At 72.3% G+C, this 54,278-nt stretch carries 54 protein-coding genes and 1 pseudogene (1 of these 55 only partly in view); 35 read left to right on the top strand and 20 right to left on the bottom strand.

The window, feature by feature from the left end:
• Nucleotides 1-326: 326 nt before the first annotated feature.
• The gene (locus ACIPK3_RS07735) at nt 327-2,480 is read left to right on the top strand and encodes a PP2C family protein-serine/threonine phosphatase (protein WP_402567833.1); all 2,154 of its coding nucleotides are present in this window, start codon (nt 327-329) and stop codon (nt 2,478-2,480) included.
• Between the two features lie 85 nt (nt 2,481-2,565).
• On the opposite strand, the gene ACIPK3_RS07730 is transcribed toward ACIPK3_RS07735, so the two are convergent.
• Nucleotides 2,566-4,008, bottom strand: a complete 1,443-nt coding sequence (locus tag ACIPK3_RS07730; RefSeq protein ID WP_402567831.1) for a S1 family peptidase — start codon at nt 4,006-4,008, stop codon at nt 2,566-2,568.
• Between the two features lie 198 nt (nt 4,009-4,206).
• Here ACIPK3_RS07730 and ACIPK3_RS07725 point away from each other — a divergent pair, with 198 nt between their 5' ends.
• The 5 genes from ACIPK3_RS07725 (at nt 4,207) to ACIPK3_RS07705 (ending at nt 11,228) form a co-directional block, all read left to right on the top strand.
• The gene (locus ACIPK3_RS07725) at nt 4,207-4,620 is read left to right on the top strand and encodes a PaaI family thioesterase (protein ID WP_402567208.1); all 414 of its coding nucleotides are present in this window, start codon (nt 4,207-4,209) and stop codon (nt 4,618-4,620) included.
• 469 nt (nt 4,621-5,089) lie between these two features.
• Nucleotides 5,090-5,305: a type A2 lantipeptide gene (locus ACIPK3_RS07720; RefSeq protein WP_402567206.1), complete on the top strand. Its 216-nt coding sequence runs from the start codon at nt 5,090-5,092 to the stop codon at nt 5,303-5,305.
• 82 nt (nt 5,306-5,387) lie between these two features.
• A complete protein-coding gene (locus ACIPK3_RS07715) occupies nt 5,388-6,194 on the top strand; it encodes an HlyD family efflux transporter periplasmic adaptor subunit (RefSeq protein ID WP_402567829.1) in 807 nt (268 codons plus the stop codon).
• The gene (locus tag ACIPK3_RS07710) at nt 6,191-8,413 is read left to right on the top strand and encodes an NHLP family bacteriocin export ABC transporter peptidase/permease/ATPase subunit (protein WP_402567204.1); all 2,223 of its coding nucleotides are present in this window, start codon (nt 6,191-6,193) and stop codon (nt 8,411-8,413) included. The genes ACIPK3_RS07715 and ACIPK3_RS07710 overlap by 4 nt, the downstream gene beginning before the upstream one ends.
• A gap of 1 nt (nt 8,414) precedes the next feature.
• Nucleotides 8,415-11,228 (top strand): NHLP bacteriocin export ABC transporter permease/ATPase subunit, encoded by a 2,814-nt coding sequence (locus tag ACIPK3_RS07705; protein WP_402567202.1) that lies wholly within the window; start codon nt 8,415-8,417, stop codon nt 11,226-11,228.
• 7 nt (nt 11,229-11,235) lie between these two features.
• Here ACIPK3_RS07705 and ACIPK3_RS07700 read toward each other — a convergent pair whose 3' ends face one another.
• Complete coding sequence (locus ACIPK3_RS07700) at nt 11,236-11,763, bottom strand: SRPBCC family protein (protein ID WP_402567201.1); 528 nt, start codon at nt 11,761-11,763, stop codon at nt 11,236-11,238.
• 184 nt (nt 11,764-11,947) lie between these two features.
• Between ACIPK3_RS07700 and ACIPK3_RS07695 the strand changes: the two genes are divergently transcribed.
• Nucleotides 11,948-12,355 carry an STAS domain-containing protein gene (locus tag ACIPK3_RS07695; RefSeq protein WP_402567199.1) on the top strand — a complete coding sequence of 136 codons (408 nt, stop codon included), beginning with the start codon at nt 11,948-11,950 and terminating at the stop codon, nt 12,353-12,355.
• Between the two features lie 139 nt (nt 12,356-12,494).
• Here ACIPK3_RS07695 and ACIPK3_RS07690 read toward each other — a convergent pair whose 3' ends face one another.
• Nucleotides 12,495-12,926 (bottom strand): subtilase-type protease inhibitor, encoded by a 432-nt coding sequence (locus ACIPK3_RS07690; protein ID WP_402567198.1) that lies wholly within the window; start codon nt 12,924-12,926, stop codon nt 12,495-12,497.
• Nucleotides 12,927-13,250: 324 nt separating this feature from the next.
• Here ACIPK3_RS07690 and ACIPK3_RS07685 point away from each other — a divergent pair, with 324 nt between their 5' ends.
• Genes ACIPK3_RS07685 through ACIPK3_RS07675 form a run of 3 tightly spaced genes read left to right on the top strand, consistent with a single transcriptional unit; the run spans nt 13,251 to nt 15,873 of the window.
• A complete protein-coding gene (locus ACIPK3_RS07685) occupies nt 13,251-13,811 on the top strand; it encodes a hypothetical protein (RefSeq protein ID WP_402567196.1) in 561 nt (186 codons plus the stop codon).
• A 53-nt stretch (nt 13,812-13,864) separates the two neighbouring features.
• On the top strand, nt 13,865-15,034 hold the full coding sequence (locus ACIPK3_RS07680; protein ID WP_402567194.1) for a lactate 2-monooxygenase: 1,170 nt from the start codon (nt 13,865-13,867) through the stop codon (nt 15,032-15,034).
• Nucleotides 15,031-15,873, top strand: coding sequence for an MOSC domain-containing protein (locus tag ACIPK3_RS07675; protein ID WP_402567192.1), 843 nt, complete (start codon nt 15,031-15,033; stop codon nt 15,871-15,873). The genes ACIPK3_RS07680 and ACIPK3_RS07675 overlap by 4 nt, the downstream gene beginning before the upstream one ends.
• On the opposite strand, the gene ACIPK3_RS07670 is transcribed toward ACIPK3_RS07675, so the two are convergent.
• The 3 genes from ACIPK3_RS07670 to ACIPK3_RS07660 all read right to left on the bottom strand — a co-directional run bounded on the left by ACIPK3_RS07670 (nt 15,874) and on the right by ACIPK3_RS07660 (nt 18,417).
• Nucleotides 15,874-17,379, bottom strand: coding sequence for an RICIN domain-containing protein (locus ACIPK3_RS07670; protein ID WP_402567190.1), 1,506 nt, complete (start codon nt 17,377-17,379; stop codon nt 15,874-15,876).
• A 417-nt stretch (nt 17,380-17,796) separates the two neighbouring features.
• Nucleotides 17,797-18,174 (bottom strand): toxin Doc, encoded by a 378-nt coding sequence (locus ACIPK3_RS07665; protein ID WP_402567188.1) that lies wholly within the window; start codon nt 18,172-18,174, stop codon nt 17,797-17,799.
• 3 nt (nt 18,175-18,177) lie between these two features.
• Nucleotides 18,178-18,417, bottom strand: a complete 240-nt coding sequence (locus ACIPK3_RS07660; RefSeq protein WP_402567186.1) for a hypothetical protein — start codon at nt 18,415-18,417, stop codon at nt 18,178-18,180.
• A gap of 204 nt (nt 18,418-18,621) precedes the next feature.
• Here ACIPK3_RS07660 and ACIPK3_RS07655 point away from each other — a divergent pair, with 204 nt between their 5' ends.
• From ACIPK3_RS07655 to ACIPK3_RS07640, 4 genes are all read left to right on the top strand, one after another.
• Entirely contained in the window at nt 18,622-21,036 is a 2,415-nt protein-coding gene (locus ACIPK3_RS07655; RefSeq protein WP_402567184.1) for a SpoIIE family protein phosphatase, read from the top strand.
• 51 nt (nt 21,037-21,087) lie between these two features.
• The gene (locus ACIPK3_RS07650) at nt 21,088-21,666 is read left to right on the top strand and encodes a DUF4232 domain-containing protein (RefSeq protein ID WP_402567183.1); all 579 of its coding nucleotides are present in this window, start codon (nt 21,088-21,090) and stop codon (nt 21,664-21,666) included.
• 117 nt (nt 21,667-21,783) lie between these two features.
• Nucleotides 21,784-23,034 carry an SLC13 family permease gene (locus ACIPK3_RS07645; RefSeq protein WP_402567827.1) on the top strand — a complete coding sequence of 417 codons (1,251 nt, stop codon included), beginning with the start codon at nt 21,784-21,786 and terminating at the stop codon, nt 23,032-23,034.
• 34 nt (nt 23,035-23,068) lie between these two features.
• A complete protein-coding gene (locus ACIPK3_RS07640; protein WP_402567182.1) occupies nt 23,069-23,563 on the top strand; it encodes a universal stress protein in 495 nt (164 codons plus the stop codon).
• A 2-nt stretch (nt 23,564-23,565) separates the two neighbouring features.
• Here the strand turns inward: ACIPK3_RS07640 and ACIPK3_RS07635 are convergent, their stop codons facing one another.
• Together ACIPK3_RS07635 and ACIPK3_RS07630 are read right to left on the bottom strand one after the other, a co-directional pair.
• Nucleotides 23,566-25,551 carry a ricin-type beta-trefoil lectin domain protein gene (locus tag ACIPK3_RS07635; RefSeq protein WP_402567181.1) on the bottom strand — a complete coding sequence of 662 codons (1,986 nt, stop codon included), beginning with the start codon at nt 25,549-25,551 and terminating at the stop codon, nt 23,566-23,568.
• A gap of 192 nt (nt 25,552-25,743) precedes the next feature.
• Nucleotides 25,744-26,712, bottom strand: a complete 969-nt coding sequence (locus ACIPK3_RS07630) for an aldo/keto reductase (RefSeq protein ID WP_402567179.1) — start codon at nt 26,710-26,712, stop codon at nt 25,744-25,746.
• Nucleotides 26,713-26,946: 234 nt separating this feature from the next.
• Here ACIPK3_RS07630 and ACIPK3_RS07625 point away from each other — a divergent pair, with 234 nt between their 5' ends.
• Together ACIPK3_RS07625 and ACIPK3_RS07620 are read left to right on the top strand one after the other, a co-directional pair.
• Nucleotides 26,947-27,816: an endo alpha-1,4 polygalactosaminidase gene (locus ACIPK3_RS07625; RefSeq protein WP_402567178.1), complete on the top strand. Its 870-nt coding sequence runs from the start codon at nt 26,947-26,949 to the stop codon at nt 27,814-27,816.
• A 12-nt stretch (nt 27,817-27,828) separates the two neighbouring features.
• Nucleotides 27,829-28,147 (top strand): annotated as a pseudogene (locus tag ACIPK3_RS07620) (flavoprotein); the annotation flags it as partial.
• Between the two features lie 21 nt (nt 28,148-28,168).
• On the opposite strand, the gene ACIPK3_RS07615 reads toward ACIPK3_RS07620, so the two are convergent.
• Both ACIPK3_RS07615 and ACIPK3_RS07610 read right to left on the bottom strand, forming a co-directional pair.
• Nucleotides 28,169-28,372, bottom strand: coding sequence for a ferredoxin (locus tag ACIPK3_RS07615; protein WP_402567177.1), 204 nt, complete (start codon nt 28,370-28,372; stop codon nt 28,169-28,171).
• Between the two features lie 12 nt (nt 28,373-28,384).
• Complete coding sequence (locus tag ACIPK3_RS07610) at nt 28,385-29,632, bottom strand: cytochrome P450 (RefSeq protein WP_402567825.1); 1,248 nt, start codon at nt 29,630-29,632, stop codon at nt 28,385-28,387.
• Between the two features lie 253 nt (nt 29,633-29,885).
• On the opposite strand from ACIPK3_RS07610, the gene ACIPK3_RS07605 reads away from it, so the two are divergent.
• Entirely contained in the window at nt 29,886-30,509 is a 624-nt protein-coding gene (locus tag ACIPK3_RS07605) for a LysE family transporter (protein ID WP_402567176.1), read from the top strand.
• A 110-nt stretch (nt 30,510-30,619) separates the two neighbouring features.
• Nucleotides 30,620-31,069: a nitroreductase family deazaflavin-dependent oxidoreductase gene (locus ACIPK3_RS07600; protein ID WP_402567174.1), complete on the top strand. Its 450-nt coding sequence runs from the start codon at nt 30,620-30,622 to the stop codon at nt 31,067-31,069.
• A 102-nt stretch (nt 31,070-31,171) separates the two neighbouring features.
• On the opposite strand, the gene ACIPK3_RS07595 is transcribed toward ACIPK3_RS07600, so the two are convergent.
• Complete coding sequence (locus ACIPK3_RS07595) at nt 31,172-32,158, bottom strand: cation diffusion facilitator family transporter (RefSeq protein ID WP_402567172.1); 987 nt, start codon at nt 32,156-32,158, stop codon at nt 31,172-31,174.
• Nucleotides 32,159-32,241: 83 nt separating this feature from the next.
• Here ACIPK3_RS07595 and ACIPK3_RS07590 point away from each other — a divergent pair, with 83 nt between their 5' ends.
• Entirely contained in the window at nt 32,242-32,535 is a 294-nt protein-coding gene (locus tag ACIPK3_RS07590) for a DUF4235 domain-containing protein (RefSeq protein WP_402567170.1), read from the top strand.
• Nucleotides 32,536-32,542: 7 nt separating this feature from the next.
• Here the strand turns inward: ACIPK3_RS07590 and ACIPK3_RS07585 are convergent, their stop codons facing one another.
• Complete coding sequence (locus ACIPK3_RS07585) at nt 32,543-32,935, bottom strand: VOC family protein (protein WP_402567168.1); 393 nt, start codon at nt 32,933-32,935, stop codon at nt 32,543-32,545.
• A gap of 144 nt (nt 32,936-33,079) precedes the next feature.
• On the opposite strand from ACIPK3_RS07585, the gene ACIPK3_RS07580 reads away from it, so the two are divergent.
• The 3 genes from ACIPK3_RS07580 (at nt 33,080) to ACIPK3_RS07570 (ending at nt 34,566) form a co-directional block, all read left to right on the top strand.
• Complete coding sequence (locus ACIPK3_RS07580) at nt 33,080-33,442, top strand: DUF1304 domain-containing protein (RefSeq protein WP_402567167.1); 363 nt, start codon at nt 33,080-33,082, stop codon at nt 33,440-33,442.
• On the top strand, nt 33,439-34,005 hold the full coding sequence (locus ACIPK3_RS07575) for a TetR/AcrR family transcriptional regulator (protein WP_402567165.1): 567 nt from the start codon (nt 33,439-33,441) through the stop codon (nt 34,003-34,005). Before ACIPK3_RS07580 ends, ACIPK3_RS07575 begins: the two co-directional genes overlap by 4 nt.
• Before the next feature lie 180 nt (nt 34,006-34,185).
• Nucleotides 34,186-34,566, top strand: coding sequence for an anti-sigma factor antagonist (locus ACIPK3_RS07570; RefSeq protein ID WP_402567163.1), 381 nt, complete (start codon nt 34,186-34,188; stop codon nt 34,564-34,566).
• A gap of 12 nt (nt 34,567-34,578) precedes the next feature.
• On the opposite strand, the gene ACIPK3_RS07565 is transcribed toward ACIPK3_RS07570, so the two are convergent.
• Nucleotides 34,579-35,541 carry a ribose-phosphate diphosphokinase gene (locus tag ACIPK3_RS07565; protein ID WP_402567162.1) on the bottom strand — a complete coding sequence of 321 codons (963 nt, stop codon included), beginning with the start codon at nt 35,539-35,541 and terminating at the stop codon, nt 34,579-34,581.
• Between the two features lie 105 nt (nt 35,542-35,646).
• Between ACIPK3_RS07565 and ACIPK3_RS07560 the strand changes: the two genes are divergently transcribed.
• On the top strand, nt 35,647-36,309 hold the full coding sequence (locus ACIPK3_RS07560; protein WP_402567160.1) for a DUF4230 domain-containing protein: 663 nt from the start codon (nt 35,647-35,649) through the stop codon (nt 36,307-36,309).
• 73 nt (nt 36,310-36,382) lie between these two features.
• Nucleotides 36,383-36,925, top strand: coding sequence for a VanZ family protein (locus ACIPK3_RS07555; RefSeq protein WP_402567158.1), 543 nt, complete (start codon nt 36,383-36,385; stop codon nt 36,923-36,925).
• 43 nt (nt 36,926-36,968) lie between these two features.
• Here the strand turns inward: ACIPK3_RS07555 and ACIPK3_RS07550 are convergent, their stop codons facing one another.
• Complete coding sequence (locus tag ACIPK3_RS07550) at nt 36,969-37,217, bottom strand: hypothetical protein (RefSeq protein WP_402567156.1); 249 nt, start codon at nt 37,215-37,217, stop codon at nt 36,969-36,971.
• Nucleotides 37,218-37,291: 74 nt separating this feature from the next.
• On the opposite strand from ACIPK3_RS07550, the gene ACIPK3_RS07545 reads away from it, so the two are divergent.
• The 5 genes from ACIPK3_RS07545 (at nt 37,292) to ACIPK3_RS07525 (ending at nt 43,056) form a co-directional block, all read left to right on the top strand.
• Nucleotides 37,292-38,323, top strand: coding sequence for a PHP domain-containing protein (locus tag ACIPK3_RS07545; protein ID WP_402567154.1), 1,032 nt, complete (start codon nt 37,292-37,294; stop codon nt 38,321-38,323).
• A 542-nt stretch (nt 38,324-38,865) separates the two neighbouring features.
• Nucleotides 38,866-39,360 carry an FBP domain-containing protein gene (locus tag ACIPK3_RS07540; protein ID WP_402567153.1) on the top strand — a complete coding sequence of 165 codons (495 nt, stop codon included), beginning with the start codon at nt 38,866-38,868 and terminating at the stop codon, nt 39,358-39,360.
• Nucleotides 39,361-39,405: 45 nt separating this feature from the next.
• Nucleotides 39,406-40,659: an aromatic acid exporter family protein gene (locus ACIPK3_RS07535; protein WP_402567151.1), complete on the top strand. Its 1,254-nt coding sequence runs from the start codon at nt 39,406-39,408 to the stop codon at nt 40,657-40,659.
• Nucleotides 40,660-40,707: 48 nt separating this feature from the next.
• Nucleotides 40,708-41,760: a hypothetical protein gene (locus ACIPK3_RS07530; RefSeq protein ID WP_402567150.1), complete on the top strand. Its 1,053-nt coding sequence runs from the start codon at nt 40,708-40,710 to the stop codon at nt 41,758-41,760.
• Between the two features lie 102 nt (nt 41,761-41,862).
• A complete protein-coding gene (locus ACIPK3_RS07525) occupies nt 41,863-43,056 on the top strand; it encodes a lactonase family protein (RefSeq protein ID WP_402567148.1) in 1,194 nt (397 codons plus the stop codon).
• Here ACIPK3_RS07525 and ACIPK3_RS07520 read toward each other — a convergent pair.
• A complete protein-coding gene (locus ACIPK3_RS07520) occupies nt 43,024-43,749 on the bottom strand; it encodes a DUF2470 domain-containing protein (RefSeq protein ID WP_402567147.1) in 726 nt (241 codons plus the stop codon). The genes ACIPK3_RS07525 and ACIPK3_RS07520 overlap by 33 nt on opposite strands.
• 87 nt (nt 43,750-43,836) lie before the next feature.
• On the bottom strand, nt 43,837-44,442 hold the full coding sequence (locus ACIPK3_RS07515; protein WP_402567145.1) for a TetR/AcrR family transcriptional regulator: 606 nt from the start codon (nt 44,440-44,442) through the stop codon (nt 43,837-43,839).
• A gap of 108 nt (nt 44,443-44,550) precedes the next feature.
• Here ACIPK3_RS07515 and ACIPK3_RS07510 point away from each other — a divergent pair, with 108 nt between their 5' ends.
• A complete protein-coding gene (locus ACIPK3_RS07510; RefSeq protein ID WP_402567143.1) occupies nt 44,551-46,068 on the top strand; it encodes a cytochrome P450 in 1,518 nt (505 codons plus the stop codon).
• On the opposite strand, the gene ACIPK3_RS07505 is transcribed toward ACIPK3_RS07510, so the two are convergent.
• From ACIPK3_RS07505 to ACIPK3_RS07495, 3 genes are all read right to left on the bottom strand, one after another.
• Entirely contained in the window at nt 46,040-46,864 is an 825-nt protein-coding gene (locus ACIPK3_RS07505) for a pentapeptide repeat-containing protein (protein ID WP_402567141.1), read from the bottom strand. The two genes, ACIPK3_RS07510 and ACIPK3_RS07505, sit on opposite strands and share 29 nt — an antisense overlap.
• An 86-nt stretch (nt 46,865-46,950) precedes the next feature.
• Nucleotides 46,951-48,252: an alpha/beta fold hydrolase gene (locus ACIPK3_RS07500; protein ID WP_402567139.1), complete on the bottom strand. Its 1,302-nt coding sequence runs from the start codon at nt 48,250-48,252 to the stop codon at nt 46,951-46,953.
• A gap of 96 nt (nt 48,253-48,348) precedes the next feature.
• The gene (locus ACIPK3_RS07495; protein WP_402567138.1) at nt 48,349-49,377 is read right to left on the bottom strand and encodes a LacI family DNA-binding transcriptional regulator; all 1,029 of its coding nucleotides are present in this window, start codon (nt 49,375-49,377) and stop codon (nt 48,349-48,351) included.
• Between the two features lie 211 nt (nt 49,378-49,588).
• Between ACIPK3_RS07495 and ACIPK3_RS07490 the strand changes: the two genes are divergently transcribed.
• From ACIPK3_RS07490 to ACIPK3_RS07480, 3 genes are read left to right on the top strand one after another with little or no spacing between them, the layout of a single operon-like run.
• Entirely contained in the window at nt 49,589-50,344 is a 756-nt protein-coding gene (locus tag ACIPK3_RS07490) for a (Fe-S)-binding protein (RefSeq protein ID WP_402567137.1), read from the top strand.
• Nucleotides 50,341-51,849 carry a LutB/LldF family L-lactate oxidation iron-sulfur protein gene (locus ACIPK3_RS07485; RefSeq protein ID WP_402567135.1) on the top strand — a complete coding sequence of 503 codons (1,509 nt, stop codon included), beginning with the start codon at nt 50,341-50,343 and terminating at the stop codon, nt 51,847-51,849. The genes ACIPK3_RS07490 and ACIPK3_RS07485 overlap by 4 nt, the downstream gene beginning before the upstream one ends.
• Entirely contained in the window at nt 51,846-52,487 is a 642-nt protein-coding gene (locus tag ACIPK3_RS07480; RefSeq protein ID WP_402567133.1) for a lactate utilization protein C, read from the top strand. Before ACIPK3_RS07485 ends, ACIPK3_RS07480 begins: the two co-directional genes overlap by 4 nt.
• A 10-nt stretch (nt 52,488-52,497) precedes the next feature.
• Here ACIPK3_RS07480 and ACIPK3_RS07475 read toward each other — a convergent pair whose 3' ends face one another.
• A complete protein-coding gene (locus ACIPK3_RS07475) occupies nt 52,498-53,070 on the bottom strand; it encodes a TetR/AcrR family transcriptional regulator (RefSeq protein WP_402567132.1) in 573 nt (190 codons plus the stop codon).
• A gap of 148 nt (nt 53,071-53,218) precedes the next feature.
• Here ACIPK3_RS07475 and ACIPK3_RS07470 point away from each other — a divergent pair, with 148 nt between their 5' ends.
• Together ACIPK3_RS07470 and ACIPK3_RS07465 are read left to right on the top strand one after the other, a co-directional pair.
• Complete coding sequence (locus ACIPK3_RS07470; RefSeq protein ID WP_402567130.1) at nt 53,219-54,076, top strand: AAA family ATPase; 858 nt, start codon at nt 53,219-53,221, stop codon at nt 54,074-54,076.
• On the top strand, nt 54,073-54,278 hold the 5' end (the start) of the coding sequence (locus ACIPK3_RS07465) for a VWA domain-containing protein (RefSeq protein WP_402567129.1). The gene runs 1,153 nt beyond the window's last position; only the first 206 of its 1,359 coding nucleotides appear in the window; its start codon is at nt 54,073-54,075; its stop codon lies off the right edge, out of view. The genes ACIPK3_RS07470 and ACIPK3_RS07465 overlap by 4 nt, the downstream gene beginning before the upstream one ends.

Here is a 54,278-nt window from a genome sequence, read left to right as displayed (position 1 = left end):
GATCCCGCCAGTTGAACGCGTGCCCCATTGTTGGGGGCCGCGTCGGTTTCGGGGCGCGAAGTTCCGGCCATCCGGGTGCGCGGGGGCGCACACCCGGCGCCCATGCCCCGCCACGCGCTTCGACTGTGAAGGCATGAGATCGACCCGAGGGGGTACCGCGGTCGCGCCGTCGCATCCGGGAATCGCCCGGTCCGCGCGGGTCGCGAGGCCGCCGCAGCCCGGGTACGGCCCGTTCGCCGTGCGCCGCACAGCGTCAAGGGGCAGCCTTGATGCCGGGGAGGCGACGCGCGGCCGGGCGGGAAGGCGGCGCGCGGCCGGGCGAGGAGGTGGTCGGCGTGTCCGACGGGGTGAGGTCCCCGCAGGCGTCGGTGGCCGCCGGGTCACAGATCGGCCGACCGCTGCTGTCCCTGTCGCTGGCCGCGATGATGGACGAGGTGCACGCGCACTCCGGGGCGGTGTATCTGCTGACCGCCGACGAGGCGGTACTGGAGATGGCCGTGATGGCGGGGCTGCCGCGGGCGTTCGCGGCACCCTGGGAACGGGTCGGGCTGAGCGCGCCCGTCCCGGTCGCCGAGGCGCTGCGCAGCCGTCGGCTGGTCTGGGTGTGCGGCGAGGAGGACATGGCCCGCCGCTTTCCCCGGATCGCGGTGGTCCTCCCCTATCCCTTCGCCCTGGCCGCACTCCCCCTCGCCACCGCGCACCGGGCGTTCGGGGCCGTCTTCGTGACCTGGCCCGGCTCCCACCCGCCGGTGCTGGGGAAGCGGGAGCGGGAGCAGCTGACGGCGGCCTGCGGCCGACTCGCACTGCGGCTGGAGCGGGCGGCCAAGGACGCCCGGCCGCCGCAGCAGGAGCCCGATCTGCTGGCGGCGGCGCTCACCGGTGTGGCGGGCAACCTGGGGACGATCGAGGCGGCGCGCATGGTGGCCCGGCTGCCGTACGGGCTGGTGTCGCTGGATCTGCACGGCCGGGTCGCGTTCGCCAACGCGGCGGCCGCCGACCTGCTCCGCACCCCGGTCGGCGAGCTGGTCGGTACCCATCTGTGGGCCGCGGTGCCCTGGCTCAACGACCCGCTGTACGAGGACCGTTACCGGGCCGCCCTGATCAGCCAGCATGTGACGTCGTTCGTGGCGCTGCGCCCGCCGGGCGAGTGGCTGTCGTTCCGGCTCTATCCGAGCACCACCGGGCTGAGCGTGCGCGTCACCCGGGCGCGGGGGGTCGCGCAGATGACGCGGGAGACACCGCGACCCGACGTGGGGCCGTCCCGGCTCGTCTCCATCACCCAGGTGCTGAGCCTGTCCGCCGCGCTGACCGAGGCGGTCGGGGTGCAGGACGTGGTGCAGCTGGTCGCGGACGAGATCGTGCCGACCGTGGGCAGCCAGGCGGTGGTGCTCCTCGGGTCGCAGGCGCGGCGACTGCATGTGCTCGGGCACCGCGGGTATCCCGACCCGCGGCTGGTCGAGCGGTTCGACGGTACGCCGCTGAGCGAGCGGATGCCGGGCACGCATGTGCTCACCAGCGGGGTGCCGGCGTTCTTCGAGTCACGGCAGCAGCTGGACCGGCTGTATCCGGAGCAGAGCGGCGTGCCGGGCGTCTTCGCGGCCTGGGCGTATCTGCCGCTGATCGCGTCGGGGCGGCCGGTGGGGATCTGTGTCTTCGCCTATGCCGAGCCGCATGTCTTCCCCGCGGACGAGCGGGCCGTCCTGACCAGTCTGGCCGGGCTGATCGCGCAGGCGCTGGAGCGGGCCCTGCTGTTCGACGCCAAGTACCGTCTGGCGCACGGTCTCCAGGAAGCCCTGCTACCGCGTTCGCTGGTGCCGCCGCCCGGGATCGAGGCGGCGGCGCGCTATCTGCCCGCCACTCAGGGGATGGAGATCGGCGGCGACTTCTACGACCTGGTGCCGTCCCGCCCGCTGGCGGCGGCGGTGATCGGGGACGTCCAGGGGCACAACGTGACCGCGGCGGGGCTGATGGGCCAGATCCGTACCGGGGTACGCGCGTTCGCCTCCGGCGGTCAGACGCCGGGGGAGGTCATGGGCAGCACCAACCGGCTGCTCATCGACCTCGGTGCCGATCTGTTCGCGAGCTGTCTGTATCTACAGCTCGACCCGGTGCACGGGCGGGCCGTGATGGCACGGGCGGGGCATCCGCCGCCGCTGCTGAGACGGCCTGACGGACGGGTACGGGTGCTGGACCTGGCGGGCGGCCCGTTGCTGGGCATCGACGCGGAGGCCTCCTATCCGACGACGGAGGTGGACCACGTCCCCGGCTCGGTGCTCGTGCTGTACACCGACGGGCTGATCGAGTCGCCCGGCGTCGACATCGAGGACGCCCTGGCCGAACTGGGGGAACTGCTCGGCCGGATCGGGGACGGGCCGCTGGAACCGCTGGCCGACGAACTGGTCAGGCAGAGCGCGGGGGCCCGGGAGCGGGTCGACGACGTGGCCCTGCTGCTGCTCCGGGCTCGGGGTGCCGGCGGCTGAGTACCGGCGGTACGGCGAGACGGTCCGGCCCTCCCCTCGGAGGACCGGACCGTTCACTGCCGGCCGGAACCGCTGCCTTGGCCGGTCAGTGGCTCTCGGTGAGGGAGGAGCCGTCGTCCGCACCGTTGCCGTGGCCGTTGGCGTTGGCGTTGCCGGAATGGTCGCCGGCACCGGTACCGGTGCCGGACGCGTCACCGGTGCCCGTGCCGTCGCCGCCCAGACCGGACTGGTCACCCGCGCCGGACTGGTCGCCCCCGCCGACCGCGTCACCGCCACCGGCCTGGTCGCCACCGCCGGCCTGGTCACCGGCGCCCGCCTGGTCACCGCCACCGGCCTGGTCACCGGCGCCCGCCTGGTCGCCAGCACCTGCCTGGTCACCGGCACCCGCGCCACCGGCGTCGCCGAGCGTCGCGCCGGTCGCCTGGAGGGCGGCGGTCACGGGCTGGAAGAAGGTCTCGCCGCCGTTGGTGCAGTCGCCGCTGCCGCCGGAGGTGAGGCCGACCGCGCCGCCGTCCTGGGTGAACAGCGAGCCACCGCTGTCACCGGCCTCGGCGCAGACGTTGGTCTGGATGAGGCCCGTGACGGTGTCGACGCCGTTCGGGTCGGTCTCGCTCTGGAAGTTGACGGTGGCGTCGAGGCCGGTGACCTGGCCGTCGTGCAGTCCGGTGGTGGAGCCCATCCGGAACACGTTGGTGCCGACGGTCGCCTCCACGGCCTGCGTGATCGCGACGTTCTGTCCGTTGCCGGTGTTGACCTCGCTCGGCGCCTGAGTGGCGGGGTCGTTGTACTTGACCAGTGAGAAGTCGCCCTCACCGGGGAAGGTCGCCTGGTCGACGGTGGCGATCGGCTGCCCGTTCTGGGAGTCGGACCATTCCTTGGCGGCGACACCGCAGTGACCGGCCGTCAGGAAGGCGGGACTGCCGTCGGAGGCGGTGACGTTGAAGCCGAGGGAGCAACGGACGGTGCCGCCCTCCGCCTGGGAGAAGATGGCGTCGCCGCCCGACGCGAAGGTCTTGAAGGTGCCGGCCGACTTCTTGACGGTCGCCATGCCCGAGCCGAGGCCCTGGACGGTCGATTCCAGTCTGGCCCACTTGGCGCCGGTGACCGTGCTGTCGGCGGTGACCTGGACCTTGTTGGTCCTGGGGTCGATGGCCCACGAGGTGCCGGGGATGGTCGCCCTGGTCTTCAGAGTCTGCGCGGCCGTCTTGAGCGCGGCCGCGCTGTTGGCCACCTCGCGGACCACCGCACCGGCCTTCTGCGCCCGCGCGGCCAGGCCGTCGTCGCCACCGGCCACGTTCACGACCAGCTGCTGCTTGCCGCTGTCGTAGTAGGAGCCCGCGAAGGCGTCGCCGAGTTGCTTCGCGATTTGCGATGCGAGGCCTGAGGCATCCGTGGCCTTCAGGGCCCTGGGGGCGGCCGCGTCCGTAGAGGCGCCGTCCTGCGAGGCGTTCGCGTTCGGCAGCAGCAGGGCCGCCGCTCCGAGTGCCGCGACACCGCCCACTGCTATCGCGGCCTTGCGCTTCGGCATTCGCTTGTGACTCAAACTTCTCGACCTCCAAGGGTCGGGGTCGCTGCCGGGGTCCGGCAGGGATTCGGGGCGCCTGGATGGTCATAGGTACGGGCGGGTCGCACGGCGCGTTCAATTCCGTTTGCGACTTACTCTGTTGCGGCAGTGAACAGGATCGGCTCCGCGTGTCGCCGGGCCCGGGCGGGAACAATCCCCGTCATGACGATGACCAGCGCCGAAGCCGACAAGATCCTCGCCGACAACTTCGCCCCCTGGGTCCTGGAACTCGGCCTGTCGGTCGAGAGTCTGGGCGGCGACCGGGCGGTCCTGCGCCTGCCGTGGTCGGCCCGGCTCGCCCGGGAGGGCGGAGGCATGTCCGGTCAGGCCCTGATGGCCGCCGCCGACACCGCGACGGTGATCGCCGTGTCGTCCGCGCGCGGTGGTTTCGTGCCGATGACGACCGTTCAGCAGTCGACGTCCTTCCAGCGGGCGGTGACCGGTTCGGACGTCGTCGTCGAGGCGGTGCTGAGCAAGCTGGGCCGGCGGATGGCCTTCGCCGACATCACGATGACGGAGGAGTCCTCGGGCCGACTCGCGGCACGGGCCAGCACGGTGTACGCGCTGCTGGACTGACATGGCTGGACTGACACGGGTGGACTGACACGGTCCCGGTCCGCGCGAACGCGTTCGGTGATCACGCGGGCACGCACCGCGCCGATCCGGAAGCGGAATCACCGCTTCAGGGAATCTACACATTGAATACTCAACCAAGTCACGGTGGGCAGCGGATCTGCACAGACGCGCGCCCCCTGACGCGTCATTGGCGCGGAGTGCCGGATTCGCCGTGACAGGCACAAGTCCTGGTACGCGCCGATGCCGTGCGGCATGTGAAGGAGTCGCCGACAAGGCGTGCGCGAGTCTGCACGGTTGAGCCCTGACGGGCTGCAAATTCGCAGGTGAGGAGCCTGGTTGAGTGGATGCGGACGACGCGTGCGTGCTTTGATCCAGGCATCGCGGGACCGCTCAGGGCGCCTGGAAACGGGTGTCCGACACCCCGCGGCACTCCCCCTTGTGAAATACCCATATGAAGGGAAGTTCCATCATGAACTCCATCCCCCAGGTTGAGACCGCCGAGATCTCCGACGCCGACCTCGACTCCGTCTCCGGCGGCCTTTCCCTGAACGCCGTTGGCACCGTGACCGGCCTGGTGGACGGCGTCGCCCCGGTTTCCAACGTGGTCGGCACGGCTGTCGGCACCGTCGAGGGTGTGACCGGTCTGAACACGCAGCCCGTCACCAGCCTGGTCGCCGGTCTCTGATCGCACCACCTCACCGTCGAGTCCCGGAGCCGCCCCCCGGCTCCGGGACTCGGCGATGCCCGGACCACGTGAGGCAAGTCCCGTGCAGTTCCGCCAACAGGCCCTCGCCAAGCTCCAGTCGCCGGACGAACTCGACCTTCCGGTGCGGCTCGCCCGCCCGCAGGGCTGGCTCGTGCTGTCCGTCACCGTCGTGGTGATGGCCGCCGCGTCACTGTGGGCGGTGACCGGTTCGGTCGCCTCCACGGTGAGCGCGCCCGCCATCCTCACCCACGGGCAGGGCAGTTACCTGTTGCAGAGCCCCGTCGACGGCCAGGTCACCGCCGTCCTCACGGCGCAGGGCCGACAGCTCGCCGCCGGCGCGCCCGTCCTCAAGGTCCGTACGAGCAGGGGCGAGTCGATCGTCCGCTCCGTCGCCGCGGGCCGGGTCACCACGCTCGCCGCCACCATCGGGCAGATCATCCGGACCGGTACGGACGTCGCCGCCGTGGAGAAGGTCACACACGCTTCCGACCCGCTCTACGCGACGGTGTACGTTCCCGCCGAGAACGCGGCCGCCATCCCCGCGGACGCGGCCGTCGACCTCACCGTGGCATCGGTGTCCACCCAGGAGTACGGCGTGCTGCGCGGCCATGTGAAGTCCGTGGACCGCACCGCCCAGTCCGCCCAGTCGGTCGCCGCGTTCCTCGGCGACAGCCAGTTGGGCGAGCAGTTCACCAGGAAGAGCCGCCCGGTGGCGGTACTGGTGCGGCTGGATCGGTCGTCCGCGACGAAGAGCGGCTACCGCTGGTCGTCCGCGGACGGGCCGCCGTACCGGCTCGACTCCATGACCCTGGCCACCGGTTCGATCCGGCTGGCCGACCAGCGTCCCGTCGATTGGCTGCTGCCGTGACCACCGCCCAGGAGACCCGGAGCCGCCGCCGCGCCGCCCCGCCGAGACGTTCCGTCCCCAAGCGGCACGCCGGGACCGTCCGCACTCCGACCGTGCTTCAGATGGAGGCCGTCGAGTGCGGCGCCGCCTCCCTCGCGATGGTCCTCGCGTACTACGGCCGCCATGTCCCGCTGGAGGAACTGCGCATCGCCTGCGGAGTCTCCCGCGACGGCTCGCGCGCCTCCAACCTGCTGAAGGCCGCCCGTGGTTACGGTCTGACCGCCAAGGGCATGCAGATGGATCTGGCCGCGCTCGCCGAAGTACGGGCACCTGCCATCCTGTTCTGGGAGTTCAACCACTACGTCGTCTACGACGGCATGGGCCGCCGCTTCGGCCGGCGCGGGGTGTTCGTGAACGACCCGGCCAAGGGCCGCCGGTTCGTACCCGCCGAGGAGTTCGACAGCGCCTTCACCGGGGTCGTCCTGGTGCTGGAGCCGGGTGAGGGCTTCACCAAGGGCGGACGCAGACCGGGCATCCTCGGCGCCATGCCCGCCCGGCTGCGCGGCACCGCGGGCACCCTCCCGGCCGCCGTGCTGGCCAGCCTGCTGCTGGTGGCGGTCGGCGCGGCGACGCCCGCGCTCAGCCGCACCTACATCGACATGTTCCTGATCGGCGGTCAGACCTCCCTGCTGGGCGTGCTGTTCTCGTCGATGGGCGCGTGCGTCCTGCTCACCCTGGTGCTGACCTGGCTCCAGCAGGCCAATCTGCTGCACGGCCGTATCGTCTCCTCCACGCTGTCCAGCGCCCGCTTCCTGCGTCATCTGCTGCGGCTGCCGGTGACGTTCTTCGCCCAGCGCAGCCCCGCCGACCTGGTACAGCGCCTCCAGTCCAACGACGCCGTGGCCGAGACCCTGGCCCGTGACCTCGCGTCGGCCGGTGTGGACGCGGTGGTGGTCGTGCTGTACGCGGTGCTGCTTTACACGTACGACCCGCAACTCACCTTCGTGGGGATCGGCGTGGCGCTGCTGAACGTGGTGGCGATGCGGCTGGTGGTACGGCTGCGCGCCACCCGTACGGCGAAGCTGCGTGCGGACACCGCCCGCCTCACCAACACCGCTTACACCGGGCTCCAGTTGATCGAGACGCTGAAGGCTACCGGCGGCGAGGACGGCTACTTCCGCACCTGGGCCGGCCAGCACGCGGCCACGCTGGAGGAGCAGCAGCGGCTCGGGGTGCCGAGCGCCTGGCTCGGTGTGGTCGCGCCGACGCTGGCGACGTTGAACAGCGCGGTGATCCTCTGGATCGGCGGCCTGCGCGCGGTCGAGGGCCATATCTCGGTGGGGCTGTTGGTCGCCTTCCAGGCCCTGGTCACCCGGTTCACCGCGCCGTTGACCCGGCTGAACGGGGTCGCGGGGCGCGTCCAGGACTTCGCGGCGGACGTGGCCCGGCTGAAGGACGTGGAGAGCTTCCGGGCGGACCCGGTCTACGACCGCCCGGACGGCGCCGGCGACACACGTCGGCTGCGTGGTCATGTCGAGCTGGAGAACGTCACCTTCGGCTACAGCCCCCTCGACAAACCCCTGCTCACCGGGTTCGACCTGACCGTGGGGCCCGGTCGGCAGGTGGCGCTGGTGGGCGGTTCGGGCAGCGGCAAGTCGACGGTGTCCCGGCTGATCGCGGGGCTGTACGCCCCCTGGGACGGGGTGATCCGCATCGACGGCCGCCGTCTGGAGGACATCCCCCGGGGTGCGCTCGCCGCCTCGGTCTCCTTCGTCGACCAGGACGTGTTCCTGTTCGAGGGTTCGGTGCGGGACAACGTGACGCTGTGGGATCCGTCGATACCGGACGAAGCGGTCGCAGAGGCGCTGCGGGACGCGGCGCTGTACGACGTCGTCACGCGTCGGCCCGGTGGCATCCACAGCCGGGTGGAGCAGGACGGTCGGAACTTCTCCGGCGGCCAGCGGCAACGGCTGGAGATAGCACGGGCGTTGGTGCGCAGACCCAGCATCCTGGTACTGGACGAGGTGACCAGCGCGCTGGACGCGGAGACCGAGCAGACGGTGATGGACAACCTGCGGCGGCGCGGCTGCGCCTGTGTGGTGATCGCGCACCGGCTGAGCACCGTGCGGGACAGCGACGAGATCGTCGTGCTCCAGCACGGCACGGTCGTGGAGCGCGGGCGGCACGACGAGTTGGTGGCACACGGCGGCGGGTACGCGGCGCTGGTCAGGGAGCGGTGAGATGACCGAGGCGTACGGCGGCGATCTGGTCCTCGGCGCGCTCGGTTCGCTGGGCACGCCGGTCGACTGCGCCGGGGTCGGCCGACTCGACCTGGAGGGGCCGCAGGTGCTGTGGCTGGTGACGGCGGGCGCCCTGGACCTGTTCGCGGTGGACGCCGGGCAGCAGGGCCACTGGCACCACCTGGGCCGTCTGGAGGCGGGCGCGCTGCTGCTCGGTCCGGTCGCGGGACCCCAGCACACCCTGGTGGCACGGCCGTCGCGGGACTGCGTGGTACGCCGTATCGGGCTGCGCGAGCTGTACCGACCGGCCGCCACCCAGACCTGGTCGTACGACGAGTACGGCAACCCCCAGTACGTACCGCCCGCTTCGAGCCCGCTGGAGTATGCGCTCGCGCTCGGTGTGGGCCGTGGCCTGTCCATCCTCTTCCAGGCGCCGTCCGCGGCCGAGCCGGCCGACGCGCCCGCCGACGACGACGTGTTCTGGATGCAGGTGCCGCCGGGCAGCGTCCAGTACGGGGCGCTGTACGGCGCGGACGCGGCCGCCGATCTGCTGATGGACCCGGCCGTGTGGCAGAGCATGGTCGACCACCAGTACCGCCTGCTGACCACCCTCGACCGGTGGATCGAGCAGCTGGAGCGCAGCCACGAGTCCCGCACGGCGGCCGGGATCAGGGCCGGTGAGGCGGTACGGGCCGAGGCCGACCGCACCCTGCTCGCGTCCATCGGCAAGGCGTCCCGGCGGGTCACGGCCGCCGACGACGACGCCACCTACGCCGCCTGCCGGCTGGTCGCGCGGGCCGCCGGGATCGCGCTGGCCGAGCCCGCGCGCGGCGGCGCCGGGAGTGACCGGCTCGACCCGGTGGAGCGGGTGGCTCTCGCCTCCCGGGTACGCACCAGGTCCGTGCGTCTGGACGGGCGTTGGTGGCGGGACGACGTCGGCCCGCTGGTGGGACACCGGGCGCTGTCGGGGGCGCCGGTCGCGCTGCTGTGGCGACGCGGCGGCTATGTGGCGGTGCATCCGGCGACCGGTCGGGAGACCCCGGTGGAGAAGGCCAACGCCGGGGAGTTCGAGCCGCGCGCGGAGATGTTCTACCGTCCGCTGCCCGACCGCCCGCTGGGGCCGCTCGGCCTGCTCCGGTTCAGTATGCGCGGCACCCGGGGCGACGTGCTGAACCTGCTGCTGGCCGGGCTGGTGACGGTGGCGATCGGCGCCCTGGTGCCGGTGGCCACCGGAAAGGTGCTCGGGGAGTACGTGCCGAGGGCGCAGCTGGGGCTGATCGCACAGGTCTGTCTCGCGGTGATGATCAGCGGGGTGGTGGCCGCCGCCTTCATGCTGCTGGAGAACCTGACCATCCTGCGCCTCGAAGGCCGTATCGAGGCAACCCTGCAACCAGCGCTCTGGGACCGGCTGTTGCGGCTGCCGACGGCGTTCTTCACCGGGCGGTCCACCGGTGAACTGGCGAGCGCCGCGATGGGGATCAGTGCGATTCGGCGGCTGCTGGCCGGGGTGGGTCCGGTGGTCGCGCAGTCGGTGACGGTCGGCGCGATGAATCTGGCGCTGCTGTTCTGGTTCAGTGTGCCGATGGCGTGCGCGGCGATCGGTGTGCTGGTGGTGGTCGGGGGCGCGTTCCTGGGCCTCGGGCTGTGGCAGGTGCGCTGGCAGCGGCAGCTGGTGGTGCTCGGCAACAAGCTGAACAACCAGGCGTTCCAGACCTTGCGCGGGCTGCCCAAGCTGCGGGTGGCGGCGGCCGAGAACTACGCGTACGCGGCCTGGGCGGACGGGTTCGCGCGCAGCCGTGAGCTCCAGCAGCGGGTGGGCCGGATCAAGAACCTCACGGCGGTGCTGGGTTCGGTGTGCCTGCCGGTGTGCACGCTGGTGATGTTCATGCTGCTGGCGGGTCCGGCGCGGGGCGCGATGTCGGCGTCCGCGTTCCTCACTTTCAGCACGTCCGTGACGATGCTGCTGACGTCGGTGACCCAGCTGACCGGCTCCCTGGTGTCGGCGGTGGCCGCGCTGCCGCTGTTCGAGGAGATCAGGCCGGTGCTGGAGGCGGCTCCGGAGGTTCCCGCCGGGAGCACCCGGCCGGGGCCGCTGTCCGGGGCGGTCGAGGCGCGTCGGCTGTCGTTCCGGTACGCCGACGACGGGCCGCTCGTCCTCGACGACGTCTCGTTCGAGGTGCGGCCGGGCGAGTTCGTGGCCATCGTCGGGCCGAGCGGCTGCGGCAAGTCCACGCTGCTGCGGCTGCTCATCGGCTTCGACCGACCGGTCTCGGGCAGTGTGCTCTACGACGGTCAGGACCTCGGGGCACTGGACCGGTCGGCGGTGCGCCGCCAGTGCGGGGTGGTGCTCCAGCACGCCCAGCCGTTCAGCGGTTCGATCCTGGACGTGATCCGGGGCGCCGAACCGTATTCGCCGGAGGAGGCGATGGCGGCGGCCGAACTGGCGGGGCTGGCGGAGGACATCCGGCGGATGCCGATGGGACTGCACACGATCGTCTCGGGCAGCGGTGCGGTGTCGGGGGGGCAGCGGCAGCGGCTGATGATCGCCCAGGCCCTGATCCGCCGTCCGCGGCTGCTCTTCTTCGACGAGGCGACGAGCGCGCTGGACAACGACACCCAGCGCACGGTCATGGAGAGCACGCGCAAGCTGAACGCGACGCGGATCGTCATCGCACACCGGCTGTCGACGGTGCTGGACGCGGACCGGGTCATCGTGATGGAGGACGGGAAGGTCGCCCAGCAGGGCCGGCCCGCCGATCTCCTCGCGGACACCGGTGGGCGGCTGCACGAACTGGTGCGCCGCCAGCTGGCCTGACGGGGGATCAGCCTGGGTCGGGAACCGGGGCGCCGGAGGGGAAGCCTGCGTCGAGGTAGGCCCGGTAGTAGTGGTGCCAGTCGGCGGCGTCCGCGGAGTGCGGGCCGCCGTGCCGCTCGCCCCGGGCGACGGCGTCGAGGGCGAGCAGGCAGACCTCCCAGCCGGCGGCGTTGCGCGCCGCGGCGTTCGCCGCGCCGAGGATGTTGGTGAGTGTGAGGCGGCTGCGCCCCGTGTCCAGCGCTTCGAGGTCGAGGTGGAGTTCGTCGCCGCCCCAGGTGAAGGACAGGTGCCGGGGCGGGTCGGCGTCGAGCACCGTGCCCGTGTCGTCGGCCTGATGGGGGTCGCCGCTGAAGTGGGCCGTGCCGCCGGGCCGCAGCTCCATCCGGAGCCGGGAGGGGAACCAGTGATCCGTCCGGTCCGGTTCGGTGACGAACCGCCAGACCTGCTCGACGGACTGATCGTATGCACGGCTGAAGCGGATGGCCGGGCGGTCGTCGCCCAGCGTCAGGCAGGTGCCGGTGAGTTCGGCGGTCATGGCGGATCAGTCCTTCGCGGAGGGTTCCCTCGGGTCCTTCGGATCCTCTGCCCTTCAAGTCAAGGGAGGCCCCAAGAAGTTCACCCTTTCGAGTGCCGCTGATCTTGCGGGCCGCATCACAGGGATGGCAGGGGGATCACCGGGGTAACTACCCAGGCCCATGCCTGGGGCGAGGTGAGACATCATGACGCCGGAAACCGATCACCGAGGCGGCCGCCCGCAGCCCAACCGGTGTGCCCGCAGCCGGGTCGCCGGATCCGTCACCGTGGTCGAGGTCCTCGGGGAGATCGACATCGCCACGGCCGGCCTGCTCGGCGAACATCTGGACGCCGCGACCGCCTGCCCGCGACCGGACGTGCTGGTCGATCTGCGGCTCGTGGAGTTCTTCGACTGCTCGGGACTGCGCGCGCTGTGCAGGGCCGAGGCGAGAGCCCGGGAGCGCGGCGGCCGGCTGCGTCTGGTGGGCGACGGTCCCGAACTGGAGCGGCTGTTGCGCGGTACGGGGCTGTTGCGCCGTTTTCCGCCGCTCCCTCACATGCCGACGCTCCCCGGGGCCCAGGAGGTGTCCGGGGCGCCCGGGGAGCGGACATGATGATGCCGGGGGTCGGCGGGCGGCCCCACTCCGCCCGTCCGACCCCCGGTGCGAGATCTCCGGTCGCCGTGACAATGGCCCGCACTCCCCAGTAACGAGCCTGTTCCGGCATGTCCGGCTACCGGTCGATCCCGGTCCTTTAGAACGCGAAGACGCTGGTCCCGAAGGAGTTCTTCACGCACTCGTTGCCGAAGGTCCGCTCGTAGGAGACACGCTTGCCCTGCCAGACGCCCTGCACGGTGATCAGCACCGGGTTGTATTCCTTCGTGCACTGCGTGTTACGTGCCGTCAGGGCGTCCAGGTTGCCGCCGACGGAGCGTAGCTCCGCGCACGCTAGTGGTGCGGCGGGATGGGTTCCCGAGGCGCTTGGGGCGCAGTTCAGAATGACGGCGCGTTCCGGCGTCACAGTCGCAATGTCGGCTCCGTGGCCGGTGGTGAGCACCAGGGCCGACGGGGCGTAGAGCGAGGCGGGGGCGCTGGGGGGCGAGGCGACGGAGGCCCCGGTCAGGGGTCCGCAGACGGCGGCGGCCGCGAGGCCGAGGGTCGCTGCCCAGCGCGCGGTGTTCCGCATTGTGTGCATCCTTCCGCTTGATTCGACAGGGTGCCGCCCTTGGCCCGGTGGGTGCCGGGGCGGCGAGCGACACTCTGCCGAGTCCGCCGCCGAAACACACATCGGACCCATGGATTTCAGTAACCTTGCGTATTGAATCAGTGGCGTGAAGTTACAGAATTCGAACGTTCCAATCGCGAATCTGGGCCGCTCTTGATCGCCTGAAGCTGCCAAGTGGCCGGTTCTCACCGCTTCGTTAATAGTCCTGAAACATTCAGCCTCGGCTCCCGGCACACCCCTGCGCGACGCCTTGTGTTCATCTCGGGACTGCGTAATGGTGATTACATGATTACAACTGAGCAGCGTGAGAAGGTGCGCGGCTGGTTCGCCGGCCGGCTGCCCGACGAACTCTTCGAGGAACTGGTCGAGATCACGGTCGACCGCGAGGAGATCACCGTGATCGGCCGCATCCCCGGCCCCCGGCTCGCCTCGGACGCCTCGGACGCCGAGCGCGAAGCCGCCGTACAGGGGCGGATCCAGGAGTTCCGGGAACGCACCAGGGAAAGCCGCGTGGCCGTGGCCCGCGAGGCGGAGCACCGGTTCCGCAGGAAGGTGTCCTGGGGGGTGGAGTGCGAGGCCGAGCGCGCCCTGTTCACGCATGTCGCCGTGCCGACGATGACACGGCTCAGGCAGCCCGAGCGGCAGGTGCTCGACACCCTGATCGCGGGAGGCGTCGCGCGCAGCCGCAGCGACGCCCTCGCCTGGTGCGTGCGGCTGGTGCAGCGTCACACCGACGACTGGCTCAGCGAGCTGAGCACGTCGCTGGAACACGTCCAGCGGGTCCGCGCCCAGGGACCCGACCTCGCCGGGGACGGTTCACCGGCCGAGGGCGACACGATGGGATAGCCACGATTGGATGGCCGAGGAGGCGTACTCGACGACGAGAGGCGGACCGGCACATGGCCAGGCACTGGGCGGACTTCCAGTACGAGATCTACCTGAACGGGATGACGGGCGCCGTACCGCGTCTGCCCACCGACCTGACCCGGCTGGAGGAACTGACCGAGCGTCGGCTCGGCCCCGGACCGGTGGGCTACGTGGCGGGCAGCGCGGGCGACGGCAGTACCGCACGCGCCAACCGGGCCGCCCTGGCGCGGCGGCGGATCGTCCCGCGGATGCTCCGGGACGTGCAGGAGCGGGACCTGTCCGTGGAGGTGCTGGGCCGGGCGCTGCCGGCGCCGTTGGCGCTCGCGCCCGTCGGGGTGCTGTCCCTCATGCACCCGGAGGCGGAGACCGCGGCCGCGCGCGCCGCCGCGACGCAGGGCGTGCCGTACATCCTGTCCTCCGCCTCGAGTACGCCGATGGAACAGGTCGCCGAGGCGATGGGCGACGCGGAGCGCTGGTTCCAGCTGTACTGGGGCAAGGACCGCGAGGTGACCCGCAGCTTCCTGGGCCGGGCGCGGGCCGCCGGGTTCACCGTGCTGGTCGTCACGCTGGACACACCGCTCCTGGCCTGGCGGCCGCGCGACCTCGACCAGGCCTTTCTGCCGTTCCTGCACGGGGTGGGCACCGCCAACTACTTCTCCGATCCGGCGTTTCGGGCGGGTCTGGCGAAGCCGGTGCACGAGGATCCCAACGCGGCCGTGCTGCATTTCCTCGGCCTGTTCGGGGACGCCGGCCACACCTGGCCGGACCTGGCGTTCCTGCGCGAGCACTGGGACGGCCCGATCGTCCTCAAGGGCGTACTGCACCCCGACGACGCACGGCTGGCGGCCGACGCCGGGGTGGACGGCGTGGTGGTGTCCAACCACGGCGGCCGCCAGGTGGCCGGTTCGGTCGCGGCGGCGGACGCGCTGCCGCGGGTCGCGCAGGCGGTCGGCGACCGGCTGACGGTGCTGTTCGACAGCGGGATCCGCACCGGCGACGACATCTTCAAGGCCCTCGCCCTCGGCGCGCGGGCGGTGCTCCTCGGACGGCCGTACGTCTACGGGCTGGGCCTCGACGGGCAGCCGGGCGTCGAGCACGTGATCCGCTGTCTGCTCGCCGAGTTCGACCTCACCCTTGCCCTGTCCGGTCACGCCGCCCCCACCACGATCACCACGGCCGACCTCGTCGAGGAGCCCGCATGACACCGGGGCACCCGGCCAGGGTCACCGCGCTGTCGTGCTACCCCGTCAAGGGATGCGCGGGCGTCGCGATGGACGACGCGATGCTGACGGTCGCGGGCCTCTCCCACGACCGCAGTCTCATGGTCACCAGTGAGGAGGGGGTGTTCCGCACCCAGCGCCGACTTCCCCGACTGGCGCTGATCCGCCCCGGGATCGACGCGGAGGGCGAGCAACTCACGCTGAGCGCACCCGGTATGGAGGAACTGGCCGTGCGGGTGGACACCTCCGGCGCCCGCCGGGACGTCGAGCTGTTCGGTGTCCCGTTCAAGGGAATCGACCAGGGCGGCGAGGTCGCCGAGTGGCTGTCGGAGTTCCTTCGCGAGCCGTGCCGGCTGGTGCGGGTGCCACCGGAGCACGACCGGGTCACCGACGGCCGGACACCCGGTACCTCCGGTTACGCGGACAGCTGCGCCGTCCACGTCCTCTCCCGGGCCACCCTGGACGCGCTCAACGCGCGTATGACAGCACACGGATGCGCGCCACTGCCCATGGACCGCTTCCGCCCGAACCTGGTCGTCGACGGCTGGGACGAGCCGCACACCGAGGACCTGCCACGCCGGATCGCGATCGGTGACGCGGAGCTGGGCTATGCGAAACTCGCCATCCGCTGCGCCGTCACGATGGTCGACCAGACCACCGGCGACAAGGCCGGCCCCGAGCCGCTCCGCACCCTCGCGAGCTACCGGCGGGCAGCAGGCGGAGGCGTCGCCCTCGGCTCGAAGTTCGCCGTACTACGGCCCGGAAAGCTGTCCGTGGGCGACGAGTTGACCGTCGGGGCCTGGGGGGAGTCGGAGCTGTAGTCAGGGTCTGTCGGCCGACCAGTGCTGGCCGGTGGAGCCGTCGCGGGCCTTGACGACGACGTTCGTGTCGGCGGGTGCCAGGGCGAGGGTCTCGTCCCAGCGGGGCAGCAGTTCACCCCGGCTCGTCAGGTCGTAGCGGACGTCGTCGCCGCGGTCGGAGGTGCCGTCGGCGCAGGCGCCGAGGATGACGACGCCCGCGTCCGCGTGGGAGTCGAGGCACAGGTCGGCGTCGGCCGTGCTGCGCAGTTGCCCGTCCGTCTCGTACGTCCACTGCTGGGTCGGTGCCGGCGAGCACGCGGCGAGTACGACGGCCGCCCCCGCCGCGGGCGTTCCGGCGGTGTCCAGGCACTGGCCCGACGCGCCGTTGCGCAGTTGGGTCGGCGGGCTCGCGGTGGGCAGGCCCGAGGCGGCACCGGCGGACGGGGAGGGGCCCCGGGTGGCGGAGACCCCGGTGGAGGCGACCGGGGCGGTGTCGTCGCCGCCCGGCCACGCGCTGACGGCGAGGACGGTCGCGAGCAGCCCGGCCCCGGCGACGCCGACACCGGTCAGCAGCGTCCTGGACGACCAGGACTCCCCCGGGACGCGCGCCAGCAGGCCGCCGCCCCGTGAGCCCGCGCGCCGCCGCCCGGTGCCGCGCCGGGCGGCGGTCCGTGTCCGGGCGTCCACCGGGCGCGTACGGCCCGGGCGGGTGTCGAGGTAGCGGCGGGCTCCCCAGCCGAGCACGGCCTCTGCGAGCATCGGGCCGAGCCCGCCCTCGTCGTGGCCCAGTTGCTCGGCGGCGTGCCGGCAGTAGGGGCACTCCGCCAGGTGTGCCTGAACGTCCGGCAGCAGTGCGCCGCCGCGCCGCAGCGGTACGTCGAGGAGGCGGTTGTAGTAACGGCAGTCCTTGGTCGGCGCGAGTTCCAGATGGGCGCGTACGCAGCCCTCCCGGAACTTGTCCCGGGCCTCGTCCAGTGCGGCGGCCGCGGCACCGGCGGACATACCGAGCAGACCGGCGGGTATGTCCATCGGTTCCGCCTCGACCTCGACGTGCCACAGCAGACATCGGGCGAACTGCGGAAGGCCGTGAAAGGCGCGCTCGACGAGTCGGCGGTTCTCCGGCGTCATGGCCTTGAGCGCACGCATCCCGCGGCCCCCGGCCGGTTTCACCAGGTCGGGCAGAACCCCCGATATCCGGTCCTCGGCCGACCAGTTCGCCACGGTGTCCCGGACGGCGACCAGCAGCCGGGGTCGGATCGCCTCGGCGGACTCGCCCAGCACCAGCCGGTCGAGGATCTGGTGGAAGGCGGTGGCGGTGACCATGTGCGCGAGCGGTCCGGATGTGGCGAGGCAGATCACCGCGTACTCGTGCGCCGGCCGCCAGTGCCGCGCCATCAGCAGTGCGACGGATCGGGAGGCCACCGCGTCCGAACCGGCTCGCAACGGGGCGGCCAGGCCCTCGTCGGATTCGCCCGTCGTAGCGCCGAACGGCGGACTGGCGGGGCGCGGGGGGTGGGCGGTGGACACGGAGCGGTTCCTTTGATGCTGGTGCGTTTGGTGCGTACCTCTGGGATACGCCTGTGGGGAGCGGGAATTCAGCGCGGCGGCCTCAACCCGGGTTCCCCAACGGTCCAATGAGTCCCGGAACTTTACCTCCCGCACACGGGTTTCACCCTTGCACAACTCCCTCTCGCCCAACAAGGCGCCCGCTGGACCTCGATATCTTTGAAATAAAGTCAGAAACCCTGTCGGCCTATACCGTTCGCTCCGGCATTCGACTTTGCGTGCACCCCGTGTGAACTCTCCGCACATGGCAGGTCGGCGCGCACGGTGCCGCCGCGGGCCGCCCCGTAGTGCACTGGGAACCGGCCGTTCTCGGGCCACCTTTCTCCCGTCCGTGGCCGGCGGCCCGGCCCGGCTTCCCCTCCCGGCCGCGGACGGGAGTCAGATCTGCCAGGAGCGGAGCCGGCCGGCCGCTCCGTACACGTCGGTCCGGCCCGTCATCAGGTCGCGGGCCAGACCGGCCAGGGCACCGTCCGGCGGGTCGACGCCGGCGCCGCCGGCGGACATGTAGGCCACGGCGGTAGCGCAGGCGAAGCGAGCGTTGGCCGAGGGCAACGGCCTGAGCAGCACGAGTGCCTGGAGCAGCGCCGCGGCCCGCCAGGCGGGGTCGGACACGGCTCCCGGGCGGGGCGGGTCGACCCGGTGCCGGGCCACGGCCGCCACCAGCGCGGAGAAGTCCTCGATCACGGGCTGGTCCGGCAGTACTTCCTCATGACGCCGGAGCAGCCAGGGCACGTCTATGTGGACGACGGGCGGCATCGGTCAGGCGCCCCGGCCCTTCGCGGGCGGTTCGTCGTCGGGGAAGGCGGCCGCGAACTCGTCGGCGTGCGTGGCGAAGAACCGCCGGAACGCCTCGGCGCCTTCCTGCAGCGCCCGGTGCCGGGCGATGTCGGCCGCGGCCGCCTCGCGCACCAGTGCCTTCATCGACGTACGGCGCTCCTTGGCGATCTGCCGTAGATCGTCAAGTTCGCGCTCGCTGAACTCCACGTTGAGAGCTGGCATGGCCACACGGTATCGCTCGGGTACTCAGGCGTAAATACCAGCAGGTCAAGGCGTATATCAGGTGGTACCTGCCGAATCCGAGCGGCGCACCGGACGCCACGGCGTCCGCCGGTGCGGTCCATGGCCGCCGACGCACCGGCCGGGGCACTAGGCTGGAACACAAGTGACGCACCTGTTCACTGTGAGTGTGCGCTGGGAGTGGCGATGAGCCCGGACTTTCCGTTCGACGACGCGGCCACGGCTCGGGCCGTCATCGACGCCGACGGCACGGTGGTCGGGTGGAACGAGGGGGCCCGTCGGCTGCTCGGCCATCCGGCCGCCGAGATCGTGGGTCGCCCCGCGGCGGGGCTGCTCGCCGGTCGCGGTGCTCCGCCCGACCCCGTCCCCGCGGGCTCCCGCTGGGACGGAACGGTCGAGCTGCGCCACCGCGACGGCAGTACGGTCCCGGTGTGGCTGCTCGCCCACCACCGCCCGCCGCACGGCGGCCGCCCCGCCGACTGGCTCGTGGTCACCCCGCTGGGCGGCCGCTCCCTCGCCCCGGACGACTCGCTGACCGGCGCGGTACTGACCCAGTCGCCCTGCGCGGTCGCCGTGTACGACGAGGAGTTGCGGCTGCGCTCGATGAACGACGCGATGGCCGCGGTGGTCGGCCTGCCCGGTGAGCGCCTCCAGGGGCTGCGGCTGTCCGAGATCAGCGGCCGCCCGCAGAGCGAGGACCTCGAACACGGCCTGCTCAAGGTGCTCACCACCGGCCGCCCGTTGGACGTCCGGACCTTCATGCGGGCCGACGGCGAGGAACGGGAGCACGCCTGGCTCGCCCGGATGGCCCCGGTCACCGACGCCGACGGCCGGGTGCGCGGGGTGTGCCTCGCCGCGCACGACGTCACCGACAACCATCTGGCCCGGGAGCGGCTCCAGTTGGTCAACGAGGCGAGCATCCGCGTCGGCACCGCGCTCGACGTCACCCGGACCGCGCGCGAACTCGCCGAGGTGTGCGTGCCCGCGCTCGCCGACTTCGTCCGTGTCGATCTGCTGGATCCGCGGGAGGACGGCGGCGAGCCGCCCGCGCGGGTCACCGCGCCGGTCCGGCTGCGCCGCGCCGCGCACCGCTCGGTGCTCCCGGACGCCCCCGAGGCGGTGGTCGAGCCCGGTCAGGTCGCGGTCTACCCCGCGTCGTCCCCGCAGGCCGCCTCACTGGTGGCCGGCCGCACGATCGTCGCCGAGGTCCCCTCCGACCTGGCCGAGTGGCTGGCGAGCGACACCGTGCGCGGCGAGCGGGTGCGCGAGTTCGGCATCCACTCGGTGATGTCGGTGCCGATCCGGGCGCGCGGGCTGACGCTGGGGGTGGCGGTCCTCGCCCGGCACCGGCGCCCGGACCCGTTCACCCCCGACGACGTGCTGCTGGCCGAGGAGATCACGGCCCGTGCCGCCGTGTGTGTCGACAACGCCCGCCGCTACTCCCGCGAGCGCGAGACCGCCCTCGCCCTCCAGCGCAGCCTGCTGCCCAGGTCGCTGCCCCGCACGGCCGCCGTCGAGGCCGCGTCCCGTTATCTTCCGGCGGCGCGCGCCGGGGTGGGCGGGGACTGGTTCGACGTGATCCCGCTGTCCGGGATGCGAGTCGCCATGGTCGTCGGGGACGTCGTCGGCCACGGTGTGCAGGCCTCGGCCACGATGGGTCGGCTGCGCACCGCCGTACGCACCCTCGCGGACATCGACCTGGCTCCCGACGAACTGCTCACCCACCTCGACGACCTGGTGGTCCGGCTGTCCGAGGAGTGCGACGCGGGCAGCAGTCCGGGCGAGGTCGGCGCCACCTGCCTGTACGCCGTGTACGACCCGGTCTCCCGCCGCTGCACCATGGCCCTCGCCGGGCACCTCCCGCCCGTCCTGGTCCCGCCGGGCGGACCGCCCCGCAGGCTCGACGTGCCCGCCGGTCCCCCGCTCGGCCTCGGCGGGCCGCCGTTCGAGTCCGTCGAGATCGAACTCGGTGAGGGCAGTGTGCTCTCGCTCTACACCGACGGCCTGGTCAAGTCACCCGACCGGGACACCGACACCGGGCACCGGCTGCTGCACGAGGCGCTGGCGGCCCACTCGGCGTCCCTGGACGAGACCTGCGACCGGATCCTGCGGACGCTGCTCCCGCCGGGCGGGGCCCCGGACGACGTGGCCCTGCTGCTCGCCCGCACCAAGGGGCTGCCCGCCTCCCGGGTGACGACCTGGGACATCCCGGGCGACCCCGCGCACGTCGCGTCGCTGCGCAAGCGGGTCGGGGAGCAGCTGGACACCTGGGGCCTCGACCTGGCCCGCTTCACGACGGAACTGGTGGTGAGCGAGCTGGTCACCAACGCCCTGCGGTACGGCTCCCATCCCATGCGGCTGCGGCTGATCCACGACGTGACCACGCTGATCTGCGAGGTCTCCGACACCAGCCACACGGCCCCGCACCTGCGCCGCGCCAAGACCTGGGACGAGGGCGGGCGCGGACTGCTCCTGGTCGCGCAGCTCACCCAGCGCTGGGGCACCCGGCACACGCCCGAGGGAAAGACGATCTGGTCGGAGATCTCTCTGCACGAGGAGGACGACTCGGAGGAAAGGCCGCACAATGGCCTACGGCCGTGAACTTTTCCGTTAGATCCGGAATCGGACCCTCATGACCGGGAGTGTTGAGACATGGAGTACACGTCCTCGTTGTCCTCGCGCCGGATGTCCCTGTGCGCGAGCGTCCTCGCCGCACTGGGCCTCGTCACCGCCTGCGGCGGCACCGCAGACTCCGCCACCGGCGACAGCGGCGCCAACGGTTCGCCCGTACGGTCCACCGCGGCCGCCACGAGCGGCCGCTGTCACACCTCGGAGCTGGCCGCTTCGGTGGGCCGCAACAACCCGGGCGCGGGTCAGGAGAACTTCCCGATCGTGCTGACCAACAGGTCCAGCCGTGTCTGCACCCTGCACGGCTATCCCGGCACCGCGTTCGTGAACGCCTCCGGCACCCAGATCGGCGCGAACCCCAAACGCTCCTCCGGGCAGGCCGCGACGGTCACCCTGAAGCCCGGACAGAGCGCCTGGGCGGGGCTGACCTTCTCCAACCCGCACGTCAGCGGAGCGAAGTCGGCCAACCCCGTCGACCTGCTCGTCACCCCGCCGAACGAACGCGACCCGCTGAAGGTGCGGTGGACGGCGGGCAAGGTACCGGTGTCCGGGAACGCCTCCTCGGTCTTCCTGACGGTCTTCGGGCCGGGAACCGGCGCCTGACCCCGCCGGGCCCGGGCCGTCTGGTCCCGGGCCCACAGGTCCCGGGCTCGGCGTCCGGCCTCAGCCGTCTGGTTTCATGGGCGCGCACCGCATGATCCGCAACCGGAGGTCCGAGCCCTGAACGCCGCGCTCGCCGAGGCCCTGTCCGTCGTCCTGCTCGTCGCCGTGCTCGCCGGGGCCGTCGTACGGCCCTTCGGCTGGCCGGAGGCGGTGACGGCGGTGCCCGCCGCCGGGATCGTGATCGCCACCGGTGCCATCTCCCTGGACCACGCGAGGCAGGAGGCCGAGCGGCTGGGGCCGGTGATCGGGTTCCTCGCGGCGGTGCTGGTGCTGGCCCACTTCTGCGACGTCGAGGGGCTCTTCCGGGCCTGCGGGGCATGGACGGCCCGGTGGGCGGGCGGCCGCCCGGTGCGGCTGCTGACGGCAGTGTTCGCGCTGGCCTCGGCGATCACCGCCGTACTGAGCCTGGACGCGACGATCGTGCTGCTCACCCCGGTGGTGTTCGCGACCGCGGCACGTACGGGTGTACGGCCCAAGCCGCATGTGTACGCCTGCACCCATCTGTCGAACACCGCGTCGCTGCTGCTGCCGGTGTCCAATCTGACCAACCTGCTGGCGTTCGCGGCGAGCGGGCTGAGCTTCACCCGGTTCGCCGCGCTGATGGCGCTGCCGTGGCTGGTCGCGATCGGCGCGGAGTACGTGGTGTTCCGCCGGTTCTTCGCCCGGGACCTGTCGGCCGCCGCGCCCTCGTCCGAGGCGGGCGAGCCGCCCGAGCTGCCGCTGTTCGCGCTGGTGACCGTGGGCTGCACGCTGGCCGGGTTCGTGGTGGCCTCGGCGTTCGGCGTCGATCCGGCCTGGGCGGCGCTGGCGGGGGCGCTGGTGCTCGCCGGACGGGCCCTGGTACGGCGCGAAGCACGCCCGCCGGCCGTCGTACGGGCGGCCGCGCCGGCGTTCCTGGCCTTCGTGCTCGCGCTCGGCATCGTCGTCCGGGCCGTGGTGGACAACGGGCTCGCCGATGCGCTCCGGCACGTCATGCCCGGCGGTGAGGGCCTGCCCGCACTGCTCGGCATCGCCGCGCTCGCCGCCGTACTGGCCAATCTCATCAACAACCTGCCCGCGGTGCTGGTCCTGCTGCCGCTGGCCGCGGCGGCCGGGCCGGGAGCCGTCCTCGCCGTACTGCTCGGCGTGAACATCGGCCCCAACCTGACCTATGCCGGGTCGCTGGCGACCCTGCTGTGGCGGCGGATCGTGCACCAGCACGAACACGGGGTGGATCTCAAGGAGTTCACCTGGCTGGGTCTGCTCACCGTGCCGTCCGCCCTCGTCCCGGCGGTGGTGGCACTGTGGGTGTCGCTCCAGCTTCTGTGATCGGTGAGAGGTCTCTGCAAGGGAGGACGGCCGTATGCGTGTGATCGCCTGGCTCGTCGAGGGCACCTGGCCCGCCTGTGTGGACGCGGTGCGCGCCCACGCACCGGCGGCGGACGACGTGGTGCTGCTGCACGTCAGCGAGCCGGCCGTGGCGGGGCTGGGGCACGGGGCGTTCGCCGGGCTGCTGGGCCGCGGGCATCCCGGGCACGATCCCGGTGACCGGATGGAGGAGTCGGGGGAACGCTCCGCCACCGCGCTGCTCGAAGCGGCCGCCGGGCGGCTCGGGGGCGCGTGCTCCCGGGTGGAGCGGGGCGGGCGGGCCGAGCGGGAGGTGGTGGCCGCGGCCGAGGGCGCCGATCTGCTGGTGCTGGCCCGTGACGGCGACCGGTCGCGGCTCGGCCCGCACAGTCTGGGCCCGGCCGCGCGGTTCGTCGTGGACCACGCGCCCTGCCCGGTGCTGCTGGTCTGGCCGGAACCGGCGCCGGACCTCGCCACGTTGCCGCCTCCGCCACCGCCGCACCACGACTGAGTTCAGTGCTCGGCGTTCCAGCCGGCCTCCGCCATCTGGATGTCGGGCTTGCCGGTGTCCACCGTCCAGCGTTGGGCGGCGGCGTCCGCACGGGTCTTGAGGACGAGTGCGCCCGCGCCGTCGGTGGCGGCGGGGGCGAGGGCCAGGTTCTGGTCCGAGCGGGGCACCAGGGCGCCCTGGACGGTGAAGTCGTAGTGGACGCTCCTGGCCTGCTGTCCGGACCCGCCGGTGCACGGCGCGAGCCGAACCGAGTAGCCGAGGTGGGAGTCGAGGCACAGGTCGGGGACGGCGGCGCTGCGGAGCAGTCCGTCCTTCTGGTACGTCCAGCGCTGGCCCGCCTCCTCGGAGCAGTCGGCGAGTTCGGTCTCCGCGCCCGCCACGGCCTTCTTCCCGACGACGCCGACACAGAGCCCGGAATCCGCGTTGTGCAGCCGGCCGGTCAGCGTGCCCATGGAGCTCGCGCTCGTGCCGATCCAGGAGTGCCCCGACGCCGACGAGCGGGAGCCGGGGGTTGAGCCGCCGTCCCCGTCGAGGGCGGACCTCACGACCAGCGGCACGACCACCAGTCCGCTCACGGCGGCGACGGCCAGCGCGAGATTGCGACGCCTGAGCCGCCGGGCCGCGCGGTGCGCCGATCGAGGCGTGGGGCCGTCTCCCATCGCGGTGGCCCGGCGTATGCCGCCCAGGGCGGCGGATGCGGTGCGGCGCCCCGGCCGCCCGGCGAGGCGTCGGGCGCGAGCGGGTTCCGACCCGGCGGTGAAGTCCGCGCCGGACGCGGCAGCGCCGGTGGCGGGCGAACCGGCGGTGGCGGGCGAACCGGCGGTGGCGTGAGCGGCGCCGGGGGCAGCGGGTCCGGCGCCCCCACCGCGGGCGGACACCCCGGCGGAAGTCGCGCCGCCCCAGGCAGCACCTGCGACGGGAGTTGCGGGATCGCTCCAGAAAGAGCCCGCGACAGGGGTTACGCCACGTGTCGTCGCAGTTGGGGAGTCCGTGGCCGGTTCTCCGACGGTGGGGACGGTGGGGCGGCCGGCGCCCGGTCGCGAGCGGCCGCGCGGAGCTGAAGCCGAGGATCCGAAGGGGCCGCCCGGGGTCGGGCCGGAGTCCGCCGCGGTGAAGTCCTCACCCACGCCCGGGTCGGCGGCGGTGGGTGGCTCGGTGAGACCGGGGCGGGACTCCGCGTACGCCCGTGCGCCCCAGCCGAGGACCGCTTCCGCCAGGGCCACGCCGAGGGAGCCGTGGAACTCGGCGAGCTGGTCGGCGGTCCGGCGGCAGTGTCCGCAGCGGTTGAGGTGCTCCTGAAGGTCCGGGTCGAGTCGCACGCCACCGCGCCGGAAGGTCACGTCGAGCATCCTCATGTAGCGCAGGCACTCGTCCTCGGACGCCAGTTCGCGGTGCGCCTGGAGGCACTCCTCGCGCAGGCGTTCACGGGCCCGGCGCAGTTCGGTGCGGGCGCCCTCCTCGTCCAGGCCGAGCAGTACCGCGGGCGCCGAGAGCGGTTCGCACTCGACCTCGGTGTGCCACAGCATGGCGCGCGCGGACTGGGGCAGCCGCTGGAACGCCCGGGAGAGCAGACGCCGGTCGGCGGACGGGAGCATTCGCGCTGCCGCGCGGTCCCCGGTCCCGGTGCCGGACCGCAGGTCGGGGTGGAGCAGTTCGTGGCGGCCGTCGACGTCCCACTCCCCCGCGATGCGCCGTACCGTGAGCAGCAGATGGGACCGCCAGGCGGAGGTGGGTCCCGCCTGGCGCAGCGACTCGCCGAAGAGCCGGGTGAACGCCGCGGTGGTGAGCATGCCGGCCGCGTGGGTGCCGTCGGTGCACAGCCGGGCGTAGGCGAAGGCCGCTTCCCAGTGCCGGTCGAGCAGTTCGCCCACGGGGTGGAGCGCGGGTGTCGCTCCCGTCCACTTGTTCAGCTCGGCGCTCAGCTGCTCGTCCGTGACGTCGAACTGACCGCGGGGACGCCGGGAATTCGACGGACGTCCGTGATTCACAGCTGTATTCCCCCCACGGCCCAGGGCCTCGAAGTGACACGAAATTGCCCATACCAAACGGTATGCGGCCAGGCCACAACGCACACTTTCGCACAGGCCCACATGTCTGAACAAGACACGGAAACCTACTTTGACATTGTTGGACGGCCGGAGATATTGACGCATTGTCAATATCTCCGGCCGGGGGTCTTTTCAGTGACCGCTGATGGCGTGCGGAACGTAAGGCCGCTCCAGTTCCTCGATCTCCTTCTCGCTCAGTTCGAGATCCACGGCGGCCACCGCGTCCTCGATGTGCCGGGCCTTGGCGGCGCCGACGATCGGCGCGGCGACCATGTCGCGGTGGAGCAGCCAGGCGAGGGCCACCTGGGCACGCGGGACGCCCCGGTCACCGGCGATGCGGGTGACGGCCTCGACGATCGCGCGGTCGCCCGCCGGATAGAGACGGCTGCCGAAGTCGTCGTTCGCGCTGCGTTCGGTCACGGTGCCCCAGTCCCGGCTGAGGCGGCCCCGGGCGAGCGGGCTCCAGGGCAGCACACCGACGCCCTGGTCCGCGCAGAGCGGCAGCATCTCCCGCTCCTCCTCGCGGTAGAGGAGGTTGTAGTGGTTCTGCATGGACACGAACCTGGTCCAGCCGTTCAGCTCGGCGGTGTACTGGGCCTTGGAGAACTCCCACGCGTACATCGAGCTGGCGCCGATGTAGCGGACCTTGCCCGCCTTGACCAGGTCGTGCAGCGCCTCCATCGTCTCCTCGACGGGAGTCGCGTGGTCGTAGCGGTGGATCTGGTAGAGGTCGACGTAGTCGGTACCGAGGCGCCGCAGGCTGTGGTCGATCTCCGTCATGATCGCCTTGCGGGACAGCCCGCGCGCGTTCCGCCCGGGGCGCATCCGACCGTTGACCTTGGTGGCGAGCACGATCTCGTCCCGGTCGGCGAAGTCGCGCAGAGCCCGGCCGACGATCTCCTCACTGGTGCCGTCGGAGTAGACGTTGGCCGTGTCGAAGAAGTTGATGCCGGCGTCCAGCGCCTGCCGGATCAGCGGGCGGGAGGCCTCCTCGTCGAGGGTCCACTCGTGGACGCCCCGGTCGGGCAGACCGTAGGTCATGCAGCCCAGACAGATGCGCGACACGTCCAGGCCCGTCGAACCGAGCTTCACATACTGCATCGTTGCTGCTCCCGTCTTCGGGTCGGTATCAACTCGGAGCGTACGTCGCGATATCGGACCCGACTTGACCACGGCCGCGCGCGGACGCTTGGATCTTGTACACGTGCGCGCCGGACGCGGGCACGCAGAGGTGCGCCCAGCCGGTGGGGACACTGTCCCGTCCAGCCCGGCCCCAGTCGCCAGGACCGCCGTACGGTCCGAGGCGGGGTCGTACCCGCGATTGATGGAGCGGACATGCCCGCCGTCAGGGGCGCCTCCGGCACCGGGGGTTCCGGAGCAGCCCTCAGCGTCGTTCTGCTCGCCGCCGCGCTGGCCGCGGGCCTGTCGGGATGCGGAGCGGGCGACTCCACGGAGCCGGATGCGCCGAAACCGTCGCGGACCAGCGTCGCACCGGTCCGGCTGCCGCCGCGGCACGCCGGTTTCGACTACCAGATCGGCGGCGCCTATCCCCCGGCGAAGGATGTGCGCATCGTCAGCCGCGACCGCACCGCCTCTCCCGCGCCGGGGCTCTACAACATCTGCTACGTCAACGCCTTCCAGGCCCAGCCCGAGGAGCGCGCCTCCTGGCCCGCCGACCTGCTGCTGCGCGACGGCGACGGCGAGCTCGTGATCGACGAGGAGTGGAACGAGCCGCTGCTCGACATCCGCACCCCGGGCCGCCGCGAGCGGGTGGCGCAGCGCGTCGGCAAGTGGTTCGACGACTGCGCGGCCAAGGGCTTCGACGCGGTCGAGCCGGACAACTACGACAGCTACACCCGCTCCCAGCGGCTGCTCACCGCCGATGACGCGACCGCGTTCATGGCCCTGCTGTCCCGGCATGCGCACGCACGGCATCTGGCCATCGGCCAGAAGAACACCCCGGAGCTCGCAGGTGTCCGGAAACGGGCCGGGCTGGACTTCGCGGTGGCCGAGGAGTGCGGCGGGTACGACGAGTGCGGCACCTACGCCCGGGCCTTCGACGACCGGGTGGTGGTCATCGAGTACACGGACGAGGGTCTGCGCAGGGCGGTCGCCGGCTTCGGCGACCGGCTGAGCATCGTGCGCCGGGACGTCATGGTCTCCGTGCCGGGCAGCGCGGGGTATGTGCGCAAGGTACGGCCATGACGTCGCCTCGGCCGGTCCCTGCCGCCGCCGGATGCCGAAGCCGTTGCCCCGGCCACGTTCAACAGCGTCAACAAGTTGGCGGCCGGGATCGCCGACACCCCCGCCCTGGTCACGCTCTGCGAGGCCGTCGGCCTGGGCGTGCCGATCGCCGTCCTGCCCTGCGTGGCGGACGCGCCGGCCGCCCACCCCGCCCATCAGGAGAGCCTCGCGAGACTGCGCGGGATGGGCGTCCGGTTCGGAGAGCGCTACTCCGGAACGTCCGACGGCCGGGCGCGCGCCGCGGTTCCCGTGGCGGGAAGCCCTCGACCTGGTGGAGCGCGGACGGGTCTGACTCGGCCGGCGGCCACCCCGGTCAGCCGACGGCCGCCTCCGTCACCTTGATGGCGCCGACCGGGCAGGAGCGTGCCGCCTCCCGCACCTTGGGGTCGCCGCCGCCGTCCTCGTGGCCGGGGACCAGCATGCTGTAGCCGTCGTCGTCCTGGGTGAAGACGGCCGGGGCGGCGAGGGCGCACTGGCCCGCGCCGATACAGACGTCCTTGTCGATGTCGATGCGCATGGCCCCAGCCTCTTACCAGGTCACGGGGAGCCGCAGCATCCCCTGGATCGTGTCGCCGGGTTTGAAGGGGATCTCCTCGGGTGGCGCGGCGAGACGCAGTCCGGGCAGCCGCCGCAGCAGGGTGCCCAGGGCGATCTCCATCTCGGCGCGGGCGAGGTTCTGGCCGAGGCACTGGTGGATACCGAAGCCGAAGGCGATGTGGTGGCGGGTGGGGCGGTGCCAGTCCAGGGTGTCGGGTTCGGCGTAGACGGAGTCGTCGCGATTGATGACGGAGGTCGCGAAGACCACGCCCTCGCCCTTGCGGATCCTGGTTCCCGCCACCTCGATGTCCTCGAGGGCGATGCGGAGCAGTCCGTCGGCGATCGACAGCATCCGCATCAGCTCGTCGACGGCGGACGGCAGCAGCTCCGGGTCGGCGCGCAGTTCGGCGAGCCGTTCGGGGTTGCGCAGCAGGGTGAAGGTGCCGAGGGAGATCATGTTCGCGGTCGTCTCGTGGCCCGCGACGAGCAGGATGACCGCCAGCGAGACGAGTTCCTCACGGTCCGTCTCGCCCTCGCCGAGCCGGCGGTGGACGAGTTCGCGCAGGATGCCGTCGCCGCCCCCGGGCTCCGCGGCCATGCGGTCGATGAGCCCGCCCAGGTACTCCTCCAGCCGCTTGCGGGCCGCCAGTGTGTCGGCGGCCTCGGGGCCCCGCAGCAGGCGGCGCGACTGCTCCTCGAAGAACTCGTGGTCGGCGTAGGGCACGCCGAGCAGGGAGCAGATCACCATGGAGGGCACCGGCAGCGCGAAGGCGCCGACGAGTTCCGCGGGCGGCCCCTGGGCGAGCATCGCGTCGATCCGGTCGTCGACGATCCGCTGGATGTCGGGACGCAGTTCGGCGGCACGCTTGACCGTGAAGGAGGGGATCATCATCCGCCGCTGGGTGCGGTGCTCGGGGTCGTCGACTCCGAGCAGGGCGGGCCGGATGGCGCGGGCCGCCGCGAAGCGGCGGGTGAGCATGGGGAAGCCGGGGCGGGTGCGGTCGGTGGACAGCCGGGGGTCGGACAGCAGCGCGCGGGCCGTGGCGTGGCCGGTCACCACCCAGGCCGTGCGGCCGTCGTAGAGCGTGATCCGGGCCAGGGCGTCCTGGTCGCGCAGCGGGTCGTAGCCGGACGGCGGGTGGTAGGGGCAGGTGCGGTCCTGGGGGTAGGCGACGCTTGCTGCCGGGTCGGTGGGCTCGGTGGGTTCGGTGCGTTCTGTCGGTTCCGTCAGTTCCGTCATGAAGACCTCGCAGACGAAGGGTGCGTGTGCCTCGGTGCCGAATGCCTTGGGACCGATCTCCATTAGATGCTCCAGGCATCCATATGGCACGTCGCGATCACGCCGTAATTCGGTTGCCGCCGTCGGCCCGCGGACCTCAGGATCTGCCCATGACCACGACCGACGCCCTTCCGCCGCTGCTTTCCGCCGTCGTCCTTCCGGTGCGGCGACAGCAGCAGCCCGGCCGTCCGCGGAGGCCCGATTCCGCGCTCTCGTGACGGCCGCGCTCGTCGCGGGCCTGCTCGCCGGGTACGGCATCGCCGTCCCTGTCGGAGCGGTCGCGACATATCTAGTGTCCCTCACGGCTCGTACGTCGCTCAGGACCGGCGCCTGTGCCGCGCTGGGCGTGGCAAGCGCCGACGGCCTCTACGCCCTGCTCGCCACGGTGGGGGGCACCGCCGTGGCGGCGGCACTCCGGCCCGTGCTCGGACCGCTGCGCTGGGCTTCCGCCCTGGTGCTGGCGGCGCTGGCGGTGTGGGGGGCGGTCGGCGCGCTGCGGCAGTACCGTCGGCGCGTGCTCGCCACCCGTCAGGACCGGCCACCGCCGGGCCCGGCACGCGCGTATCTCGGCCTTCTCGGGATCACCCTTCTGAACCCGGCCACGGTGATCTACTTCGCCGCGCTGGTGCTCGGCAGCCACACCGGGGGCACCGCGCGCCCGCTGGAGGGTGCCGTCTTCGTGCTGGGCGCCTTCGCGGCGTCCGCGAGCTGGCAGCTGATGCTCGCCGGGGGCGGCGCCCTGCTCGGCCGTGCGCTGACCGGGCACCGCGGCCGGCTGGTGACGGCGCTCTTGTCGAGTGGCGTGATCATGGCGCTCGCGATACGGATGGCGGTGTGACCGGCGTGACACGCTTGGACCGCGGCACGGATGAATCGCGCGTGCGCCGGTGTTGAGGAACGCTGACAGCAGGCCGAGCAGGCCGCAGTACCGACGAGGGGACGGACCTCATGCCTCTTCAGGGCGAGTACGAGCCCAGCCCGACCCAGTGGGTTCGGGAGCAGGTCGAGTTGTACGAGAGCTCCGGAGGCACCAAGGGAACGACTCTGCTGGACACGGGGATGCCCGTGATCCTGCTGACGACCCGGGGTGCCAGGAGCGGCAAGATCCGCAAGACCCCGCTGATGCGGGTGGAGCACGACGGCCGGTACGCCGTGATCGCCTCGCAGGGCGGCGCGCCGAAGCACCCGGTGTGGTACTTCAACGTCAAGGCCGACCCCCATGTCGAGCTGCGGGACGGCGCGGTCAAGCAGGACATGACGGCCCGTGAGGTGACCGGCGAGGAGAAGGACCTCTGGTGGGACCGGGCGGTGGCCGCCTATCCGCCGTACGCGGAGTACCAGGAGAAGACCTCCCGGGAGATCCCGGTGTTCGTCCTCGAACCCGGCGTGGGCGGCTGATTCCGGACTCGGGTCACCGTCTTTCCGGCCAGGGGAGCCGCGACTCCCGGGAAAATCCGTTCGGGGCAGGCATGAACCCGTTTCGTGCCGGGCACCCGTGCGTCAGGCCCCGCCGCGTTCCCCCGTCGCGGCGGGGCTTTCCCGTGCCTCCGCCGCCGGGCGGTCGGTGATGTCGAGAAAGATCATCCCGGCCTCCGGGACCGCGCGGGCGACGGAGCGCTTGATGCGTACGGCCGCCTTCTCGACGCGCTCGCTGTCCATACCGGGCATCAGGTCCACCCGCGCGGCCACCAGCGTCGAGTCGAGGCCCAGCTTCATCGTGAACAGCGCCTCCACGGTGTCGATCTCGGGCTCCTTCTCCAGCATGGCCCGGATACGGCCGCTCAGCTCGGGGTCGGCGGCCTCGCCGATGAGCTGGTCGCGAGCGTCGCGCCCGAGGCGGTACGCGACGTACACCAGCAGCAGGCCGATGCAGAGCGAGGCGGCGGCCTCCCAGGCGATCTGCCCGGTGATCATGTGCAGTGCCATGCCGGCGATGGCGAGCAGCACGCCGAGCACCGCGGTGGCGTCCTCGGCCACCACGGTGCGCAGGGCGGGGTCGCGCAACCCCGAGGAGCCGCCACCCTGGGAGCGCACCTGGTACAGCGCGCGCAGCAGGGAGCTTCCCTCGGCGACCAAGGCGAGGCCGAGCACGGCCAGACCCACCACATAGCCGCCCGAGGTCTCGCCCGCTCCGCCACGCAGGGCCTCGAAGCCCTGGAAGAAGGAGAAGCAGCCGCCCATCACGAAGATCCCGACGGCCGCGAGGAGCGACCAGAAGAAGCGCTCCTTGCCGTAGCCGAAGGGGTGGCGCTGGTCGGCGGGGCGCTTGCTGCGGCGCAGCGCGGCCAGCAGGAAGACTTCGTTGACGCTGTCGGCGACCGAGTGGGCCGCCTCGGACAGCAGCGCGGGAGAGCCGGCGATGAGTCCGCCGACGGCCTTGGCGGCAGCGATGACGAGATTGGCCGCGAGCGCCACGAGCACGGTGACGCGAGTACTGCGGTCGGCGCCGCGCTCGGAGGATTTCTGGTTCGCCTTCTTCACCTTCACCGACTGCCCCGGGCCGTTCCGCTCACACGGGCGGGATTCGGGGTAGACGGCCCCTACTGGTGACGCATCCGAAGGAGAAACACGTGGCGAAGAAGCAGAAGTTGCCCCTCGTGTACCGGCCGGTCGGCCTGGTGCTGAGCTGGGCCGGAGGGGCACTGGCCGGATTCGCCTTCCGCAGGACGTGGATGGCGATACGGCACGAGGAGGACGCGCCGGACGCCCTGGACCGGGACCGCGGTTGGAGTGAGGTCCTGCTCGCGGCGGCGGTCCAGGGCGCCGTGTTCGCGGTGGTGCGCAGCGCCGTGGACCGTACCGGCGCCACGGTCATCGAGCGTTCCACGGGGGTGTGGCCGGCGGGAGACAAGGGCCGGGACTGATCGAGGGTCAGCCCTGCTTGGGCGCCACGGGCGGTACCAGGCGCACGGTGAAGGAGTGCCCGGCGGGATCCGCGTAGCCCCGCTCCTCGTACCGTCCCGTCGCGTCCTTGGTGTCCACGGGGCGGCCGCCGAGCCCGACGATCCTGCGCTCCGCGGCGTCCAGGTCGTCGACCAGGAAGTCGAGGTGCGCCTGGAGGGAGTTCTCGGGGCGCGGCCAACTCGGCGGCGTCGCGTTGGCATCCCGCCGGAACGCGAGCCGCACCCCGTCGGCGCCCCTGACCTCCACCAGGTTGGCGGACGCGGCCACCGTCTCTCCCTCCAGCAACTCCAGGTAGAACTGGGCCAGTTTCTCGGGTTCGGCGCAGTCGAGCACCACGAGCCCGGCTTTCACCAACGGCATGTCTTCCTCCCGGGGAGAGTCCTGCCCGTGCGGATATCCCCCGCCGCCCGGTTCAGTCGGTTGACTCCCCCGGCAATTTCCTGGACAGTTGTCCACCTATGCTGGACACCTGTCCGGAAAGAGCAGTCGAGGAGACCGCCGGTCATGGAAATAGTGGCGAACGTGCTGGTCGGCCTGGTGGCCGTGCTGCACATGTACATCCTGGTGCTGGAGATGTTCCTGTGGGAGAAGAAGCCGGGCCGGGGGCTGCACGGCTTCGACCCGGAGATGGCCGGGGCGACCGCGACGTTGGCCGCCAACCAGGGGCTCTACAACGGCTTTCTGGCCGCCGGCCTGGTGTGGGGTCTGGTGGCGGCCGACCCGACCGGTTTCGCGGCACGGGTGTTCTTCCTGTCGTGCGTGGTGATCGCGGGCGTGTACGGCGCGGCCACGGCGAACCGCCGCATCCTGTTCGCCCAGGCGCTGCCCGGCGCCCTCGCGCTGGCCGCCGTACTCGCGGCCCGGTGACCGGGAGCACGCCGGGGGACCCGCGGGCCGCGCGCACCCGGGCGCGGCTGCGCACGGCTCTGCTGGAGGAGTGCGCCGAGCGGCCGCTGGAGGAGGTCGGCGTCGCCGCGCTGGTGCGCCGGGCCGGGGTGGGCCGGGCGACCTTCTATGTGCACTACGACAGTCTTGAGGCGCTGGCGACGGACGCGTGCGCGGACGTCGTACGGGAGGCCGTGGAGGCGCTGCACGCCTGGCGCGGGCGGCCCGATCCGGTGCAGGCCCCGCCCGCACTGAGGGAGTTCTTCGCGGGCCTCGCCCCGCACGCGGCCCTGTACCGCACCCTGCTCACACCGGGCGGCGGCGGCCCGCTGGGGCTGGTGCTGCACCGGGACCTGCGGGCCCGCAGCCTGGCCGAGCGCGAGCTGGCGGGAGCCGCGGACGCGCCCCTGGTCGCCTCGGCCGTCGCCGCCACCTTCGCGGGCGTCCTCGCGGACTGGCTGCACGGGCTGCTTCCGGCGGCTGACTCCGACGAAGTGGCCGACCAGGTATGGCAGTTGCTGGTCGCCCTGCACATGAGCCGGTGACCGGCCGGTGACCGACCGATGGCCGGCCGATGGCCGGGGCGACGCTCGTGGCGCAGTGAGGCGCAGCTCACCGCAAACTCACAGACATATGTCAATCGAACATGCTCAAATTCCTTCCATCGCGGGTAACTTGCTGAGCGGAGAAGAGTTCTCCGGACGTGGGTGGGAGGTGGTTCGGTGGTGCGACAGGACCCCGTACCGCTCACCCGGCATCTGCGCGTCCACCAGGACCGGGGGCACACCGTCCTGGAGTTCCGCGGTGAGATCGACCTGGCGGCGGCCGCCGAGATCGCTCCGCACCTGGACCGGGTGACGGACCGGCCCGGCGCCCGGATCGTTCTCGACCTGCGGCGCGTCGAGTTCTTCGACTGCTCGGGGCTGCGTCTGCTCTACCGGGCCCGGCGCCGGGTCCTCGACCAGGACGGCCAACTGCGGCTGGTGTGCACGCACCCGCTGACCCTGCGCGTCCTGCGGATCACCGGTCTGTCGCGGCTGCTGCCGCCGCAGTCCACGCTGGACGCGGCCCTCGGACAGCCCGAGGCGGCGTCCGGGTCGCTGTGACCGGCGAGCGGGCTACATGCCGCGGGGCGCGTCGAACAGGGCGCTGACGGACTCGCCGTTGTGGATGCGGCGCACCGCTTCGGCGAGCGCCGGGGCGATGGACAGGACGCGCAGCTTGGCCTTGTACTCCTCGTGGGCCTCCACCGGCACCGGCACGGTGTTGGTGCACACGATCTCCAGCACGTCCGGCTGCTCGCTGAGCCGCTTCAGGGCGCCCGCCGCGAACAGCCCGTGCGTGCATGCCACCCGGATCGAGCGCGGCCCCAACTCGCGCAGTCGCTCCAGGAGTTCGAGTACCGTGCTGCCCTTGGCGATCTCGTCGTCCAGCACGATGACGTCCCGGCCGGCGATGTCCCCGATGACCGAGTTGATGCTCACCCGGTCGTCCGCGTACCGCTGTTTGGCACCGGCCGCGACCTGGGCGCCGATCAGCCGGGCGAAGGCGGCCGCCTCCTTGGCGTTGCCCAGGTCCGGTGAGACGACCGTGGTGCGCGAGAGGTCGTACTCCCCGAAGTGCGCGGCGAGTTCGCGCAGCGCGTGCAGATGGTCCACCGGAACCGAGAAGAAGCCGTGCACCTGTGGCGAGTGCAGGGTCATGGCGAGTACCCGGCTCGCGCCCGCCGCCACCATCAGGTCGGCGACCAGACGGCCGCCCAGGGAGATACGGGGCGCGTCCTTCTTGTCGGAGCGGGCGTAGGAGTAGTGCGGCATGACGACCGTGATCCGGGCGGCGGAAGCGCCGCGTGCCGCGTCGCACATCATCAGCAGCTCGACCAGGTTCTCCTGCACCGGCCTGACCAGCGGCTGGACGATGAAGACGTCCCGCTCCCGGCAATTGGCCTGAAGCTGCACCTCCAGACAGTCGTTGGCGAACCGGCTGACCCGGGTGGGACTGAGCGGAACCCCGAGGTGTGCGCAGACCTCACGTGCCAGCTCGGGGTGGGCGCTGCCACTGAAGACGGCTATGTCACGCACGAGTTGTCCTCCGATGATCATGACGGGTCGGCGGGGTCATGGTACTGACGCCCATCGGTGGGCATCCGGACAAGGAGGGGGCGAGGAGGAAGGAGGACTGTCGGCATGACGACGTCCAGCAAGGCCCTGCCCGCGCGCATGCCTCTGTGGGCGAAGGCGGTCACCTCCGTGGTGCTGGTACTCGCGGTGCTGTTCGCCGGGTTCCGCCTGGCGGTGATCCCGGGACTCGGGGACCTGTTCGGCTCCGAGACGCACGACCGGTCCGGCCCCGCACTGCTCAAGTCCATCCGGGACATGTCGCGTTACGACGCGGCCTCGGGCAACTTCCAGATCGTCGTGGACCTGGAGAAGAACGCCAAGTTCCTGCCCGACGCCATCCGCGGCACCCGCACCCTGTACGTCGGAGCCGGCACCGTGGACGCCTACGTCGACCTCGGACAGGTCGGCGACAAGGACGTGTCGGTCAACGGCGACCGCAGCTCGGCGACGCTCCGGCTGCCGCACGCCCGGCTCGGCAGTCCGGCGCTCGACGCCGACCGCTCCTACACCGTCTCCAAGCAGCGTGGTCTGATCGACCGGCTCGGTGACCTCTTCTCGGACAACCCCAACAGCGAACAGGCGGTGCAGAAACTCGCCGTACGGCACATCGCCGCCGCGGCCCGGGACAGCGGGCTGACCGGCCGCGCCGAGACGAACACCACCGGCATGCTCCAGGGGCTGCTGGGCTCCCTCGGCTTCAAGGAAGTGCGGGTGACCTACGGGCCCTGACCGGCGGCATCCTCGGGGCCTCCCGGGGTAGCCGGGAAATCACGCCCCGACGCCCGGAGACCTGGAGGACTCAATGGCCCACAAGGAACGCCGGATCGGCTGGCCCGGCCGGATCGGACCGGCCCGGCGCGACCCCCGGCCCGTCGGCGCCGCCCGTCACGCGCTGCCCGCCCCCGTCCGGCTGCTGGTGATGATGTGCGCCTTCGTCTTCATGGTGGCGTTCGCCGTCGTACTGGCCCGGCTCACGCTGGAGCCCTCCCCCGCGTCGGTGTCCCTGACCCACAGCAATCTGCATCCGGGCCGCTCGCTGCGGGCCTACCTGGACCAGCCGGAACTGCGCGACGCCGTCAAGCAGATCGGCGGGAACCTGCTGCTGGGTGTCCCGTTCGGCGTCCTGGTGCCGGTGCTCGTGCCGCGGGCGCGCGGGATCGTCCAGATCGTGCTGCTCACGGCGACCGTGATGCTGCTGGTGGAGCTCGCCCAAGGGGCACTGGTGACCGGGCGCGCCTTCGACGTGGACGACGTCATTCTCAACACCGCCGGGGCCCTGGCCGGTTACCTGCTGCTGGGACGGCGGCTCGGCCGGAAGGTCCACGCGCGCAGGACACGGTCGTGACGACCGGCGCAACTGGCGACTGGTACCCCCGCCTGTCGGGGCACTAGTGCCGTGGAGTCCATGTGAACTTGTCACCGCCGACCCAGCGGACCACATCGGGGTCGTCCAGGTCGTGCACGGTGATACCGAAGGCGGCGGCGGTCTCCAGGACATCGGTGATGGCGTGTGCCTCGCCGACCACCTGACCGTCGATTTCCATGATGCGGAACGGTGGGCTGCCCTGCCTGCCCTTCATCACTCCCAGCACCAGGATGCGCGGCTGGGAGATGTGGGGGGAAGCTATTTCGGTCATGCATCGAGCGTAGAACGCCCACAGCGAAAACGTGTGACGTGCGTCACCGATCGGGTGGCCGAGGTGGAGGTGCGATGGACCCCGTCGAGGCACTGGACCGTATCGCCTTCCTGTTGGAGCGGTCCCTGGCGCCGACCTACCGGGTACGGGCCTTCCGTACCGCCGCTCGGGTGCTGGCGGCACTGCCCGAGGGCGCGATCGCGGACCGCGCGGCCGCCGGGACGCTGGAGGACCTCCAGGGCGTCGGCCCGAAGACCGCTCAGGTGGTGCGCGAGGCCCTGGCGGGGCGGGTGCCCGAGTATCTGCGGCGGACCGAGGCGGAGGCCGGCGGCCTGCCCGCCCGCGGCGGGGAACGGCTGCGGGAGCGGCTGCGCGGGGACTGCCATCTGCACTCCGACTGGTCCGACGGGGGCAGCCCGATCGAGGAGATGGGACGCGCGGCGGCACGCCTCGGACACCAGTGGGCGGTGCTGACCGACCACTCTCCGCGGCTGACCGTGGCCCGGGGACTCTCCCCCGACCGGCTGCGGGAGCAGCTCGCCGTGGTGGCCCGGCTGAACGCGACCTGGGCGCCATTCCGGCTGCTCACGGGTATCGAGTGCGACATCCTGGAGGACGGCTCGCTGGACCAGGAGCCGGAGCTGCTGGAACGGCTCGACGTGGTCGTGGTTTCCGTCCACTCCAAGCTGCGGATGGACGCCCGCTCGATGACCAGGCGCATGGTGGCCGCCGTACGCGATCCGCACTCGGACGTCCTGGGGCACTGCACGGGGCGGCTGGTCACGGGCCGGGGACGGCCGGAGTCGGAGTTCGACGCGGAAGAGGTGTTCGCCGCGTGCGCGGAGTCGGGCACGGCCGTGGAGATCAACAGCCGCCCGGAGCGGCTGGACCCGCCGCTGCGGCTGCTGCGGCAGGCCGTCGACGCGGGCACCCTGTTCGCGATCGACACCGACGCGCACGCGCCGGGCCAGCTCGACTGGCAGCTCCTCGGCTGCGCCCGCGCCGAGGAGTGCGGGGTGTCCGCCGAACGCGTGGTGACCACCTGGTCCGCGTCGGAACTGCTGGAGTGGACCCGGGAGGGGCGCGTTCCGGCGCGGGCGGGGTGACACGGATAACCGCGCCGCGGGACGCGGCACGGAGCACGCACTGAAGGCCGTCCGTTCCACCGGGCGCCTCGGCCGTGGTTCCCCCGTCACGGTCGGGGCTTTTCGCTGCCCGGCCCAGGAGAAGCTCAGCGGCCGTACAGGTCATCCCGGGGGTTCGTCCGGCACGGGGTGTTCCGTTTGCCCCGTCCCCGAGCGTGGCGCACCGCGCCGCCCGGTCCCGGCTTCGTCGGTGTCGGGGACATCGGTGGCCTCGTCGCCCTCGCCCGCACTCCCCGAATCAGCGGCCTCCCACGGATCCCCCGCGGTGTGGGCCTGCTGGTCCTGCGGGTCACGCGGCACGGGTGCCCGCCGTCCGGCGGTTCCACCCTGTTCTCCGGTCACGGCGTACTCCCCTTTCGTCGGGTGGGCAGGACGCGGGTACCTCAGGGGCGGACCGTAAAACGTGCCGGCGGAGAACGCGAGCGGAAAAAACCTTTGACCCCCTCTCCCTCCGGCTACTTAAGATAGGCGAAAACCTAGTACCTCTAGTTACAGGACTTCCGATGCGCGCACTCACCGAGCAGGACATCCGCACCTCGTTCGTGAACTGCTCCAAGGGCGACGCCAAGCGCCTCGCCCTCCCCCGCGACCTCGCCGAACGCCCCTGGGACGACCTCGACTTCCTCGGCTGGGGGGACCCCGGGGCACCGGACCGCTGCTATCTGGTCGCCGAGCGGGCGGGCCGGCCCGTCGGGGTCGCGCTGCGCTTCCCGCCCGCGCGGCGCAGCCTGCTGCACCGCAGCATGTGCTCGGTGTGCCTGACGACCCACCCGGGGGGCGGCGTCTCCCTGATGACGGCCCGAAAGGCGGGACCGGCGGGCCGCGAGGGCAACTCGGTGGGTCTGTACATGTGCGCGGACCTCGCCTGCTCGCTGTACGTACGCGGCCGGAAGGCGCCCCAGTCGGGCATGCGTATCGAGGAGAGCCTCACGACGGAGGAACAGATCGCCCGGGCGACCGGCAATCTCGCCGCGTTCCTCGACAGGCTGTACGCCTGACCCGGGTACGTTCGACGTGCGCGCCGAGCGGGAACAGGGCAAGGGATGCACGACGTACTGAAGTGGACGGCGGGGCCGACGCGGCTGCTGCGACGGCACCGGGATCCGGTGGTCGTCCAGACGCTGCGCTCGGCGGCCGCGGCGACGATCGCGTATGTCGTCGCGCTGCGTCTGAGCCCCGAGCCCGCGCCGCTCACCGCCCCGCTGACCGCTCTGCTGGTCGTCCAGGTGACTCTCTACGCCACCCTCACCAACGGCATCCGCCGGGTGAACGCGGTGGTCGCCGGGGTCCTCGTCGCCATCGCCTTCAGCCTTCTGGTGGGACTGACCTGGTGGAGCCTCGCGCTGCTGATCCTGGCCGCGCTGGCGGTGGGGCATCTGGTGCGCGTCAACGAATACGTGCCCGAGGTGGCGATCAGCGCCATGCTGGTGCTCGGGGTCACCACCGTGGGAAACACCGCGTGGGCGCGGGTGGTGGAGACCCTGATCGGCGCGGGGGTCGGCCTGGCCTGCAATGTGCTGCTCCCTCCCCCGGTGTGGGTGGACGAGGCCGGGGAGTCGATCGAGGGTCTCGCGCGGCGGGTGCGCCAGCTGCTGCTGCGGATGGGCGAGGAGGTGGCGGAACGCATTCCGGTGGAGCGGGCCGCGGCGCGGCTGCACGAGGCACGGCGGCTGGACCACGACATCGTCCAGGTGGACGCGGCCCTGCGGCAGGCCGAGGACAGCCTGCGTCTCAACCCGCGGGTGAAGGAAGGGCTGCTGCACCGGGTGGTGCTGCGGACGGGCCTGGACACCCTGGAGATCTGCACGGTCGTCATGCGGGTGCTGGCCCGCACCCTCACCGATCTGGCCAAGGCCCGCGATCCCGACCCGCTGTTCCCGGCGGAGGCGGGCGCGGCCGTCGAGCTGCTGCTCTCCGAGATCGGAGACGCCGTGGTCAGCTTCGCGGTGCTGGTGACCACCGACCTCAGCCGCAGCGCCGAGTCGGCGGAAGCCCGGCTCAGCGCGGAGTTGCAGGCGGCTTCGGTCACCCGGGACAAGCTGGCCCTGCTGCTGCGGGACGAGGTCGAGCGGGACGGCCGGCACTGGCAGTTGCACGGTGCCGTGCTGACCGAGGTGAACCGGATCATCGACGAGCTCGACACCGAGCACCGCTCACGCCGCCTGTTCGAGGAACTGGACCGGGTCTCCGGCGAGCAGCACGCGAAGCTGCCACGCCTGGCCCGGCTGCGGGAGCGGGTGGGCGTACCGGAGCGGCTGCGCCGGAACCGGTCCGGGGGTGAGGGACGTTCTTCCTGACAGGGGACCGGGCGAGAGAACCTCCGGCGAGAGAAGGGGAGCGGGCGGATGACGGACGGGGCTGTACGGGTCGACGGGAACACGGTGCGGCTTCCGGGCGGAGTGGCGGTGCGCTTCGTGCGCACCCTGCGCCTGCCCGAGACGGGTACGCATCCGTTGCCGCCGGGGCTGGGCGAGTTCCCGGTCCGGCGGGTGGCGGACTTCCCGGACACGGTGCCCGAGCAGTGGCGGGCGCGCGGCGGGGTGATGCTGCCCGTGTATCTGCGCGAGGCGATGTGGCTGAGCTTCGCGGGGACGACGGAACCGGCCGCGTTGCAGGTCGGAGTGGGCAAGGTGTGCGCCGTGTCCGGGAAGCCGTGGAGCGACCGGCTGTCCCGCACGCCGCAGAACTACGTGGTGCTGCCCCGGCAACCCTGGCTGGACGGCATCAACTCGGGCAGCGGGACGGTCCGCCAGTTCGTGGCCGTGCCGCTCGGGCTGGGCGCCACGGTGGAGGGTCAGGTCACCGGCGAGGAGGTGTGGGGCGGCATCCAGCTCCAGTCGTTCCCGCTGCGGGAGGGCCCGCTCGCGAAGTGGCGCGAGCAGGAGCGGCTGCGCCGGGAACGGACACGGTCCATGCACACGTTCGGCGGGTACGGCGCCCCGGCGCCGATGGCCGCACCGGCCGCCCCGGGTGCCGCACCGGCGCCGTCGGGGGCGGCGTCCGCCCGGCCGAGGGCCGCCGCCATGGGTCTCGGCGTCGGGGGTTCGATGCGCCAGGAGGTGTACCGGGACGACCGGAAGCCGAAGGACTGGGCCGAGCGGCCGGCCGGGCGGGTGTTCGTGCACCTGGTGACGCCGCCGGAGTGGCGGCGCATCACGGGCGAGGCTCCCCCGCCGTCGCCGGTGGACCGGGCGGCGTACACCCGCGCCGGGCTGCCCTGGTACGACTACTACGACCAGGACGGCGAGGATCTGGCCCCCACGGACCCGCTCGACGCGGTCAAGCCCGTCGGCGACTGGCTCGGGGACGACCTCGAACCCTGGCAGGCACCGTCAGCCGGACAGGTGAAACCGCTGGGGGACGCGCCGGGCAAGCCGGTCGAGGACGGCGACTGGTAGGTAAGCCTTTGCCTCGGTCTTTGCGTCGGCCGCCCGGTCCGGGTCAAGGTGGCGGTTACGGAGTGCCGACCGGGGCGCGCGACGAGCCGAGGTGCGGAGGACATGGACGGTGACGCGGGGACGGGGCGCGGCGGGTGGAGCCGGCGCCGGGTCCTCGCGGCACTCGCGGGCGCGGCGGCGGTTCCGGCGGCGGGGTGCACCGCGGATCCGGCGCGCACCCCGGCACCACGGGAGCGTCCGCCCGCCGGGAGCTCCGCCGGGCCGTCCCGCCCCCGTCTGCTCTGTCTGGGCACCTACACCTCGGTCGAGGGCGGCGGCACCGGTATCGGTCTCGCCGTCTACGAGCCGTCGACGGGACACGTCACCGGGACCGGCACGGTGCGCGGCGTCGCCGATCCGTCGTATCTGGCGGTGCATCCCGACGGCCGCACGCTGTACGCCGTCGACGAGCGGGCGGACGGGGGTGTGACCGCCGTCCGCCTGGCGGACCGGCGTGTTCTCGGCACCCGGAGCACCGGCGGTGCGGGGCCCTGCCATCTGTCCGTGCATCCCGGCGGGCGGTGGCTGTTCAGCGCCAACTACACGTCGGGCAGTGTGGCCGTGCACCCGATCGACGCGTCGGGCGCCCTGGGGGAACGCTCGGATCTGCTCACGCACTCCAGCCCGGCGCCCGGGCCCGGGCAGAGCGGGCCGCACGCACATCAGGTGGTCACCAGCCCGGACGGCGGTCATGTGTTCGCCGTGGACCTGGGCACCGACACCGTGTACTCCTACCGGCTCGATCCCGCGAGGGGCACGCTCACCGAGGTCGCGCGGTCCCGGACCCGGCCCGGCGCGGGTCCGCGCCATCTGACCTTCCATCCGGGCGGCCGGTACGCCTATCTGGCCAACGAGGTGGACAACACGGTGGCGGTGTGCGCCCATGACCCGTCCACCGGGCGGCTGAGGATCGGCGAAGCCCAGTCCACCGGCACCGGCGCGGGCACCAACTACCCGGCGCAGCTGCTGGTCGACGCCGACGGCTCATACGCCTACCTGGCCAATCGCGGCCACAACAGCATCACGCGTTACGCAGTGGAGGCCGACGGAGCCCGGCTCCGGCTGCTCGGCACGGTGCCGGTGGCCGGGGACTTCCCCCGGCAGATCGCCTTCTCCCCGGCAGGGCGGCTGCTGTTCGCGGCGAACCAGCGGTCGGGCAGCGTCAGCGTCTTCCACGTGGATCCGGCCGACGGCGGGCTGCGTCTCGCCGGTGAGCCGTTCCCGTCACCGGTCGCCGTCTGCGCGCTGCCGCTGTAGCGGCCGGGGGCAGGAGGCCGCGCTCGCCTGGGTCAGCAGGACGTGCATGCGTTCGGTCAGCTGCGACACGTCGTCGGCGGGCGCGTGAAACGGCAGACGTACGTCGCCGTGGGCGCGGGCGCGTTCGATGCGCAGCGTCAGCCCGTGCCGGTCCACGGCGAGGGGCTGGACCCGGACCGCCCCGTGCAGGCTGTCGGGGTCGACCAGGCGGGTGAGGCGCTCGACGGCGTCCGGGTGGGCGTCGGCGAGATGGGTCAGCAGCTGGGCCTCCGCCTCGGCCAGCGGGTCGGGCCGGGCTTCGGCGAGGTCGTCGATGCCGACGACCTCCGCGCCGGACGCCCGGCGCAGCACGGCACGGGTGGGCGTGAAGACGAGGTGGTCGTCCTCGATGGCGAGCCGGCCGGCCAGCCAGAGGCGGGCCCGGATCCGGTTGCGCATCGAGACGGGCGCGACGTCGGCGAACTCCAGCACGGCGGACGGCTCGCCGCGCGGTGCGCAGATCGCGGCCGCCGGCAGGGCGCTGTCCTCGGGCACCCGGAGGATCACCCGGCCGTCGGCCGCCACCGTGTGCGCGCCCACGAACTCCTCGCGCCCGCCCTCCGCCGTCACCGCGCACGACCACGCCGCGGCGAGCACCGAGCGGGCGTGTTCCGCCGCGCAGGGCGCGGCCGTCCAGGTCTGGCTGTCACCCATCCCGAAACCTCCTAAGGTAAGCCTTGCCTAACCTAGCGAAGATCGAGGTGTACGCCAACCGCGAGGACCCCACACCACTCGAAACGGTCAGCCGATGGCGCCGAGCAGCGCCCGTGCACACAGATCGCGCACCTGGTCCCGGGAGAGGCGGCCGTCGCGCAGCCACTCCAGGCAGACCGCCGTGGTGAAGGCCAGCCAGCCCCGCACCGCGAGGCGCACATCGGGCCGCCGCTCGACGAGCGGGCCGAACTCCGGGTCGGCCGACAGGGCAGCGAGGATCCGGCTCTCCTGGGCGGCCAGCGAACGCTGGTACACGCGCCGCACGACCTGGTCACCCGCCGCGTCGGCCCGGTGGAACGCCCGGTAGCCGTGCGCGTGCGACTGGACGTACTCCAGGTAGACGTCGAGGCCGGCGCCGAGTTGCTCACGCGCCGGCACACCCGGCACCGCCTCGGTCATGCGCAGCATGCGCTCGCTCTCGTGCTCCACGACCGCCGCGAAGAAGTCCCGCTTGGTCGGGAAGTAGTGGTACAGCAGCCCGCGGGAGACCCCGGCTATCTCGGCGACCTGCTCGATCCAGACCTCGTCGTACGGACTTTCCGAGAAGAGCCTCGCCCCGACCGACAACAGCTGCTCCCGGCGCTCGGCCGAGCTGAGTCTGCGGCGGGTGCGCTCGCCCGGGTTCGCGGCCATGCCCGCACTGTACTTGACGCCGGTTCAACAAGGGGATCAGACTGAACCGCGCTATTGAACCCACGTACAACACGCTCGACCTGCGGCCGGATCAAGGGAGATCACGCCATGGCGGAGAGGGAATCGGACGCGGTCACGCCCCCCAGGGGCTTCCGCGGCGCCGAACCGGGCTGGCCGGAGCTGCACCGCATCCCGCATCCGCCGTACCGGCTCCCCCTGCTGGGCGATCTGGTCGGCGCCGACCGGCACACCCCCGTGCAGGACTCGGTCCGCTTCGCCCGCCGGCTCGGGCCCGTCTTCAGGCGCAAGGCGTTCGGCAAGGAGTTCGTGTTCGTGTGGGGCGCGCGCATCGCCGCCGACATGGCGGACGAGTCCCGGTTCGCCAAGCACGTCGGCCTGGGGATCGCCAACCTGCGCCCGGTCGCCGGGGACGGGCTGTTCACGGCGTACAACCACGAGCCCAACTGGCAGCGGGCGCACGACGTGCTGGCCCCCGCCTTCGGCCGGGAGGCCATGGCCGGCTACCACCCGATGATGCTGGACGTGGCCGGTCGGCTGACCGACCACTGGGACCGCGAACTGGCGGCCGGACGCGGCGTGGACGTGCCCGGTGACATGACCCGGCTGACCCTGGAGACGATCGCCCGCACCGGCTTCGGGCACGACTTCGGCTCCTTCGAGCGGGAACGGCTCCATCCCTTCGTGACCGCGATGGTCGGCACGCTCGGCTACGCGCAGCGGCTGAACACCGTGCCCTCGCCGCTCGCTCCGCTGCTGCTGCGCCGGGCCGCGCGCCGCAACGCCGCCGACATCGCGTTCCTGAACCGCACGGTCGACGACCTCGTACGGGCCAGGCGACGCTCGGGCGGAGGGGACGGGGACCTGCTGGACCGGATGCTGGACACCGCGCACCCGCTGACCGGGGAACGGCTGTCCGCGGAGAACGTCCGGTACCAGGTGATCACCTTCCTGGTGGCCGGGCACGAGACCACCTCCGGCGCGCTGTCCTTCGCGCTGCACTACCTCTCCCGTCATCCGGACGTGGCGGCGCGTGCCCGCGCCGAGGTGGACCGCGTCTGGGGCGACACCCCGGCGCCCGGTTACGACCAGGTCGCCAAGTTGCGGTATGTGCGCAGGGTGCTCGACGAGTCGCTACGGCTGTGGCCGACCGCGCCCGCCTACGCCCGCGAGGCCCGGCAGGACACGGTGCTGGCCGGGGAGCACCCGATGCGGCGCGGCGCCTGGGCGCTGGTCCTGACACCGATGCTGCACCGCGATCCCGAGGTGTGGGGCGCGGACGCGGAGGAGTTCGACCCGGACCGGTTCGACGCGGGGGCCGTACGGGCGCGGGCACCGCACACCTTCAAGCCGTTCGGCACCGGCTCCCGGGCGTGCATCGGCCGCCAGTTCGCCCTGCACGAGGCGACCCTGGTGCTCGCTCTGCTGCTACGGCGCTACGACCTGGTCGCCGACCCGGACTACCGGCTCCGGGTGACCGAACGGCTGACGCTGATGCCGAGCGGGCTGCGCCTGCACCTGAACCGGCGCGGGACGTCCCGGCGGACCGCGCAGCCGCCCTCCTCCGGTGACCGTCTGGTCAGCCTGCCCAGTGCGCCGGACGAGTGACCGTGTCCGGCAGACGGGTTCCGGCGTTGCCCCGGGCCGCGTTCAGCTGCGGCTGGGTCAGGAAGATCGCGTCGGTCAGGTCGGCGTCCGTGAGGTCGGCGGCGCGCAGGTCGGCGCCGGTCAGGTCCGCGCCGCGCAGGTCGGCGCCGGTCAGGTCGGCGGCGATGAGGTAGGCACCACGCAGGCAGGCGCCCCGCAGGTTCGCGCCCCTCAGCCGGGCACCCATGAGGTCGGCGCCCCTGCGGTCCTTCTTCTTCCCGGGGATGCCCGCCCGTGCCAGCTCGCCGGCGCGCAGCAGCAGGACATTGGTCTCCCGCCGGTGCGCGGCCACATCCAGGCCGGCCAGTTCGGCGGGCGTCTGCCGGGCGAGCCGCTCGGTCCGGTCCAGTGCCGCGCGCAGATCGGCGTGCACGGGCCGGGCGGCGGGCAGGCCGAGCGCCTCCGTCAGGTACCAGAGCAGTTCGTGGAGTTGCCGGACGACCGGGAACACGTCGAACATCTGCCGGGCGTCCTCCCGGGAGCCGGTGCGCCAGTCCTGCCCGCCGAAGGTGACCTGGGAGACCTGCTGTCCGGCGCCGAAGCAGTCGTAGACCGTGCAGCCGGTGAAGCCCCGCGGCCGCAACTCGGCGTGGATACCGCACCGATGGTCGTCCGCGAGGTTGCGGCAGGGCTTGCCCGCGGGCTTGTCGACCGCGAAGTCCGCCGAGGCGGTGAAGGGCAGGGCGACACAGCACAGTCCGAAGCAGCGTGCGCAGTCGCCGCGCAACGCGGACCGGTCGGCTATGTGATCAGGCATGCCGACCAGCCTACGGACCTCGGGGGACCACCCTCGCGCCGGGCGGTCCCCGCCGGTGTCGGGCCGCGTCCGTCAGGTCTCGCCCGTCAGGCCTCGTCGCGGGCGAGTGCGAGAAGCCGGTCCAGGACGCGGGGCGCGCCGGCGCGCAGGCCGTCGTGTTCGAACTCGTCGGTGATCCAGGTGCGCAGGCCGCGGATGGCGCGCGCGGTGTCCAGCGAATGCGCGGTGTCGACGTACATGTCGTCGTGGTAGACGGCCGCGGCGACCGGGACCTCGTTGGCGGCGAGGCGGTCCGGGTCGTACAGCGGCTGCCAGTCGGTGTGGGCGGCGAGCAGGTCGGCAGTGTCGCGCAGGGGGCGCAGCGCGGGGTCGGCGTCGAACATCCAGGGGTGGATGGTCTCGCCGGTGAACAGCACCGGTGCGTCGCCCGCGAGCGCCTTGGCCGCGTCGAACTGCGGGAACTCGCCCCGGATCCGCTCGGCGGCCCAGGCCGTGGGGCGGGCGTCCTGGCCGTAGCACGGCTCGTGCAGGAGGGCGTAGAGCGGGTGGTCCGCGTAGGAGAGCAGGCTCCGCGCCTGTTCCAGGAAGGCGTCGGACAGTTCGGTGCCCTGCGGCGTGCGTACGAAGGCGTCCTCCAGGAGGTAGTGGAGGCGGTGGCTGCCGTCGCTCGCGCCGAGCATGAGGCCGAAGGACTGGAAGGCCTCGACGGTGAGGCGGTAGCCGCCGGGGAGGACCACGTCGTGGGTCAGCAGGTGGTCGGCGATCCGGCGGGCCCGCTCGACGTCCTGCGGATAGCGCGCGTAGTGCGCGGTGACCTTGCGCTCGATGCGCGGGTAGGCGGCGCGGTAGACGTCGTCGGCGTGGGCGTCCAGGGCGGGCAGGCCTCCCGTGATGACGGCGGTGGCCAGCCCCTCGGGGGCCAGGGACAGATAGCTGACGGCGCAGAAGCCGCCGAAGCTCTGGCCGAGGACGGTCCAGGGGGCGCCGCCGGTCAGCCGGGGGCGGATGGACTCGCAGTCGCGGACGATCGAGTCGGCGCGGAAGCGGGTGAGGTGGTCGGCCTGCTCGGAGGGGCCGCCGCGCAGTGGGAGCGTCTGCCGGTTGACGGGCGTGGAGCGGCCGGTGCCGCGCTGGTCGAGGAGGAGGACGCGGTACTCGTCCAGGGCTCGGTCGAGCCAGGACTGCCTCCCGATGAAACGATTCGCCCCGAAGCCCGGACCGCCCTGGAGATAGACCAGCCACGGCAGGTCCTGGTGCGCCTTGGCGCCGGCGACGACCTCGCGGGCGTACAGCTCGATCGTCTCGCCCGCCGGGGCGGCGTGGTCCAACGGCACGGTGAAGTGGTGGTCGGTGAGGACGACGCCTGGCTGACGGTAGTTGTGGCTCAACTGGTCTCCCGGGACGGACGGATGGACGCGTTCCAGTTCAGCACACGCGGGCCCGTCGGCCGACCCCTGGATCATGGATTCTTACTGAATCTCCGTTCAGCGCGTGGCGAGACTGGAGCGGCGCACCACGAGATGCGGCTGGAGCACCGCCTGCCGGTGTTCGTGCGCCCCCGGCCCGCCGTGTGTCCCGGTCTCCTCCAGCAGCAGTTCCGCGGCGACGGCCCCCATGGTGACCGCGGGCTGCCGTACCGAGGTGAGGGGGACTGCGGCCGCGGCCGCGAACTCGATGTCGCCGTATCCGACGATCGCGAGGTCGTCGGGGACGGCGACCCCGGCCGCGTACATGGCCTGGAGCACGCCGAGGGCCAGCAGGTCGTTGGCGCAGAAGACGGCGGTCGGACGGTCGGTGAGGCCGAGCAGCCGGGCGCCGGCCACCCGTCCCGCGGCCGCGTCCAGCCGTTCGGCGGGCACATCCCGCAGCGCGTCGGGACCGAGGCCCGCCTGGGCGAGGGCGCGCAGGGCGCCGGTGCGACGGTCGTCGTGCGCCCGATCCGGTCCGGGCGGGCCGCCGACGTAGGCGACCGCGCGGTGTCCGGCCTCCACCAGGTGGCGGACGGCGAGGGCGCCGCCCGCGATGTCGTCCACGGCGACGGAGCACTCGCCGGTGCCCTCGGCCACCCGGTCGACCAGCACGAACGGGATGCCGTGCCGCCGGAACGCGGCTATGTTCCGCCCGGTGGCGTCCGCCGGGGTGAGCATCACTCCGCGTACCCGCTGCTCGGCGAAGAGGGACAGGTAGGCGGCCTCCTCCCCGGCGCTCTGCGCGCTGTTGCAGACCATCACACCGAGACCGGCCTTCCGCGCCGCCCGCTCGGCGCCGCGTGCCACGTCCACGAAGAACGGGTTGCCCATGTCGAGGAGGAGCAGCCCCATGATCCGGCTGCGGCCCGCGCGCAGCTGACGCGCGGTCTCGCTGCGGACATAGCCGAGCCGGTCGATCGCCAGGAGCACCCGGGTGCGGGTCTCGATGGCGACGCTGTCCGGGCGGTTGATGACGTTCGAGACCGTGCCGACCGAGACTCCGGCGACGCGGGCAACGTCCTTGATACCCACCGACTGAGCCATCGGGCGGAAACCTCCAGGTGAACTCGGGACGCCGGAACGGCCTTCACACTACCTTCACCTCACCCCAGAACGGACGGGTGGGACGAGAGCGGGAATTCCACGACATGCGCCGGCCGTGGCCCGGCTCCGCCACGCCGTGAGCCGATGTCTTCGGCGGTTCGCGCCGCCCACTACGCTGCACCCGTCGGATGATCGACCCCGAGGAGCCGCGATGCGCGTGGCCTTGTTCCTGACCTGCGTCAACGACACGCTCTATCCGGACACCGGCCGCGCTGTGGTGAGACTGCTGACCAGACTGGGCGTCGACGTCGACTTCCCAAGTACCCAGGGCTGTTGCGGGCAGGCGCACTACAACACCGGCTACCGGCATCTGGCGGAGCCGCTGGCCCGTCGGTTCTCCGAAGTCTTCCGGGAGTACGAGGCGGTCGTGACCCCGTCCGGGTCGTGCGCCGCGATGGTGCGCGAGCTGTATCCGCGGCTGGGTGAGCGGGCGCGGGCCGAGGGACGCGGTGGCGGGCTCGCTGCCGCGCTGGCGCCGGTGGCGCGGAAGACGTACGAACTGACCGAGTTCCTGGTGGACGTGCTGGGCGTGACCGATGTCGGGGCGTACTACCCGCACCGGGTGACCTACCACCCGACCTGTCACGGGCTGCGCGCCCTCGGTCTCGGCGACCGTCCGCTGCGGCTGCTGCGGGCGGTGCGGGGGCTGGAGCTGGTGGACCTTCCGGGTGCCGAGGAGTGCTGCGGCTTCGGCGGGACCTTCGCGCTGAAGAATCCCGACGTGTCGGCGGCGATGGGCGTGGACAAGGTGCGCAGCGCCGAGTCGACGGGGGCGGCGGTGCTGTGCGCGGGCGACAACTCCTGTCTGCTGCACATCGGCGGCACCATGGCCCGGCTCGGCAGCGGTCTGCGGCCGGTGCACATCGCGGAGATCCTGGCCGACACGGCCGAGGAGCGGGTGGCATGAGCCGGACGTTCCTCGGCATGCCCTCACCTCACCCGGCGCACCCGCCCTTCCCGTCCTTCCCGGAGGCCGCGCGCGAGGCCGTGCACGACCGGACCCTGCGCGAGAACCTGCGGCACGCCACCCACACGATCCGCGCCAAGCGGGCGCAGGCGGTGGCGGAGTTGTCCGACTGGGCGGCGCTTCGGGAGGCCGGCAAGCGGATCAAGGACCATACGCTCCGTCATCTCGACCGGTACCTCCTCCAGTTGGAGGAGTCCGTCACCGCGGCGGGCGGCACGGTGCACTGGGCCGCCGACGCCGCCGAGGCGAGCCGGATCGTCGTGGAACTGGTCAGGCAGACCGGTGAGTCGGAGGTCGTCAAGGTCAAGTCGATGGCCACACAGGAGATCGAGCTCAACGAGGCGCTGGAGGCGGCGGGCATCCGCGCCTACGAGACCGATCTCGCCGAGCTGATCGTGCAGTTGGGCCGGGACCGGCCGTCGCACATCCTGGTCCCGGCCATTCACCGCAACCGGGGCGAGATCCGGGACATCTTCCGCGCCGAGATGGGCAGGTGGGGCCGCCCGGCCCCCGAGGGCCTGACGGACACGCCCGCCGAACTCGCCGAGGCCGCGCGGCTGCATCTGCGCGAGAAGTTCCTGCGCGCCCAAGTGGGCATCTCCGGCGCCAACTTCATGGTCGCCGAGACCGGCACCCTGGTGGTGGTCGAGTCGGAGGGCAACGGCCGCATGTGCCTGACGCTGCCCGAGACGCTGATCTCGGTCGTCGGCATCGAGAAGGTCGTACCCACCTGGCGGGACCTGGAGGTCTTCCTCCAGACCCTCCCCCGCTCCGCCACCGCCGAGCGCATGAACCCGTACACCAGCATGTGGACCGGCACCACGGACGGGGACGGCCCGCGCGCCTTCCATCTGGTGCTCCTCGACAACGGCCGCACGGACACACTCGCCGACGAGGTCGGCCGTCAGGCACTGCGGTGCATCCGCTGCTCGGCCTGTCTCAATGTCTGCCCGGTGTACGAGCGGGCGGGCGGGCACGCGTACGGATCGGTGTACCCGGGGCCGATCGGTGCCGTACTCAGCCCCCAACTCCGCGGCACGGACAGCGAGATCGACGCGTCCCTCCCCTACGCCTCCTCGCTCTGCGGCGCCTGTTACGAGGTGTGCCCGGTGGCCATCGACATCCCCGAGGTGCTGGTGCGGCTGAGGGAGCGGGTGGTCGAGGGCGGCCCGGCGGTGCGCGAGGGCAACAGGGTGGTGCTGCGGCCGTCGAAGGGCCACGCCGCGGAGCGGGCCGCGATGCGCGCGGCACGCTGGGCGTTCACCCACCCAGGGGCGTTGCGCGCGGGACAGCGGCTGGCCTCCCGCACCCGCTTCCTCCACCCGCGTACGCTCCCCGGTCCCGGCCGGGCCTGGACCGACACCCGTGACCTGCCGGCCGTACCCGCGGAGCCGTTCCGCGACTGGTGGCGGCGCACCGACGGCGGCCGGAGGGACCCCGAGTGAACGACAGGGAACGGATCCTGGGCCGGGTACGGCGCGCCCTGGCGGCCGTACCGCACGACGACACGCCGTACGACCAGGCGGTTCCCCGGGACTACCTGCTCCGGCACGGCGAGCTCACGGTCGCCGGGACGGTGGACCTGCTCGCGGAGAACCTGGCGGACTACCGGGCGATCGTGCACCGCTGTACGGCCGGTGAGCTGCCGTCGGTGATCGCCGGGCTGCTCGCCGCCCGGCGGTCGGCCTCGGTGCTCGTGCCGTCCGGGCTGGACGAGACCTGGCTGGCGGCGACCGATGCGACCCGGATCGCGGACCGGCCGGACAGTACGGCGCACGAACTGGACCTGGTCGACAGCGTGGTCACGGGATGCACGGTGGCGATCGCCGAGACCGGCACCATCGTCCTGGACGGCGGCCCCGGCCAGGGTCGCCGCCGGATCACCCTGATCCCCGACCATCACATCTGCGTGGTCCGGGTCCCCGGGCAGCTCGTCGCCGGGGTCCCGGAGGCTCTCACCCGTCTGCGTCCCGCGCGCCCGGCCACCTGGATCTCCGGCCCGTCGGCGACCAGCGACATCGAACTGAGCCGGGTGGAGGGTGTGCACGGACCGCGCACGCTGGAGGTCGTACTGGTGGGCTGAACCGGGCTCCCTATGCGAGCCCCGCCGCGTCCAGCAGCGCCGCCGCCGTGGTCGCGGCCAAGCCGTCGTCCAGGTGCTCCACACGGGCGCCGGAGCGGGCGCCGGCGCCGTCGTAGACCAGCATGAGCTGGCGGGCGAGGAGGCCGGGGTCGCGGGCGGAGCCGCGTTCGGCCTGGGTGCGGAAGACCTCGCGAAGGCGGTCCTTGACCCCGCGGGCGACCACACTGGCGGGGTGGTCGGGATTCTTGAGCTCGACCAGTACGGCCAGGTACGGGCAGCCGTGGTAGCCGGGGTCGGCGGAGACCTCCGCCAGCCGTTCGAAGACGTGGAGGATGCGCTCACGGGGCGTGCACGCGTCCGGGTCGGCGGGCGTGAAGAGTGCCTCGTACCAGCCGATCCGTTCTTCGAGGCTCGCGGCCAGCACCTCGTCCTTGCTGTCGAAGAGCTGGTACATCGACCGCTTCGAGACTCCCGCCGTACGGCACAGCGTCTCCACGCCGATGGACACGCCCTCGCGGTAGAAGAGCTGGGCGGCCGCGTCGAGCAGCCGGTCTCGGGGTGACGCCTTCTCCGTGGTGGCCATACCGCGAGGTTACCGCGCCGGAAGGAATGGGAAACCGATCGGTATACACCCCTTCACGCAACGTGAGGCACGTGACAGGCGAGCTGAACAAGCGCTTAGATAGAAGCTGGACCACCGTTCTCCCGACCCACCCCAGCCGGAGGCTCCGTTGTTCACTTCCGTCGACGATGTCTCCGCGCGCCTCGCCGAGACCGGCTATCTGGCGTCCCCCGCCGTCGCCACCACCGTCTTCCTCGCCGCCCGGCTGGGCAAGCCGCTGCTCGTGGAGGGCCCCGCAGGGGTCGGCAAGACGGAACTGGCCAAGGCCGTCGCCGAGGTCACGGACGCCCGGCTGGTACGGCTCCAGTGCTACGAGGGCGTGGACGAGTCCCGCGCACTCTACGAGTGGAACCACGCCAAACAGCTGCTGCGCATCAGCGCGGGCCGCGGCGAGAGCTGGGACGAGGCGCGCACGGACATCTTCAGCGAGGAGTTCCTGCTCCCGCGCCCGCTGCTCACCGCCATCCGCGGCGAGGACCCCACCGTGCTGCTCATCGACGAGACCGACAAGGCCGACGTGGAGATGGAGGGACTGCTTCTGGAGGTGCTCAGCGACTTCCAGGTGACCGTCCCCGAGCTGGGCACCGTCACCGCCACGCAGCGCCCGTTCGTCGTCCTCACCTCCAACGCGGGCCGCGAACTGTCCGAGGCCCTGCGCCGCCGCTGCCTGTTCCTGCACATCGGCTTTCCCGAGGAGGAGCTGGAGCGGCGCATCGTACGCCTGAAGGTGCCGGAGATCGGCGAGGCCCTGGCCGAGTCCGTGGTGCGGGTGGTCGGCGCGCTGCGCGCGATGGACCTGCGCAAGGCGCCGTCGGTCGCGGAGACGATCGACTGGGCCCGCACCCTGCTCGCCCTGGGCGTCGGCACCCTCGACGAGGCGGTCGTCCGGGACAGCCTCGGCGTGATCCTCAAACACCAGGACGACATCCTCAAGGCGGCCGCCAAACTGGACCTGGACCACCTGTGAGCGGCCCCACGGGCGTCGTCGAGCGGCTGACCGGCCTGGTCGGCGCGCTGCGCGCGCACGGCGTCCGGATCGGCACCGGCGAGACCGTGGACGCGGCCCGCGCGATGGAGGCGCTCGGCTTCGCCGACCGGGAACTGCTGCGCGAGGGCCTCGCGGCGACGCTGCTGCACGGACCGGCCCAGCGGTCCGTGTTCGACCCGGT

It is taken from the genome of Streptomyces sp. NPDC086787 (genome assembly GCF_044745865.1).
Lineage (GTDB): Bacteria > Actinomycetota > Actinomycetes > Streptomycetales > Streptomycetaceae > Streptomyces.
The sequence above is the reverse complement of the archived record's forward strand: the minus strand, read 5'-3'. Positions and strand labels throughout refer to the sequence as shown.

What these genes read in the sequence shown, in the direction of transcription:
- ACIPK3_RS07730 (WP_402567831.1), bottom strand. Translation starts at nt 4,008, where the DNA reads ATGCCGAAGCGCAAGGCCGCGATAGCAGTGGGCGGTGTCGCGGCACTC.
- ACIPK3_RS07725 (WP_402567208.1), top strand. Translation starts at nt 4,207, where the DNA reads ATGACGATGACCAGCGCCGAAGCCGACAAGATCCTCGCCGACAACTTC.
- ACIPK3_RS07720 (WP_402567206.1), top strand. Translation starts at nt 5,090, where the DNA reads ATGAACTCCATCCCCCAGGTTGAGACCGCCGAGATCTCCGACGCCGAC.
- ACIPK3_RS07705 (WP_402567202.1), top strand. Translation starts at nt 8,415, where the DNA reads ATGACCGAGGCGTACGGCGGCGATCTGGTCCTCGGCGCGCTCGGTTCG.
- ACIPK3_RS07700 (WP_402567201.1), bottom strand. Translation starts at nt 11,763, where the DNA reads ATGACCGCCGAACTCACCGGCACCTGCCTGACGCTGGGCGACGACCGC.
- ACIPK3_RS07695 (WP_402567199.1), top strand. Translation starts at nt 11,948, where the DNA reads ATGACGCCGGAAACCGATCACCGAGGCGGCCGCCCGCAGCCCAACCGG.
- ACIPK3_RS07690 (WP_402567198.1), bottom strand. Translation starts at nt 12,926, where the DNA reads ATGCGGAACACCGCGCGCTGGGCAGCGACCCTCGGCCTCGCGGCCGCC.
- ACIPK3_RS07685 (WP_402567196.1), top strand. Translation starts at nt 13,251, where the DNA reads ATGATTACAACTGAGCAGCGTGAGAAGGTGCGCGGCTGGTTCGCCGGC.
- ACIPK3_RS07680 (WP_402567194.1), top strand. Translation starts at nt 13,865, where the DNA reads ATGGCCAGGCACTGGGCGGACTTCCAGTACGAGATCTACCTGAACGGG.
- ACIPK3_RS07675 (WP_402567192.1), top strand. Translation starts at nt 15,031, where the DNA reads ATGACACCGGGGCACCCGGCCAGGGTCACCGCGCTGTCGTGCTACCCC.
- ACIPK3_RS07665 (WP_402567188.1), bottom strand. Translation starts at nt 18,174, where the DNA reads ATGCCGCCCGTCGTCCACATAGACGTGCCCTGGCTGCTCCGGCGTCAT.
- ACIPK3_RS07660 (WP_402567186.1), bottom strand. Translation starts at nt 18,417, where the DNA reads ATGCCAGCTCTCAACGTGGAGTTCAGCGAGCGCGAACTTGACGATCTA.
- ACIPK3_RS07655 (WP_402567184.1), top strand. Translation starts at nt 18,622, where the DNA reads ATGAGCCCGGACTTTCCGTTCGACGACGCGGCCACGGCTCGGGCCGTC.
- ACIPK3_RS07650 (WP_402567183.1), top strand. Translation starts at nt 21,088, where the DNA reads ATGGAGTACACGTCCTCGTTGTCCTCGCGCCGGATGTCCCTGTGCGCG.
- ACIPK3_RS07640 (WP_402567182.1), top strand. Translation starts at nt 23,069, where the DNA reads ATGCGTGTGATCGCCTGGCTCGTCGAGGGCACCTGGCCCGCCTGTGTG.
- ACIPK3_RS07630 (WP_402567179.1), bottom strand. Translation starts at nt 26,712, where the DNA reads ATGCAGTATGTGAAGCTCGGTTCGACGGGCCTGGACGTGTCGCGCATC.
- ACIPK3_RS07625 (WP_402567178.1), top strand. Translation starts at nt 26,947, where the DNA reads ATGCCCGCCGTCAGGGGCGCCTCCGGCACCGGGGGTTCCGGAGCAGCC.
- ACIPK3_RS07615 (WP_402567177.1), bottom strand. Translation starts at nt 28,372, where the DNA reads ATGCGCATCGACATCGACAAGGACGTCTGTATCGGCGCGGGCCAGTGC.
- ACIPK3_RS07610 (WP_402567825.1), bottom strand. Translation starts at nt 29,632, where the DNA reads ATGACGGAACTGACGGAACCGACAGAACGCACCGAACCCACCGAGCCC.
- ACIPK3_RS07600 (WP_402567174.1), top strand. Translation starts at nt 30,620, where the DNA reads ATGCCTCTTCAGGGCGAGTACGAGCCCAGCCCGACCCAGTGGGTTCGG.
- ACIPK3_RS07585 (WP_402567168.1), bottom strand. Translation starts at nt 32,935, where the DNA reads ATGCCGTTGGTGAAAGCCGGGCTCGTGGTGCTCGACTGCGCCGAACCC.
- ACIPK3_RS07580 (WP_402567167.1), top strand. Translation starts at nt 33,080, where the DNA reads ATGGAAATAGTGGCGAACGTGCTGGTCGGCCTGGTGGCCGTGCTGCAC.
- ACIPK3_RS07560 (WP_402567160.1), top strand. Translation starts at nt 35,647, where the DNA reads ATGACGACGTCCAGCAAGGCCCTGCCCGCGCGCATGCCTCTGTGGGCG.
- ACIPK3_RS07555 (WP_402567158.1), top strand. Translation starts at nt 36,383, where the DNA reads ATGGCCCACAAGGAACGCCGGATCGGCTGGCCCGGCCGGATCGGACCG.
- ACIPK3_RS07550 (WP_402567156.1), bottom strand. Translation starts at nt 37,217, where the DNA reads ATGACCGAAATAGCTTCCCCCCACATCTCCCAGCCGCGCATCCTGGTG.
- ACIPK3_RS07545 (WP_402567154.1), top strand. Translation starts at nt 37,292, where the DNA reads ATGGACCCCGTCGAGGCACTGGACCGTATCGCCTTCCTGTTGGAGCGG.
- ACIPK3_RS07540 (WP_402567153.1), top strand. Translation starts at nt 38,866, where the DNA reads ATGCGCGCACTCACCGAGCAGGACATCCGCACCTCGTTCGTGAACTGC.
- ACIPK3_RS07535 (WP_402567151.1), top strand. Translation starts at nt 39,406, where the DNA reads ATGCACGACGTACTGAAGTGGACGGCGGGGCCGACGCGGCTGCTGCGA.
- ACIPK3_RS07530 (WP_402567150.1), top strand. Translation starts at nt 40,708, where the DNA reads ATGACGGACGGGGCTGTACGGGTCGACGGGAACACGGTGCGGCTTCCG.
- ACIPK3_RS07525 (WP_402567148.1), top strand. Translation starts at nt 41,863, where the DNA reads ATGGACGGTGACGCGGGGACGGGGCGCGGCGGGTGGAGCCGGCGCCGG.
- ACIPK3_RS07520 (WP_402567147.1), bottom strand. Translation starts at nt 43,749, where the DNA reads ATGGGTGACAGCCAGACCTGGACGGCCGCGCCCTGCGCGGCGGAACAC.
- ACIPK3_RS07515 (WP_402567145.1), bottom strand. Translation starts at nt 44,442, where the DNA reads ATGGCCGCGAACCCGGGCGAGCGCACCCGCCGCAGACTCAGCTCGGCC.
- ACIPK3_RS07510 (WP_402567143.1), top strand. Translation starts at nt 44,551, where the DNA reads ATGGCGGAGAGGGAATCGGACGCGGTCACGCCCCCCAGGGGCTTCCGC.
- ACIPK3_RS07505 (WP_402567141.1), bottom strand. Translation starts at nt 46,864, where the DNA reads ATGCCTGATCACATAGCCGACCGGTCCGCGTTGCGCGGCGACTGCGCA.
- ACIPK3_RS07495 (WP_402567138.1), bottom strand. Translation starts at nt 49,377, where the DNA reads ATGGCTCAGTCGGTGGGTATCAAGGACGTTGCCCGCGTCGCCGGAGTC.
- ACIPK3_RS07490 (WP_402567137.1), top strand. Translation starts at nt 49,589, where the DNA reads ATGCGCGTGGCCTTGTTCCTGACCTGCGTCAACGACACGCTCTATCCG.
- ACIPK3_RS07485 (WP_402567135.1), top strand. Translation starts at nt 50,341, where the DNA reads ATGAGCCGGACGTTCCTCGGCATGCCCTCACCTCACCCGGCGCACCCG.
- ACIPK3_RS07475 (WP_402567132.1), bottom strand. Translation starts at nt 53,070, where the DNA reads ATGGCCACCACGGAGAAGGCGTCACCCCGAGACCGGCTGCTCGACGCG.